This window comes from Streptomyces sp. NPDC051172 (genome assembly GCF_040682555.1).
Lineage (GTDB): Bacteria > Actinomycetota > Actinomycetes > Streptomycetales > Streptomycetaceae > Streptomyces.
Map to the genome: position 1 here is coordinate 129000 of NZ_JBFBBE010000004.1, position 57204 is coordinate 186203.

The 57204-nt window shown below is 70.2% G+C and carries 49 protein-coding genes, 1 tRNA gene and 3 pseudogenes (1 of these 53 cut by a window edge); 15 read left to right on the forward strand and 38 right to left on the reverse strand.

Going from position 1 to position 57204, the window contains the following annotated elements:
- Positions 1–65: 65 nt before the first annotated feature.
- From AB0N07_RS03770 to AB0N07_RS03790, 5 genes are all read right to left on the reverse strand, one after another.
- Positions 66–230, reverse strand: coding sequence for a plantaricin C family lantibiotic (locus AB0N07_RS03770; protein WP_365831729.1), 165 nt, complete (start codon positions 228–230; stop codon positions 66–68).
- 170 nt (positions 231–400) lie between these two features.
- Complete coding sequence (locus tag AB0N07_RS03775; RefSeq protein ID WP_365831731.1) at positions 401–1165, reverse strand: ABC transporter permease; 765 nt, start codon at positions 1163–1165, stop codon at positions 401–403.
- On the reverse strand, positions 1162–2079 hold the full coding sequence (locus AB0N07_RS03780) for an ATP-binding cassette domain-containing protein (RefSeq protein ID WP_365831733.1): 918 nt from the start codon (positions 2077–2079) through the stop codon (positions 1162–1164). Before AB0N07_RS03780 ends, AB0N07_RS03775 begins: the two co-directional genes overlap by 4 nt.
- 199 nt (positions 2080–2278) lie before the next feature.
- Positions 2279–2587 carry a transcriptional regulator gene (locus AB0N07_RS03785; RefSeq protein ID WP_365831735.1) on the reverse strand — a complete coding sequence of 103 codons (309 nt, stop codon included), beginning with the start codon at positions 2585–2587 and terminating at the stop codon, positions 2279–2281.
- Positions 2587–3093 carry a hypothetical protein gene (locus AB0N07_RS03790; RefSeq protein WP_365831737.1) on the reverse strand — a complete coding sequence of 169 codons (507 nt, stop codon included), beginning with the start codon at positions 3091–3093 and terminating at the stop codon, positions 2587–2589. Before AB0N07_RS03790 ends, AB0N07_RS03785 begins: the two co-directional genes overlap by 1 nt.
- Positions 3094–3242: 149 nt before the next feature.
- Here AB0N07_RS03790 and AB0N07_RS03795 point away from each other — a divergent pair, with 149 nt between their 5' ends.
- The 4 genes from AB0N07_RS03795 (at position 3243) to AB0N07_RS03810 (ending at position 8278) form a co-directional block, all read left to right on the forward strand.
- Positions 3243–4205, forward strand: coding sequence for an ATP-binding cassette domain-containing protein (locus tag AB0N07_RS03795; protein ID WP_365831739.1), 963 nt, complete (start codon positions 3243–3245; stop codon positions 4203–4205).
- Positions 4202–5377: an ABC transporter permease gene (locus tag AB0N07_RS03800; RefSeq protein WP_365831741.1), complete on the forward strand. Its 1176-nt coding sequence runs from the start codon at positions 4202–4204 to the stop codon at positions 5375–5377. The genes AB0N07_RS03795 and AB0N07_RS03800 overlap by 4 nt, the downstream gene beginning before the upstream one ends.
- Positions 5378–5946: 569 nt before the next feature.
- The gene (locus AB0N07_RS03805) at positions 5947–7299 is read left to right on the forward strand and encodes a cation:proton antiporter (RefSeq protein WP_365831743.1); all 1353 of its coding nucleotides are present in this window, start codon (positions 5947–5949) and stop codon (positions 7297–7299) included.
- A gap of 496 nt (positions 7300–7795) precedes the next feature.
- Positions 7796–8278, forward strand: a complete 483-nt coding sequence (locus tag AB0N07_RS03810; protein WP_365831745.1) for a DUF5994 family protein — start codon at positions 7796–7798, stop codon at positions 8276–8278.
- Between the two features lie 56 nt (positions 8279–8334).
- Here AB0N07_RS03810 and AB0N07_RS03815 read toward each other — a convergent pair whose 3' ends face one another.
- The 3 genes from AB0N07_RS03815 to AB0N07_RS03825 all read right to left on the reverse strand — a co-directional run bounded on the left by AB0N07_RS03815 (position 8335) and on the right by AB0N07_RS03825 (position 11377).
- The gene (locus tag AB0N07_RS03815) at positions 8335–9528 is read right to left on the reverse strand and encodes a GAF domain-containing SpoIIE family protein phosphatase (protein ID WP_365831747.1); all 1194 of its coding nucleotides are present in this window, start codon (positions 9526–9528) and stop codon (positions 8335–8337) included.
- A gap of 143 nt (positions 9529–9671) precedes the next feature.
- Positions 9672–10184: a DUF5994 family protein gene (locus tag AB0N07_RS03820; RefSeq protein WP_365831749.1), complete on the reverse strand. Its 513-nt coding sequence runs from the start codon at positions 10182–10184 to the stop codon at positions 9672–9674.
- Positions 10185–10402: 218 nt separating this feature from the next.
- The gene (locus tag AB0N07_RS03825; RefSeq protein WP_365831751.1) at positions 10403–11377 is read right to left on the reverse strand and encodes an STAS domain-containing protein; all 975 of its coding nucleotides are present in this window, start codon (positions 11375–11377) and stop codon (positions 10403–10405) included.
- Between the two features lie 770 nt (positions 11378–12147).
- Between AB0N07_RS03825 and AB0N07_RS03830 the strand changes: the two genes are divergently transcribed.
- Both AB0N07_RS03830 and AB0N07_RS03835 read left to right on the forward strand, forming a co-directional pair.
- Positions 12148–12561 (forward strand): DUF5994 family protein, encoded by a 414-nt coding sequence (locus AB0N07_RS03830; RefSeq protein WP_365831753.1) that lies wholly within the window; start codon positions 12148–12150, stop codon positions 12559–12561.
- Positions 12562–13370: 809 nt separating this feature from the next.
- Positions 13371–13844 (forward strand): DUF5994 family protein, encoded by a 474-nt coding sequence (locus AB0N07_RS03835; RefSeq protein WP_365831755.1) that lies wholly within the window; start codon positions 13371–13373, stop codon positions 13842–13844.
- A gap of 316 nt (positions 13845–14160) precedes the next feature.
- On the opposite strand, the gene AB0N07_RS03840 is transcribed toward AB0N07_RS03835, so the two are convergent.
- The 10 genes from AB0N07_RS03840 to AB0N07_RS03885 all read right to left on the reverse strand — a co-directional run bounded on the left by AB0N07_RS03840 (position 14161) and on the right by AB0N07_RS03885 (position 22599).
- Positions 14161–14484 carry a hypothetical protein gene (locus AB0N07_RS03840; RefSeq protein WP_365831757.1) on the reverse strand — a complete coding sequence of 108 codons (324 nt, stop codon included), beginning with the start codon at positions 14482–14484 and terminating at the stop codon, positions 14161–14163.
- Positions 14478–14885, reverse strand: coding sequence for an ATP-binding protein (locus tag AB0N07_RS03845; protein WP_365831840.1), 408 nt, complete (start codon positions 14883–14885; stop codon positions 14478–14480). The genes AB0N07_RS03840 and AB0N07_RS03845 overlap by 7 nt, the downstream gene beginning before the upstream one ends.
- A gap of 175 nt (positions 14886–15060) precedes the next feature.
- Entirely contained in the window at positions 15061–15909 is an 849-nt protein-coding gene (locus AB0N07_RS03850) for a DUF5753 domain-containing protein (protein WP_365831759.1), read from the reverse strand.
- A gap of 15 nt (positions 15910–15924) precedes the next feature.
- Positions 15925–16458: a DUF6879 family protein gene (locus tag AB0N07_RS03855; protein ID WP_365831761.1), complete on the reverse strand. Its 534-nt coding sequence runs from the start codon at positions 16456–16458 to the stop codon at positions 15925–15927.
- Complete coding sequence (locus AB0N07_RS03860; protein ID WP_365831763.1) at positions 16427–16693, reverse strand: hypothetical protein; 267 nt, start codon at positions 16691–16693, stop codon at positions 16427–16429. Before AB0N07_RS03860 ends, AB0N07_RS03855 begins: the two co-directional genes overlap by 32 nt.
- 162 nt (positions 16694–16855) lie before the next feature.
- Positions 16856–18571, reverse strand: a complete 1716-nt coding sequence (locus AB0N07_RS03865; RefSeq protein ID WP_365831765.1) for a relaxase/mobilization nuclease domain-containing protein — start codon at positions 18569–18571, stop codon at positions 16856–16858.
- Positions 18568–19311, reverse strand: coding sequence for a MobC family plasmid mobilization relaxosome protein (locus AB0N07_RS03870; RefSeq protein ID WP_365831767.1), 744 nt, complete (start codon positions 19309–19311; stop codon positions 18568–18570). Before AB0N07_RS03870 ends, AB0N07_RS03865 begins: the two co-directional genes overlap by 4 nt.
- A gap of 171 nt (positions 19312–19482) precedes the next feature.
- The gene (locus tag AB0N07_RS03875; protein WP_365831769.1) at positions 19483–20409 is read right to left on the reverse strand and encodes a DUF2637 domain-containing protein; all 927 of its coding nucleotides are present in this window, start codon (positions 20407–20409) and stop codon (positions 19483–19485) included.
- Positions 20410–20806: 397 nt separating this feature from the next.
- Positions 20807–22126, reverse strand: coding sequence for a DUF3631 domain-containing protein (locus AB0N07_RS03880; RefSeq protein WP_365831771.1), 1320 nt, complete (start codon positions 22124–22126; stop codon positions 20807–20809).
- 233 nt (positions 22127–22359) lie between these two features.
- Positions 22360–22599: a hypothetical protein gene (locus AB0N07_RS03885; RefSeq protein ID WP_365831773.1), complete on the reverse strand. Its 240-nt coding sequence runs from the start codon at positions 22597–22599 to the stop codon at positions 22360–22362.
- A 96-nt stretch (positions 22600–22695) separates the two neighbouring features.
- Between AB0N07_RS03885 and AB0N07_RS03890 the strand changes: the two are divergent.
- The 5 genes and pseudogenes from AB0N07_RS03890 to AB0N07_RS03910 all read left to right on the forward strand — a co-directional run.
- Positions 22696–23376: pseudogene (locus AB0N07_RS03890) on the forward strand (helix-turn-helix transcriptional regulator); the annotation flags it as partial.
- Positions 23375–24805, forward strand: a pseudogene (locus tag AB0N07_RS03895) (tyrosine-type recombinase/integrase); the annotation flags it as partial. The pseudogenes AB0N07_RS03890 and AB0N07_RS03895, both read left to right, overlap by 2 nt.
- A 39-nt stretch (positions 24806–24844) precedes the next feature.
- Complete coding sequence (locus AB0N07_RS03900; RefSeq protein ID WP_365831842.1) at positions 24845–26086, forward strand: tyrosine-type recombinase/integrase; 1242 nt, start codon at positions 24845–24847, stop codon at positions 26084–26086.
- Entirely contained in the window at positions 26086–26427 is a 342-nt protein-coding gene (locus AB0N07_RS03905) for a helix-turn-helix transcriptional regulator (RefSeq protein WP_365831775.1), read from the forward strand. Before AB0N07_RS03900 ends, AB0N07_RS03905 begins: the two co-directional genes overlap by 1 nt.
- A gap of 1352 nt (positions 26428–27779) precedes the next feature.
- Entirely contained in the window at positions 27780–28835 is a 1056-nt protein-coding gene (locus AB0N07_RS03910; protein ID WP_365831777.1) for a hypothetical protein, read from the forward strand.
- Between the two features lie 27 nt (positions 28836–28862).
- Here AB0N07_RS03910 and AB0N07_RS03915 read toward each other — a convergent pair whose 3' ends face one another.
- Positions 28863–29630, reverse strand: coding sequence for a hypothetical protein (locus AB0N07_RS03915; RefSeq protein WP_365831779.1), 768 nt, complete (start codon positions 29628–29630; stop codon positions 28863–28865).
- 186 nt (positions 29631–29816) lie between these two features.
- On the opposite strand from AB0N07_RS03915, the gene AB0N07_RS03920 reads away from it, so the two are divergent.
- On the forward strand, positions 29817–30089 hold the full coding sequence (locus AB0N07_RS03920; RefSeq protein ID WP_365831781.1) for a hypothetical protein: 273 nt from the start codon (positions 29817–29819) through the stop codon (positions 30087–30089).
- A 126-nt stretch (positions 30090–30215) separates the two neighbouring features.
- On the opposite strand, the gene AB0N07_RS03925 is transcribed toward AB0N07_RS03920, so the two are convergent.
- The 11 genes from AB0N07_RS03925 to bldG all read right to left on the reverse strand — a co-directional run bounded on the left by AB0N07_RS03925 (position 30216) and on the right by bldG (position 46611).
- Positions 30216–30289, reverse strand: a tRNA-Thr gene (locus AB0N07_RS03925).
- Positions 30290–30396: 107 nt separating this feature from the next.
- A complete protein-coding gene (locus AB0N07_RS03930) occupies positions 30397–31980 on the reverse strand; it encodes an alpha/beta hydrolase (protein ID WP_365831783.1) in 1584 nt (527 codons plus the stop codon).
- A gap of 106 nt (positions 31981–32086) precedes the next feature.
- Positions 32087–33292 (reverse strand): DNA polymerase III subunit delta', encoded by a 1206-nt coding sequence (locus AB0N07_RS03935; RefSeq protein ID WP_365831785.1) that lies wholly within the window; start codon positions 33290–33292, stop codon positions 32087–32089.
- Positions 33293–33624: 332 nt separating this feature from the next.
- The gene (gene tmk, locus AB0N07_RS03940; protein ID WP_365831787.1) at positions 33625–36837 is read right to left on the reverse strand and encodes a dTMP kinase; all 3213 of its coding nucleotides are present in this window, start codon (positions 36835–36837) and stop codon (positions 33625–33627) included.
- Between the two features lie 152 nt (positions 36838–36989).
- Positions 36990–39824, reverse strand: a complete 2835-nt coding sequence (gene topA, locus AB0N07_RS03945; RefSeq protein WP_365831789.1) for a type I DNA topoisomerase — start codon at positions 39822–39824, stop codon at positions 36990–36992.
- A 250-nt stretch (positions 39825–40074) separates the two neighbouring features.
- On the reverse strand, positions 40075–40272 hold the full coding sequence (locus AB0N07_RS03950) for a hypothetical protein (RefSeq protein WP_365831791.1): 198 nt from the start codon (positions 40270–40272) through the stop codon (positions 40075–40077).
- A 376-nt stretch (positions 40273–40648) separates the two neighbouring features.
- On the reverse strand, positions 40649–42184 hold the full coding sequence (locus AB0N07_RS03955) for a class I SAM-dependent methyltransferase (protein WP_365831793.1): 1536 nt from the start codon (positions 42182–42184) through the stop codon (positions 40649–40651).
- A 43-nt stretch (positions 42185–42227) separates the two neighbouring features.
- Positions 42228–42821: a small secreted protein gene (locus tag AB0N07_RS03960; protein ID WP_365831795.1), complete on the reverse strand. Its 594-nt coding sequence runs from the start codon at positions 42819–42821 to the stop codon at positions 42228–42230.
- 192 nt (positions 42822–43013) lie between these two features.
- Positions 43014–45419 carry a sodium-translocating pyrophosphatase gene (locus AB0N07_RS03965; protein ID WP_365831797.1) on the reverse strand — a complete coding sequence of 802 codons (2406 nt, stop codon included), beginning with the start codon at positions 45417–45419 and terminating at the stop codon, positions 43014–43016.
- A gap of 297 nt (positions 45420–45716) precedes the next feature.
- On the reverse strand, positions 45717–46151 hold the full coding sequence (locus tag AB0N07_RS03970; protein ID WP_365831799.1) for an ATP-binding protein: 435 nt from the start codon (positions 46149–46151) through the stop codon (positions 45717–45719).
- A gap of 118 nt (positions 46152–46269) precedes the next feature.
- Complete coding sequence (gene bldG / locus AB0N07_RS03975; protein ID WP_003975386.1) at positions 46270–46611, reverse strand: anti-sigma factor antagonist BldG; 342 nt, start codon at positions 46609–46611, stop codon at positions 46270–46272.
- An 80-nt stretch (positions 46612–46691) separates the two neighbouring features.
- On the opposite strand from bldG, the gene AB0N07_RS03980 reads away from it, so the two are divergent.
- Entirely contained in the window at positions 46692–49232 is a 2541-nt protein-coding gene (locus AB0N07_RS03980) for a DEAD/DEAH box helicase (protein ID WP_365831801.1), read from the forward strand.
- On the opposite strand, the pseudogene AB0N07_RS03985 reads toward AB0N07_RS03980, so the two are convergent.
- The 7 genes and pseudogenes from AB0N07_RS03985 to ssd form a co-directional block, all read right to left on the reverse strand.
- Positions 49204–49572: pseudogene (locus AB0N07_RS03985) on the reverse strand (Rv3654c family TadE-like protein); the annotation flags it as partial. The gene AB0N07_RS03980 and the pseudogene AB0N07_RS03985 sit on opposite strands and share 29 nt — an antisense overlap.
- Entirely contained in the window at positions 49569–49934 is a 366-nt protein-coding gene (locus AB0N07_RS03990) for a TadE family type IV pilus minor pilin (RefSeq protein ID WP_365831803.1), read from the reverse strand. The pseudogene AB0N07_RS03985 and the gene AB0N07_RS03990, both read right to left, overlap by 4 nt.
- Positions 49921–50130 (reverse strand): DUF4244 domain-containing protein, encoded by a 210-nt coding sequence (locus AB0N07_RS03995; RefSeq protein WP_365831805.1) that lies wholly within the window; start codon positions 50128–50130, stop codon positions 49921–49923. Before AB0N07_RS03995 ends, AB0N07_RS03990 begins: the two co-directional genes overlap by 14 nt.
- 77 nt (positions 50131–50207) lie before the next feature.
- Entirely contained in the window at positions 50208–50999 is a 792-nt protein-coding gene (locus AB0N07_RS04000; protein ID WP_365831807.1) for a type II secretion system F family protein, read from the reverse strand.
- Positions 50996–51856 (reverse strand): type II secretion system F family protein, encoded by an 861-nt coding sequence (locus AB0N07_RS04005; protein WP_365831808.1) that lies wholly within the window; start codon positions 51854–51856, stop codon positions 50996–50998. The genes AB0N07_RS04000 and AB0N07_RS04005 overlap by 4 nt, the downstream gene beginning before the upstream one ends.
- A complete protein-coding gene (locus tag AB0N07_RS04010) occupies positions 51849–53036 on the reverse strand; it encodes a TadA family conjugal transfer-associated ATPase (protein WP_365831810.1) in 1188 nt (395 codons plus the stop codon). Before AB0N07_RS04010 ends, AB0N07_RS04005 begins: the two co-directional genes overlap by 8 nt.
- A 182-nt stretch (positions 53037–53218) precedes the next feature.
- Entirely contained in the window at positions 53219–54322 is a 1104-nt protein-coding gene (ssd, locus tag AB0N07_RS04015; protein WP_365831812.1) for a septum site-determining protein Ssd, read from the reverse strand.
- Between the two features lie 580 nt (positions 54323–54902).
- Between ssd and AB0N07_RS04020 the strand changes: the two genes are divergently transcribed.
- Positions 54903–55748: an HAD family hydrolase gene (locus AB0N07_RS04020; RefSeq protein ID WP_365831814.1), complete on the forward strand. Its 846-nt coding sequence runs from the start codon at positions 54903–54905 to the stop codon at positions 55746–55748.
- 379 nt (positions 55749–56127) lie between these two features.
- Here AB0N07_RS04020 and AB0N07_RS04025 read toward each other — a convergent pair whose 3' ends face one another.
- The gene (locus AB0N07_RS04025; protein WP_365831816.1) at positions 56128–56952 is read right to left on the reverse strand and encodes an oxidoreductase; all 825 of its coding nucleotides are present in this window, start codon (positions 56950–56952) and stop codon (positions 56128–56130) included.
- Positions 56953–57053: 101 nt separating this feature from the next.
- On the opposite strand from AB0N07_RS04025, the gene AB0N07_RS04030 reads away from it, so the two are divergent.
- Positions 57054–57204, forward strand: partial view of an ATP-binding protein gene (locus AB0N07_RS04030; protein ID WP_365831818.1) — the 5' portion only. The gene runs 830 nt beyond the window's last position; 151 of the gene's 981 nt are visible here — the first part of the coding sequence; it begins with the start codon at positions 57054–57056; the stop codon falls past the right edge of the window.

Below are 57204 nucleotides of genomic sequence, written 5' to 3' on the forward strand. Positions count from 1 at the left end.
GTCGTACGCCCCGAAGACGTCCTTCTCGCTCTGCATGGCGCTTCCCCTTTCGCCTCTGGCCGAGGTCAGTTGCAGCTGGGCTGGCATTCCTTGGTGAGGGTGCACCAGCCACCCTGGTTGCCCAGCGCATCCGACAGCGAGAAGGTGTTCGTGGTGCACGCGCCGTACGCGACACCGTCGAAGTCCTGCTCTTCGATCTCCTCGAGGAGGGACAGGTCGCCCTGGTACATGGGGTTCTCCCTTGTGTGATGGATTCGGACGCCGAATTGCCGTTCGTTACCGGCGCCTGGATTCATCATGGGAGGCCGACATTCGACCCCCGCATCGCCGACGAGGGAGAGCGCGCACCGGCTGCGCACAACGTCCGCATGCGCGGGGCGCACGGGCCGCGCCGGTGCCGTCAGGCGTCGCGGCGCCGCAGGGCCAGGTAGCCGGCGGCCGCCGAGCATGCGGTCCATACCGCGAGGACCGCGAGCCCGGACCACGCGTTCAGCACGTACCCCTCGGGTGCGTGCCGGTAGAGCACCAGCCCGCCGGCCTGGTCGGGCAGGAACTGCGCGACCTTTCCGACGCCGGGGATGTTCGTGAGGATCGTCGAGACCGTGAAGAAGAGCGGCACGAGGATGCCCATGGTGATCGCGGAGGAGCGCAGAAGGACGGCGACGCCCATGGAGAACAGGCAGAGCATGGTCGTGTAGAGCACTGCCCCGATCAGGGCGGGCAGCACGCCGCCGTCCGTGATGGACACGCTCTCGTCCCCCATGGTCGCCTGCGCGAGGAGGAAACTGGTGACCGCGGCAGCGCTGGACACCGCCAGGGCCGTCAGGCCGCCGGTGAGCATCTTGGCCGCGTAGAAGACCCCGCGCCGGGGCACCGCGGCCAGTGAACTGCGGATCGTCCCGGAGGAGTACTCGCTGGTGACGACCAGCACGCCGAAGACCACAAGCCCGACCAGCCCCAGCCGCAGCCCGCTGAACCCGGCAGAGATCGGGTCGAAGGACGAGGGGGCGGGCTTGTGCGCGTACTGGTGCTGTACGACAACTCCGGTGAGCACGGCGAAGGCAAGACTGAGGACGATGCAGAGGACAAGGCTCCACGACATGGAGCGCAGGGTGCGCACCTTGGACCACTCGAAGCCGACGGCCGCGTTCAGGTCGTTGCTCATCGCACTGCCTCCTGCTCTGCTCGGTACTCGACGGCATCCGCGGTGAACTGCATGAACGCCTCCTCCAGGGAGGCGGTCCTCGGGCTGACCTCGTAGACGGCTATCTGGTTCTCGGCGGCCAGGGTGCCCACCGTCCTCGGGTCGGTGCCCACCGCCTCGAGTGATCCGTCGGGCCCCGCGTCCACGTGGACGCCGTGGATGGCCAGGAGATCACGCATGCGCTCGGGCTCAGGCGTGCGGATGAGGACGTAGGACCGGGAGTTACCCGTGATGAAGTCCTCCACGGGGGTGTCGGCGAGGAGCCGGCCGCGTCCGATCACGACCAGGTGCCCGGCGGTCAGCGCCATCTCGCTCATCAGATGGCTGGAGACCAGGACCGCACGGCCCTCGTCCGCCATGCGCTTCATCAGGTCGCGGATCCACTTCACGCCCTCCGGATCGAGGCCGTTGACCGGCTCGTCGAGCAGCAGTGCCTGTGGGTCACCGAGAAGAGCGGCCGCGATGCCGAGACGCTGGGCCATGCCCAGCGACAGCCCCTTCGCCCGCTTGTCCGCGACACTCGCGAGCCCGACCATCTCCAGGAGTTCGTCGACACGCCGCAGCGGCAGTCGGTTGCTACGGGCCAGACCGGCCAGGTGTCCCCGCACGCTCCGGCCACCGTGCACCGCGCGGGCGTCGAGCAGCGCCCCCACGGTGGTCAGGGGGCGGGGCAGGTCCTCGTAACGCTTGCCGTCGATGAGGACTTCGCCCGAGGTGGGACGGTCGAGACCGATCATCGCACGGATCGTCGTCGACTTTCCCGCGCCATTGGGCCCCAGGAATCCGGTCACCCGTCCCGGCTCGACGCGAAAGCTGAGCTCATCGACGGCTCGGGTCTTTCTGTAACATTTCGTCAGCTCTCGCACTTCGATCATCACACTGAGTCTCCAATGATTGACTTTCCGTACATGAGGGTGAGCGCGGACAGGGGAGGCCGGTACCCAGCTGCCGGTACCCAGCTGCCCGTTCAGTCGCCTCGCGCCCGTCCTGGTGCCGCGGCAGACCGCGCAGGGCAGGCCTCCCGGGGATCGCAGTCGCCTGTGGGCTCCGGAATCACCAAGACGTCACGAGTGGTCAGTCGGCCGGTCGCGCGGCACGCGCCGTCGCCGCGATCCGCTCCAGCGCCGCCGCATGCCGTACGAACGCCTCCCGCCCCTTCGGCGTGAGCCGGACGAGCGTGCGCCGGACACCCACAGCCGCCTGCTTTCGCACTTCGAGATACCCCTCGGCCGCGAGTGCCGACAACTGCTTGGACAGGGCGGAGTCACTCGTGGCGACCGAATCCCGGATGAACCCGAACTCGGTCCATCCCGCGGGCGCCAGCAGGGCGACGATGGTCAGGCGCGGAGCCGGGTGCAGGAAGGCGTCGAAGTCGGCATCCATCAGTACCGCCGCTCCGACCGGCGCCGCAGCCGGGCCTCGGCAGCCCTGCGAGCACCAGGTGCCGCCAGCAGACAAGCCCCGACCACTAGCGCAGCGGCGACGAGATGAGGTGTCGGCACCCCGCCCGAGGAGAGCGCCGCCGCCAGCCCCCGGAACACCCCGTACGCGGCGATCCCGCAGGCCAGCCCCACCAGCACGGCTCCGGTGCCCGGCCTGTTGCGGACCGGCGCGCCGTACGTGTGGCGGACCGCCATCAGCGCCACCAGCAGCAGCCCCGGGACCAACACCGCACCACCCCAGGGATTGGGCAGGTCGAAGGACGCGAAGGAGACGAACAGCAGCAGTGCCGCGATCAGGAGGGAGGGACGAGACAGGCCGAACCGCAGTTCGGCCACGCCGGACTGCTCCTGCCGCCTCCGGATGTCCTCGAGCGCGGCTTGCGCGTCGGCCGGCGTCACGGCCTGCCGATCGAGGGGGTTCCTGTCGTGCTTGTCGTCGGACGCCATGAGCCCTCGCACCCTCCTGAGGAGAACTTCCACTTTCCTGCCGGGAAAGTATCAGGTATTTTCCCAACAGGAAAGTACGCTCCGTGGACAGCTCAACGGGACAGGGAGAAGGAAGGGGAGGGCCCGTGAAACCTTTGGTACTCGAGGGAGTGTCGAAGCGCTTTGGCTCCCAACAGGCGCTGGACTCACTCACGTTGACCGTAAGACCGGGGGAGATATCCGGCTTCGTCGGCGGCAACGGGGCAGGCAAGACCACTGCCATGCGCATCGGCGTCGGGGTGCTGGCACCGGACCGCGGACAGGTGCTCTGGGGTGAGGCACCGGTCGGGAGACTGGAGTCGGCACGGTTCGGCTACATGCCGGAGGAGCGCGGGCTGTACCCCAAGATGACCGTGGCCCGGCAGTTGGTGTACCTCGGCGAGCTCCACGGGCTGTCCCATGCCGATGCCCGTGAGGCGATGGTCCGCTGGACGGAGAGGCTGCGGATCACCCAGCACCGCGACAAGCGGGTGGACACCCTCAGTTTGGGCAACCAGCAGCGCGTCCAACTGGCCGCCGCCCTGGTCCACGATCCCGAAGTGCTCATCCTGGACGAGCCGTTCTCAGGTCTCGACCCCCTCGCTGTCGACGACATGAGCGAGGTCCTTCGCGACAAGGCGGCACAGGGGGTGCCCGTGCTCTTCTCCAGCCACCAACTGGATCTGGTCGAGCAGCTCTGCGACCGGGTCTCGATCGTGCGCGCCGGACACCTTGTGGCCTGTGGCTCTCTTGAGGAGCTACGGCCCACGGAGGCGAGCGGCCATGTGTACGTCGAGGTCGAGGGCGCCGGCGAGGACTGGCCCGCAGGCTGCACCACGACTGCTGGATTCCAGGCGTACCAGCAGGGCGTCCTGGTCGACCTCGCCGTGGGCCACACCGAGAACGACCTGCTGGTGGAGGCGATGCGGCACGGCACCGTAAGGCAGATGCGGCGACAGATACCCAGCCTCGCCGACCTGTTCCGGGACTTGGTCGAACCGGTCGGGGACCCGCCGCCCACGGGCTCCGCGGCCACCGGCGTTCCATCCTCGGGGAACGCCCGTACCTCCGACTTGGACGGGGTGTCCGCATGAAGCGCCCCGACTCCGAGCAGCGCTCGCTCCGCGTCACTCGCGTCCGCCTGGTCTACGTCCGGGAACTGAAGGCGCGGATGCTCACCAGAGGCTATCTCGTCAGCCTGGTCCTGCTCTCCCTCGTCACCTTCGGTCTGGTGATCGGCTTCAATGTGCTGGGGCGCACCACCTCCGCCACCGTGGCCGTCTGCGGCACACCGGCCGCGTCGCTCGGCACCGCGCCTCCCGGGGTGCGGGTGACGTCGTGCGACGGCATGACACAAGCCCGGAAGCTCGTCGAGGACAAGGGCTCGGACGCGGCTGTGGTCGTCGCCGGAGGCCGCGTGTCCCTCCTGGCCCGCGCCGACACCAGCGATCAGGCGCGGGCGGGCGCTGACGCGCTGGCCAGGACCTGGGCCGGCCACCGGGCCCTGCTCCGGCAGAACGTGGATCTGGGGCGGCTGGCACGGGACACCGCGGCCGCCGCACCCACCACTGTGACCGTCGGGAAATCTGTGGGCACAGTCCAACTGGGCGCCGCGGCAAGCCTGATCATCGTGCTGTTCATGCAGGTCGTCAATCAGGGATCGGTGATCGCACAGGGCGTGGTCGAGGAGAAGTCCACCCGGGTGGTGGAGGTGCTGCTCGCTACGCTCGCTCCGCTGGAACTGCTCGTGGGCAAGGTCTCCGGCATCGTCACGGCCGGCATGTTGCAGGTGGCCGCGATGCTGGGCGCGGTCTGGGGGGCGCAGTCGCTGATGTCAGAGCAGACCACCGCGATACCGGGGCCGCGGGCCCTGGTGATGACGGTGCTCTGGTTCCTCCTGACCTTCGCCATGTTCGCCTCGCTCTACGCGGCGGCCGGATCGCTGGTGTCAAGGCCCGAGGATCTGCAGGGCGTGCTGACGCCGGTAATGCTGCTCGCCCTGGCGCCGGTCGGTGCGGCGACGGCTGCCGCCGCCCATCTCTCAGCGCCCTGGGTCTCGGTCGTGCAGTACATACCGCCCTTCTCCGGCCTGCTGATACCACTCAAAGCCTCGGTGGGCACGGCGACAATGTACGAGCAGCTTGCCGCCGCCGGCATCCTGCTGGTGGCCACGGCCTGCTGCATGACGCTCGCCGGAAGGATCTACCGCAACTCGGTGCTGAGGGTGGGTGCGCCGGTACGGTGGCGACAGGCGCTGGCCGCCTGACGCGTAAACAGATGCAGGTCAGGGCGGGTGTGGGCAGAACTGGGTGCCCGGTGCCCAGTGGCCGAGGATCGCCGGCCTCCGGGCCCGGCTGACTGTTCCCCCCTGTCGAAGGCATGACCTGGGGAGGTGTCACCGGGCCCGGAAGGTGCCGTCGGAGACGCTGATCAGAGGCCCGACCACCGCCCCGCTGCCGAGGCCGGCACGTTCGACTTCCCCGTAAGGGCGCGTTGTCCGACACCAAAGACGTAGGCGTGTTCCTCGGTCCGGGCGTCGGCCACAGCGCCCGCCCCGCCCGGGTAGAGGTACGCGCTCCGGCGCGTCGCGAGTCCGGGTCCTACTGGAGGCACACCCTCTTTCTGTCGGCGGGAGGCCCGGGTCCGGTGGCGGATCGCCGGGACGGGCCCTTGCCTGGCTCCGCGAGCGGCCCGACATCGCCGCCCCGCGAGGCGCAGCCGGGCGCCACGGGGCCTGCACGCCGCTGCCGTTGACACGGCTCCGGGCGCAGCTTCCCCTTCCGCCACTCCCGTCGGGCGGACACACTGTCCCCTTACCGAAGGCCGGTAGATGCCATGCGCACCAGCCCAGACCTTGTTCACCTCTTCATCGGGCTCGCGTCCGCCGTGCTGCTGTCCCGGATCGCCGGACGGATCGCCATCCGGCTGCGTCAGCCGCCCGTGGTCGCCGAGATCGCTGCCGGCGTGCTGATGGGCCCCACCGTCCTGCACGGTGTCGTCGGCGAATTCCTTTTCCCCATGGACATACGCCCACTGCTCTCCGCGGTCGCCAACATCGGGCTCGCCCTCTTCATGTTCGGCGTCGGACTGCATCTGCGACCGACAGACCTGGCAGGGCAGTTGAGGACTGCGGGCATCGTCACCGCCGGTGCCACGGTCCCCGTCTTCCTGTTCGGTACGGGACTGGCACTGCTCCTGACGTCAGGAAGTCCGGGCGGCGCTTCCGCCGCCTCCACCCTGTTCCTCGGCCTCGCGCTCTCCATCACCGCCCTGCCCGTCCTGGCCCGCATACTCGTCGACCGGGGCCTGACCGGCACCCGCGAGGGCACGGTCGCCATGGCGACCGCCGCGATGGTGGACGTACTGGCCTGGGTCGCGCTCGCCGCCCTGGCAGGACTCGTATCCAACGGACGCGCGATCGTTCTGCTTTTCGTGCCCTATCTGCTGCTCATGCTGGTTGTGGTACGGCCGCTGCTCGCCCGTACGTCTTGGCGGCCCGGACCACCCGCACTGATCGTCGGCGCGCTGCTCTCGGCCGCCGCAACCGAGGCCATGGGCACTCACCTGATCTTCGGTGCGCTGCTCTTCGGGATCGTCGTCCCCCGCGACCACGGGAACTGCGCCGGCGACAACGAGACTTCCGCGGCCCCGGCCGCCACAGCCCCGTCGGCGCTCGACCGTCTGCGCGAGTCCGCCGAACAGACCTCCGCGCTTCTGATGCCGGCCTTCTTCGTGCTCAGCGGCCTCTCGGTGGATCTCAGCGGTCTGGACGTCCACAGGCTGGTCGAGCTGGCGCTGATCATGGTGGTAGCGGTGGTCGGCAAAGCCGGCGGCACCTACGCCGCCGCGCGGATCGGCCGACTGCCGGCACGTTCGGCGGGGATGCTCGCCATCTTGATGAATACCCGCGGCCTGACGGAGCTGGTGGTGCTCTCGGTCGGACTCCAACTGGGCCTGATCAACCAGGGCCTGTACTCGATCATGATCGTCATGACCCTGGTCACCACTGCCATGACCGGCCCGCTCCTCACCCTGCTGGACCGCGGCGCCCCGGCCGGGCTGCCGGTGTCCGACGACCGCGGGGTCACGCACCAAGACCTCCCACTCGCACACGGTCAGGGAGTGCAGGGAGTGTCTGAGCGCCAGGTTGACAGCCCTGGCCCGGATTCGGTGGTAGCGGAGCGTTAGGTCGTCCGACGAGGATGCGGTGGCGTAGGCGGTCCTCGAGGACTCAAAGCCCCACCTGGACAACCGCTGGAAGGAGGTCAGCACCAAGGCGTGGAAGCTGTGGGAGGAGATCGTGCCGCTCGGCTACAAGGGCAGCCACCAGCGGGGTCGCGCTCGGACCAGACATCACGAAAACCAAGAAACCCCAGGTCAGCAGCCCGACCTGAGGTTTGGTATGGAGCCGCCTTCGGGATTCGAACCCGAGACCTACGCATTACGAGGGCTGATGGGGGTGTGCTGGGTGGTTCCAGGCTCTCCTTCGGTGTCCGGAACGGCCTGGTCAGGGCAGGTGCTGGGTGTTGAGTGGTCTTACCCGTGACGGGCGGTGCCGCAGGGTCCGCTCACGCATCGCTCACGCAGGCCCCGGTGGCAGCGGCCACCAGCGGCACGGGGAGTAGCGTGGGAGGGCGAAGCGAATCCCGTGTTCCCACCGGTTCCCGAAGACGGGTGGTCCCCCATGACCGGCTCCGATCCACCCCCTGTTTCCCGGCATCTGCCCAGTGGCGTTCACGAGGCCGTCCGGCCGGGATACGCGCTGCTCCGGCTGGAGACGACGGAGTCGCGTGAAGGCGTCCTGGATGGTGCGTGGTGGCCGCGGTCGCGCGACATCGGTGCCGAGCTGCCCGCGCTGCTGAGCGCCCTCACCGTGCACCTCGGCCCCGTGACCCGCGTCGGGCTGGACACCGCGGCCTGGGAAGGGCTCCCGACGCGGATCGTCGTCGACGACCGGGTGGTGCACATCGATTCCTTCCCGGTGGGTGACGACACCGTCCTGATCACACGGGGCGACCAGGACGTGTTCTCTCTGTTGGTGGTTCCGCCGCACGCGACACCAGAGGCCGCGCACGCCGCGATGGCCCAGGCCGTCCGCGCCGACAACATCACCCGGGGGGAACAGATCCTCATCGACACCGGAAGCGGGCAGGCGCCGTCGGACTGACGGGCCGTCCCCTCAGCCGAGGCCGACGGAGGAAACGGCGGACGACAGCGATGAGGTCAGCCGCGCCACTCGACCATGAGCAGCGTCGCGTCGTCCGTGGTGTGGCCGCCTCGCGCCCGCTTGAGTGTGTGGGACAGGGAGCGCGTGACCGCCCGGATCCCGCGGCCGGTTCTCTCCAGCTGGTTCACACAGTCGATCAGCTGGTCCTCCCCGAACTCCTCGCCACCGGTGTAGTGCTCCTCGACCAGTCCATCAGAGAAGCAGAGGACGCGGTCCCCGCGTTCCAGCTTCAGCTCGCTGATCCGTGGCTCGGAACCACCCAGACCGACAGGGAGGGTTGTCGGGGCGGTGAGGCGTCGTGCGACGCGGTGTTGGCGGACGAGGATCGGCGGTGGGTGCCCTGCGTTGACCCACTGGAGCTGTCCTGTCGTCGTGTCCAGCTGCATCATCTGCGCGGTGACGAAGTGCTCGGGACCGAACTGCTGCGCCACGGCGCGGTCCATGAAGTCGTAGATCTCCGACAGCCCGATGTCGGCGCGGCGGGCGTGGCGGTAGGCGCCGATGGCCACGGTGGCCATCGTGGCCGCGTCCAGGCCGTGCCCCATCGCGTCGATCATGACCACGTGGAGGATGTCCCCGTTGAGGGCGTAGTCGAAGCTGTCACCGGCCACGCCATAGGCGGGTTCCAGGATTCCGGCCACGGCGACCCTCGGCATGATCATCGCCAGCGGTGGCAGCAGGGACCACTGGATCTCGGCGGCGACGCTCATCGCTTCACCGCGTCGGACACGGAAGAACAGGTCGGAGTAGCCGTGCTTGGTCACCAGCAGGTCGGCCACCAGACCGGAGATCCTTTGCAGCAGGCGGCGGTCGTCGTCATCGACGCTGTCCAGCGTCACCGCCATGACCCCCACCTGGTCGCCGCCGTCCAGCAGCGGCAGATGGACCCGTACGCCGTCGTCCTCGGCGAGCTCGACGGGGACCGCGTCGAGGAAGCAGCGGCCCGCCTCGGAGTCGTCGATCACCTGCGGTTCGCCGTCCATGAGGCCCTCGCCGGACAGGGGTACGAGCAGCAGCTGGCCATAGTCCTGCAGCAGTACCTGCGGACGGCGGCCCCGCAACAGCTTCACCACGTCGGCGACCAGCGGCCCGATGAGATGGGGAGGAAGCTCGTGGGCGCGATCGAGAACCGCTCCCAGCAGCGCTTCCCCGAAGCTCTCGGAGCGGTCCGTGCGCCGTCCGGGCCTCATTCGCTCACCCGCCGTGATCCGCGCGTATCGGTTGCGGGGGGGTGGGACGGCCAAGGGACTGCCAGTGTCATCGCTCCACCACCGCGGGTCGTGGACGACCGGACCGGCCGGCCGATCACCTCGGCCCGACAGGCGTCGGGCCCTCACCTGAGTCCGTGTCCTCCTTCCGACTCCCATGTGGCTTCTTCGTCAAGGACGGCCTCGGCGAGTGCCAGCATGTGCGGGGCCGACAGCTGGTTGTCGGGGTCGGCGGCAGCGGTGAGCAGCCGTGTGGCCGCTCCGGCGGGCTCGTCGGGCGGGATCACCAGCAACTCCCAGCGCCCAACCGTGCCGCAGTCCAGAGTGATGGCATGCGCCTCGGCGGCCGACCCGGTCCGGACCACCTCGATCACGTGTCCGGGCGCCATTACCGTCTGCGGGGCATCGGGCCAGGACGTGGTGTCCACGGTGACGCGGGTGACGGTGCCGGCACCCGGGTCCAAGGAGCCGACCAGTGCGGGCAACTCCAGTTCCAGCGCGTCGCCGCGCGGCCACCACGCACCGTCCAGCGGGCCGTGGCTGACGTCCGGCGTGAGGCGCAGCCGGGGCAAGGGCATCTGGTAAGTCCGGGCGTCGTCTGGCGACGTACCGTCGGCGGGCTTTGTGATGGCGTCCATCGTGCGATCCCGTTCCGGGCTGCTCGCGGCTGCCCGCGTCTGGCACCCGACGGGAACGGCGTCGCCGTGGTCGTGCGCCCGAAAAGCTCTCGGTAAGGTCAGCGTACTCCCGGCCGTGGCGGGCGGCGCGAGGTGCCGAACCGGCGGCTGCACCGGCCTGGACCTCGGAGTCGTCTGCCGTCTGCGCAAGGGAGGTCCGCCCGCTGCGGACGTCTCGATCATCGGCCTGGTGGGGGCGGCCCTACGAGGGGCAGGATCAGCACGCAGGGAGCGAACGGGCCGGGCAGCCCGACGATCTCTCCCATGTTCTGCCAACCCCAGGACTCCAAGGCGGCATGTCCGCCCTGGTCGGCCGGATGCAGCAGGGTGACTCCCAGGACGGAATGCCGGTCGGTGAGCAGACGCTGTTGGAGGCGGCGGGCAATGTCGCGGTGCTGAGCATGCGGATGGGCCACGACCTGCGTGAGGACGACAAACCGCGCACAGGCAGTGAGCCGTTGAATGCTCTCCTGCAGCATTCGGTCGAACCCTCGCCGACCGGAGCCGCCTGGGCCCACCGGAAAGCCGTAGGCACAACCGACCAGCACCGTCGTCTCGGCGACCAGCAGCGCGAAGCTGGGGCGCCGGGCACTGACGGCAAGGCGGCGCAGGAAATCTCTCCGGTCGTGGAACGACTCACCGGGGGTGCCCGCGACGGATGCCATGGCCAGGTCCGCGATGTCCTCCCCCATCCCTTCGGTCTGCCAACGGGTCAGCCGGCGCAGGCGGATCCCCTCCTTGACGACCGGCACACGAGCGAGGCCCTCAGGCGCCCGCGCCTCGCCGGCAGACGGGCCCGAGGAGGCCGTTTCGAGGGCGGGCGGCACGGGATCCGTGGGGGCCGCGAGGAGCAGGGGGGTGGATCCGGTGACGGCGAGGAGCCGGGTGATCTGTGCGCACGGGTGGTGCAGCTGAAGCGAGGCGTGCACCCGGCCGGCACGCCGTGACGCCGACAGGAAGACGTCCAGACCCCGGGCATCGCAGGAGCCGACCGTGGTCAGGTCGACATCGACGACGGTGACGCCGTCGCGCAGACACTGCTCCAGTGCGGCCCGCAGCAGCGGCGCCGTCGCCGGTCCGATCTCACCAGCGAGCGTGACGAGTGCCCCCTCCCCTCGGTTCCGCCGGTGGATGTCCAGCCGGGAAAGGACCATCACGCCTCCCCTCGGCAGAGGCGCGGGCTGGTACGGGCACACGGTATGGGCGCAGCCATGACGAACTTGCGCGGACCTGCTTCGACCGCGGCGAACATGATGCCGACCCCTCTCCGCGCCGGCCCTTGGGGCGGCTCGGGGTCCATCTCTCGCCGAGGGCGACCCGGCGCGGCGGCCGGAGTACGCGATGCCCTCGGTACCTCCACCGTACGTCCCACGCAGACGGAAGCGGCTGCCACGAGGGTCAGGACTACCGTGGGGGTGTCGAGGGTACTTCGTACACTGGTGACAGGACTGGTCTCGTCCTCGGCGCGCGGCACCGCAAGGGCCGCGCGACACGATACGAGCCGTTCTCACGGCCCGGGGCAGGTTCCGCCCTATGACCCCCGAACCCCTTCACCACCCGTACCCACTTCTGACTGTGGACGCGCCGGACGACGCTCCCGCCGAAGGCATGGTCGAGGTCCGCATCGTCTCCATGGACCCCGAGGCGGCCCGGCACGTCGCGGACGCACTCCGGGTGCTGTTCGCCGGGGGCGAGCAGCGCAGTTATCCGGCCTTCCCTTCGGGGAGAGGGACGCGTCTGCACCTCACGCTCGACCCCGCGCGGGGGCGTCGGCCCACTCCGCTCCTGGCTGGAGGCCAGCAGGCCGCCCGTCTACCGGACGCATCCGGCCGAGACCGCGCGACGCGTCCTCGCCGGACAAACCGGCGCCCTCCGAGCCACCGATCTCGGCGGGTTTCCCACGGTCCCCAGTCCAGGAGCCCGCATGACAACCGCCTCGCCACTCCGCCCGCCCTCAGCCCGACTGCGGCTGGGGGCGTCCCGCCAGGGCGGCTCGGCCCGGCGAATCGACGGAGCCTGGTGGCCGAGATCGTACGACTTGACCGGCGAGCTCCCCGGACTGCTCGCCGGGCTGCCGCACCACTGGGGACGGATCAGCAGCGTCCTCGTGAACGGAGCGATGTGGTCGTTCCCCCAGGGCGGGATGCTCGTCGAAGACCAGGTTGTACACCTGCGCCGGACAGGCTCGCCGCGAGCCGAGCACACCGTCTGCCTGCTCGCCCCCGGTCACGGCCGCTGGGACCTGTTCGTGGTGCCACCCGCCGCCACCGACGCGGAAGCCGAGCGGCTCATGGCGGCGGCCACGCCAGAAGACCCGCCCGTGGGGCACACTGCCTGACCTCGAACCCGCGGAACATCCGCCGCCCTGTGCTCGAGCAGCCGCTCACGTCGACGGCAGTCAGAGCGTCGGGGACCTCGAATGGCCACGGGGGAGCGGTTGCTTCCGAGGCAGCTCCCTACTCAGCTGCCCGGCGGGGGCCTTCAACAGTGCAGCACGATACGGATCCGAACCTCGCGGACCGGGCTCGGGAGTCTGGTTGTGTCAGTTTCCGTGGGAGTCGTTTCACGGTGACTTCGGGAGTCGCTGTGGCGAGATCTCTGTGATCATTGTCAGCGAGTTTTGATGTCACTTGCGGGGCTGAGGTTTCCCGGAACCGTTGGTGTGCGGGCCTCATGGGTTGGGCTCTGGCGAGATCGCGCTGCTCTTCGCCTCCCGTTCCGCCGGGGGCTGCCCGCCCCGAGAAGGGGACAGCGCAACAGGCCGGTCAGGGTCGGGGTGTGCCCGGTCGGCCCTCTCTGCGAGGTGGACGAAGGCGTATCCATGACGAAGACCCCAGCGGTGCTCCGCAGGAGCTCGGGACGCTCTCAGCAGCACCCGACCCGTTGGACGCCTCTGAGCATGCTCCGGGGCGGCAGGGCCTTCTTTGGGGAGACAGGCGTCTGTGTGTCCCTGGTCAGGCGCTCACAGGCCTTGGCCAGGGGCATTCCAGCGTCCGTGGGCCCATGCGTGCGCGATTTCGGTGAGTTCGCCGGGAGTAGTCTTGTGGACACCGAGGGCATTGCGTGCGTCGGCGGCCATGCTGGTGCCGTTCTCGGTGAGCAACAATGCCGGGCCGGTCAGACCGTACCCGGGGGCAGGTTCACATCATGGAACCGACTGCCGATCATTCCGCGCGTCCTTCCTCACCGCTGCCGGTGCGGCTTTCGCTGGCACCGTACGAAGCCGTCCCGGGCGGACTCGACGGAGCATGGTGGCCCTACTCTCACGATCTCGTCGAAGAGCTGCCCCTTCTCGTGGAAGCGATGGACGGGGTGGGCACCATCACCAGGGTCGTTCTGGGGATCCAGCTGTGGCCCGGTATCCCGCACCAGGTCGCGGTCGGCAAGGGTTATGTGACGGCCGGGTGGTCCGTGTCCGGCCAGGAGCAGAACGTGATCTTGCTCTGCTCCTATCGCGACGGGTTCCGCACCCTGCTCGTCATTCCGCCCACGACGGCGGCCGACACCGCCGACTGGCTGATGAACACGCCCGTTCCGGTCGACGGCAGCCGCACCGCCACCGAACTGCTGGCGATCGCGGCGGCTCGGCCCGAAGCCACATCCGCTGATGATCCACTGTGATCGGGAAGCGGCCGTCAGGCCGTCCTGTCTCCCGGACGGGTGCCCCGGCTGAACAGGCTGGTCCGCCGGGGCACCCGTCCGGGAGACGAGCAACCCGTCCTCGACGGGCTGGATGACGACGGTCTCGGGCATGGTGCACTCCTGTTCTCTGGGCTTCCTCCCGCTCAGCCGGAGCGAGAGGTCTTGAGGGGATCCGCTGTGCCGGTTCCAGGCAGCGCGGATCCAGCGCGACGTCGCTGGCCCGCCTGGGGCGGACATGGGCGCGCGCCGTACCGCCCGCGGCTTCCTTCGGCACACCGGGCGGGGTCTGTAGTTGCTACAAGGAGGTCCGCAGCCGCTCCAGGACACGGGAGAGCAGGGCCGTATCCGGCTCGCCGGCCTCGACGGCGGCTCGCCCGTCGGCGTGCCACTTCCCGAGACGTTGGTGCCAGGCGGCCTCGGCGCGCACGACCTCGGTGCGGATGTCCGCGAGCGCCAGATCGGTTTCCGTGCGCAGCCGTACGAGGTCGGCGGGTGTCAGGCGCAGGGTGCGGACGGCGAACGTGCCCTCGGTGCGGCGGGGTACGGCCAGCTCTACGCATCGCTCTGGATCGGCGACGCCCGCGAGCTCGTCTTCGGGTAGCAGCCGCAGGGTCAGCACGCCGGGACCGCCAACTCCGCCCAGACGGTCTTGCCCCAGCGCATTTCGTCGTAACCCCAGCGGTATGACAGCGCGTCGACCAGGACCAGGCCGCGCCCCGTCTCATCGCCATCGGCGACCAGATCCATTTTCGGCACGGCGTGGGATTTGTCGGTGACGCCGATCCGTACGAGATCGTCCGTGACGCGTCGGACGGACACCCGGACCAGACGGCACGAGGTGTGGCGGACCGCGTTGCCCACCAGCTCGGAGACGATCAGCGCGCCAGCTTCCGCCAGCTCGGCTATGCCCCAGGTGTTCAGCGCGACCGAGACAAGGCTCCGGGCACGGCGGGCCGTCTCGGGCTCGCAGGGGAGGGTTTCGGTGTAGCCGGGCGGTCCGACTGCGGTGGGTCTGGTCATGACGCTCACGGGGTCGTCTCCTCGAGGCTGGGATGTCCCGCTCGCAATGAGGGGTGCGCGAGCGGAACTCTCCTGCGCTACCGCCGAGGGGAAGCCTGGACCTGCCCGGCGACGCCAACGACCGTACGGAGAGCCGGAGTTTCGGCTCAACAAAATTGCGGGGAATTGCGCAACGTCATCCGAGGGCGATGATGGCCGACTCGATCAAGGCGCGGGCGGCGTTGCCGTGGGCGGCCATCTTCGTCAGCTCCCCGAACGCCTTGCGGTAGTCGGCGAGTTCGCGCGGTTGCACCACGTTGACCTCGGCGGTGAGGGTTTCCACGACACTGCGTGCGCCGTCGTGGAGGTAGAACGCCTCCAGCGGCCACATTGTCCTTTGTGCGGTGAAGGGGATGATGCCCAGGGAGACGGAGGGCAGCGGCATCACGGTCAGCAGGTGCCTGAGCTGTCCGGCCATCGTCTCGGCGTCGCCGACGCGGTAGCGCAGGACGCACTCCTCCATGAGCACGACGAACCGGTGTCCGCCCTCGTACAGGAACCGGCTGCGGGCGACGCGGGCCGCGACGGCCTCGGAGACGTCGTTGGGGGTGCCCTGGAAGTCGGTGATGGCCTCCATCAGGGCCGTGGCGTAGGCGGGGGTCTGGAAGAAGCCGGGCACGACGTTGGAGACGTACGCGCGGGTGACGCCGCTGTGCGCGTAGCGGTCGTAGATGTCCTCCTGGGTCTTGCGCATGCCGGTCCGGTGGCTCCTGCGCCACTCCACGTACATCGAGTCGACGGCGCGGGCCGTGGCGATCAGGTCGTCGGCCTGGGCTGCGGCACCACAGGCGGCGCACCAGGCTCGGATGTCCCCGTCGGTGGGCTGTACCTCGGCTTTTTGGATGCGGGTGGTTTTCGCAGGGTGCCAGCCGCACCGGGCGGAGAGTTCTTTTCCGGTGAGGCCGGCGTCCTTGCGCAGGTGCGTCAGGCGCACGGCGAGCGCTTCACGGGCTGCCTGGGCGCTGGAGGAGGGGGAGGCGGGCATGGAGTGAGGTGCGGGTCAGACGGTGTACTTCTCGTGGTCGACGGCACGCTCCCATACAGCCTCGAAGGCATCGGAGCAGAGCTTGACCACGGCGGGGTCCTCACTGAATTCCTTGGGCGGATCCGCCCAGTCGCCGTCTCCGGTGAAGATGTTGAACTGAACCAGGCGGTCGTCGAAGAGCCAGAAGTCGGCCCCCGGCAGGGCAATGTCCACGGCCCGCCGGCGGGGCAACCAGCGCACCAGCTCGCCCGCCTCGACGTTCAGCGGAGTGGCGGCGTGCTCCCAGCGGATGTAGTCCGTGACGGGCTCGGACACGATCCGGGCCCGGCGCATCACCACGCCTCGGCCGACAGCTTCCCGTACGGTGCCCAGCCATCCGGGCCACCACCGTGCCGTCGGGTCGAGATCGACGTGGCCGGTGCGCTTGAACTGCTCGAACTCATCGGCCTCGTCACCGACGCCGTACGCGTCACGCATCTCCAGATGCACCGCGCTGCGGCGCGTACCGGCCAGCAGCTCAGCGAAGCTCGGCACGCCGTTCTGCGACATCGCACGCCTCCCTCAGAATCGGCACCATGCGGGCGGGGATGCGGATCACCGTCTCATGGGCGGGGATTCCCACCGCGTGACCGGCGACCCACTCCGTACCGCTGACCAGTGCCTCCAGCGCTTCCTCGGCCCTGATGCCCTGGAGGACCAGGTCGGCCGTCTCCTCTTCCACCCACACCGTCGGCGATCCTTCGCCCCCGGTGTTGGGGTCGATCCCGATGAACTGTAGGTCCACGATGCCCTCCCGGATCAAGCGGGTTGCGTGTTCTTGCGTGCGACGTTTCCGAAGGGTTCGGGGGTCGTCAAGGGTGCGGTGCGGGTTCGAGGCGACGTTGGCTTGAAGCCGCCGACTCGCCGTCGCGAAGCCGCGGGGTGCGGGACACGCCCCGCCCGACGGCTACCGGCTCGGTCGGTGCTGCCGTTGGGGAGGCAACGTAGTGAGCGCTGGAGGCTGATCGTTTCGGGTCTGCTGGGCCGGGATCGAGCCTGCCATGGTCGACTGCAGGCGGGCGGCCTCGGCAAGTGGGTTGCGTGCCGGGTTGCGGCCGGTGTGCTGGATGCGGGTGATCAGCACGCGGGCGGGTTGGCGGGCGGTGGTCAATTCCCGTTGGGCGGCAGCCTCCTTGAGGAGCTGGTGGGGTTGATGGCCACGAGCTTCGGCGTCGGCGAGAACAGTGGCGAGTGCCGTCCAGGCCGGGTCAGTGAGGATGCGCTCGGCGTGGTCGGGGACGGCTGCTCGTACGTCGTTGGCGAGGACGCGGCGGGCTTGATCCCTGGGCGATCGGGCTGTGAGTTCGGCGAGTGTCGGAGCGAGGGCTCGGTCTGCGGCCGACTGGAGGTGCTGGACGGCTTGACGGGCGGCGTCGGCCTGGTGGGCGTGGTGCTTCGCTTCGTGCCAGCGCCCGGCGACGATGGTCGCCCAGACGAGGGCGGCGACCAGGGCGGCCAAGGCGCTGCCGTCGGGGCCGGTGGAGGTGTGGACGATGTCGCGCGCCGCGCTGCGCAGTACGTGGGCTGCGCGGTCTTCGGCGCGGATCTGGGAGCGCTGGGCTCGGGCGAACGCCTTGGAGGCGGCTTGGAGTTCGGCGCGCATGGTGTCGGGGGCTTTCTGGGCGGTGGCTTCCAGTAGTTCGCCGAGGGCGGTGATGTGGGCCTGGGCGTGGGTGTCGTCGGCGAGGTCTGTGTGGAGGGTGTCGAGGGCCTTGGTGGCCTGCTGCCAAGGGGTGCTGGGGCGGCTGCGGCGGGCGGTGGGGTGTTCTTCGGGCGGGCTGGATTCGAGGCGGGCCTTGATTTTGGGCAGCGTGAGGTCGGGGGCGATCTTGCCTCCGGGGTGGAAGATCTGCTCCCCGGCCTCGTTGACGTCGCCGGGGCGTCCGGCGGCGTAGCCGAGGAGGTCTCCTGACGGGCCGCGCCGGGCCTGGACCTCGACGCCGCTGGCTTCGAGGTAGGCGATGAATTCCTCCGCGTTGGTCGCGTGCGGGATGGCGGCGCGGATGCGGTCCTGGAGCCACTCGCGGCTGGTCTGGTCCCAGCCGAGGCGTTCGGCCTTGTGCATCTCGGCCTGGCTGGGGCTGCGGGTGCCGGTTCGGTCGCCTTTCTTCAGGCGGCGCAGCCCGTAGTCCTTCTCGATCTCGCGGCAGGCGTCGCCGACGCGCAGGCCGCTGTCGTGGAGTTTGGGGCGACGGCCGTCTTCACGGACGGTGGTGGCGAGGATGTGGATGTGGTCATCCGCGTGGCGTACGGCGATCCAACGGCAGGCCAGATCATCACCGGCCGGAGCGATGCCGGCCGCCTCGACGATGCGCTGGGCGATCTCGCCCCACTCGGAGTCGGAGAGGTAGCGGTCCTCGGGGGCGGCACGGACGGGGCAGTGCCACACGTGGTCGGTGACCTTCTTGCCGAACTCGCTGTTGCGCAAGGAGACCGGCTCGTCGAGGTAGCGGCCGAGTTCGGTGAGGGTGGCGTTCTCGTCGCGGCCGGGGTCGGGCATGCCGAGCATGGCGAACCCCGCCACGATGTGCGGGTCGAGGTGCTCGTCGTGGTCGCCGGGGCCGTAAAGGTAGGCGAGCAGGCCGCGGGTGTTGGACCCGGCCGGTTTGATGGCAGCGATCACGCGGCTGCCTCCGTCTCCGGCTCGGCGGGCTGGCGCAGGGCCTCGGCGATCAGCTCCAGCAGGTCGTGGAGTTCCGTCAGGCAGTCACGGAGGTCAGGTGGCGTGCGGTCGCTGTTGAGGGCCCGGGCGATCTGGTTGACGTTCACGCCGATCCGGTTGAGCTCGCGCAGGGCCTGGGCGCGGAAGATGTGCGTTTGGCGCCGGTCCTCGGACAGCGGCAGGTTGGCGGTGAACCGGCCGGTGACGAAGGCAAGGACGACGTCGGCGGCGAACCCGGACTCGCCCTTGTAGCCATGCTGGGCGGTGGCATCCCGGAGCAGGGCAAGCTGATCGGCAGTGAAGCGCAGCGGGCCGACGCGCTCGTCGCGTTTGGTACCGGTGAAGCGGCGGATGGTGGGCTGCACGCCCTTCACGGCAGGCTCACCGCCGACAATCTCAGCGGTGTCGGCGGCGGAGGCGGGGCGCAGGATCTCGCGCTGGACGGCGTGGAGCGTGTCCGGTTCGGGGCTGCCCTCGGCCCCGAACCCCTGGCCCTGCGCCCCCTGGCGCTGGGCCGTCTCCGCCACCCCCGGGGCGGAGACCCCCGAAGACCGGCCTTGAGTCGGACTCGGGGTACTACTGGCTCCGCCCGGGGCAGCCCGTCCGAACGCGCGGAGCCAACGATCCAGCAGCGTAGGGGACTTCGCCAGCGGGAACGGCTCGTCGGAGGTGTTCTCGGCGGGGAGCGGGTCGTGCGTCATGGACGGTTCTCCGGAGAAGGGTGGAGAGGGCATGCGGGTCACGGCGGAGATCAGATGGAGTTCGGACGGCTGCCGCCTCATCCACAGCTGTGGACGATCGCGGGTTACGCGGGGCGGTGACCGGCAGGCCGGGTGACCGGAAGGGTTTCGGTCACCCGGCAGCGGTTGCGGTCAGCCGCCGGGCCGATCGGTCTCGGCTGGGGCTTCGAGTTCGGCTCGGAGGACGTCCATCACCTCGGTCAGCCGCTTACTGCCGACCGTCAGCCCTTTGTCCTCAACCGCCGTTCGGACGACGGCGCGGGTGAGCTTGCCCTGCTCAGCGGCAGCAGCCCGGCCGATCTCCACGAGTACCTCAAGCGGCGCGCCGGGCGGACGGCCACCGCGCGGCTTGCTCTCAGCAGCATCGGTGGGCGATTCCGGCGGCTGGACGGATGCGGCGGCCGGTAGCTCCGTGGCCCGGGTGGGCTCGATGAGCAGCTCGGCGGGCCGGATGTGCTCGACCGGAGCCTCGGCCCACTGGCCGACTGCGGTGACCGACGGCTTCACGGGGTGGACGGATGTGGTGGCCGGTGGTTGCGGCACCTGCACGGAATCGGGGGCCGGATGACCGGCAGCAGGCTGTGCGACCAGTTCGTGGATCTGCCGCATCAGCACGCCGAAGGCCACCATCGCGGCGGCCGGGGGAACCGCTGCGACCACGTAGTCGAGCAACGGCACGCTGCCGACTTCGCGCGTGCCGGTCACCCCGGCCACGTTGAGCCCGATGGAGCCGACCGAACCGATGGCGGTGACGCCGATGGCCCATTTGTCGGTGACGCGGCGCAGGCCCGCACGGAGCATGAGCAGCTCGCCCGCGACGATGAACGCGTCCAGCGTCGCGGGCCACGCCCAGCGGCGGGTCGGCGAGTCACGAAGTCCGTGCTGGGCGGCGACCTCGGCCAGGTGGGCGTAGGAGAGCCAGAACGCACCGGCGGTCAGCGCCACGATGACGATGCCGGCCGTACGGAGCACGTACTGCTCCGCCGTCAGCTTCGCCTTCGCCGGCTGCTCCAGGCCAGGCTGGTCGTCCAGAGACGGGCGGTCTGGGCGACGAGGCATGAGAGGGATCCTCAAGCGGGGTACTCCTGGGGTAGTGGTGTGGTGCGTCTTTGGCGTCTTGGCCGTTGCAAGCGCAGGTCAGAGCGGGTACGGCAAGCGCCTCGGTTCTCCGTGCTGGCGGGCGCTGCCGACGTCTTGTTCCGACTCGGAACAAGACGTCGGTGCGTCGAGACGGTGGCGTTGCGTCTTCCGTCCCGGTGGGCAGGGCTGTGACCTGCGCTGATACGGCAGGACGGCGGGGTACGGCACAAGACGGATCGGTACCGCGTCTTGGGCAGGCAACGCGTCGGTCATGATCGCGTTGCCGTCTTGGCCCCGGTTGCCGTCTTGGCTGCATGCCGTTTGACCTGCGAGATCACGGCAGGGACGGCAAGTACGGCAGCCAGGGGCGCGGGGCTCAGCCCTCGCTGGAGCCGGAGCCTGGGTCGGCGTCGACGGGGTGGACTGCAGGGCAGTACCGGCGCCAGGCGTCGAGGAACTTGCTGCGCATGTAGCCCTTGCGCTGGGTCCGGTCGGCCATGCGCACGTTGCCGGGCCTGACGTCGAACTCGCGCAGCATCCTGCCCAGCTCACGGGCGGTCAGCCCGCCGCGCCCCCACTCGGCCCATGGGGCCTCGGGGTCCTGGCGCAGGTGGTGCAGGAGTTCCTCGGTGGAGAGGCTGTCCGCCTCGCGCTGGGCGACAAAGACCCGGCGGATGTCGGCGAGGATCCGCGCGCCGCTGGGGTGGTCCTCCTCGGCCGCCGCTTCAGCGGCGACCATCCGCGCACACGCCACCCGCGCCAGCCGGGGCCAGTGCCCACCGGCCAGGTCGGCGACGATCACCAGGGGCTCCCAGGTGTCGGCTGCGCGGTCCTCGACCGGCATGTCCGGCTCCAGGTTCGCGGCCTCGTCCAGCAGCGGCTTGGCCCACGCGGCGATGCGGTCGCGCAGATCGTGCAGGGCCGGGATGTCGCGCCGCGACCGGAAGGGCTTGACCTTCTCGCCCTCGGCCCGGCGCCGCATCCGGATCACCACCGCACGGTCCATGACCGTGTCGGGCAGGTCACCGATCCCCGCGATGGCCGCCATGGCGAAGGTCGCAAACCGGTGCGGGGTGTGGTCGTTGCCGACGACCCGGGTGACGTACCGGTTGCGCTGGTGGCCGGCGTTGAGCAGGCCGCGCATCTCCTCGTTCTTCTCCGCCATCTTCGGGGTGCCGAAGATGGTGTCCGCCTCGTCCACCAGGAGTGTGGGCGGGCTCTCCTCGGTGATCGAGCGGAAGATGGCCGCCGGGGTGGTGTTGATGGTGAGCATCGGCTCGTGGACCGTCTCGGTCAGCACGTCCAGCAGCCGCGACTTGCCACACCGCTTCGCCGGCCCCACCACCGCCAGACGCGGCGCGTGCTGCCACGCAGGCTGCAGGTGCGTCGCCGCCACCCACAGCGTCACGGCATCCAGTGCCTCCGGCGAGGGCAGGATCACGAACTGGGCTATCTGCGCACGCAGTTCGTCCAGCAGCGCCGAGCCGTGGGTCGGCTCCGCATCGGGTATCTCCTCCAACCCGCTCGTCGCATCGGCCGCATCGGCACTGCGGGCGGGCGCCTCGTCGCTCAGATCCGGATCGGCGCCGTCAGCCTGTGCAGCGCGCAGGTGGGCGCCGGGCTGGCCGGGGATGGCAGGTGTGGGCCAAGTTGCCTTGGCGGAGGCGGAATAGGACTCGGGGTTCTCGGGTTGCACTCGGCGACTCCTCGTCTGGCGGTGGCGGGCTGGCATGCCCGTGCCGCCGGGTCGGTTCGCATCGGATTGGTGGGGAGTCATCGGGCCTCCGGCGTTGCACCGCCGGGGGCTCTCCCTCTTCTCGCGGGCGCTCGGGCACCGCGAGGGAACATGGACAGTACGTCCACGTCCCGCCACAGTCCAGCGTTTCTGTGTCAGCTCAGCGCAGAATCGTCTGCTACGCTCCCGCTCCCTCACGCCGCCAGACCCAGCAGCTGCAACAGATCGGCGGTCACCACCCGGTAGGCGTTGCCCAGTCGCAGCACCTTGCACGGGTACTGGCCGCGCTTCGCCAGCTCGTACCCCTTGCTGCGCCCGAGACCCAGTGCCCGGTTGCCCGTGTCCAGGTCAACCGCCACGGGGAGAGCGAGCAGCTCCTCCCGGCTCATCCCCTTCGCGCCCTTCGGTCGTCCGGCCGTCGTGTCTTCGCTCATGCAGTGCGCCCCTTTCCGTGCAGCCCTCGGTGAACGCGGTCGTCACATCCGTCTCCAGGCGCCTACAAACCAGGATGTCGAAGCTAATGTGTCTGCATGACACAACGCGGTTTCGACGATGGAAGTGACGAGGACGACGTCCCGGAGTGGGCGGACCGGGTCAAAGCCAACGTGGCCGGCGAAGTCCGGCGCAGGAGGAAGGAGATGGGATGGAGCGCGCAAGAATTGGCGGACCGGTGCGAGCAGCTCGGGCATCCCATCCCGCGCAACGTGATCGCCAACATGGAGTCCGGCCGCCGAGCCAATCTCCCGCTGGTGGACGTCATGGTCCTGGCCGCCGCGCTGGAGACGTATCCGGTCTGCCTGGTCTTCCCTGTCGGCTACGTCGAGGAGACCCAGGAGCTTCCGTTCCAGCACCTCGTGCCCACCTGGGACGCCCTGCGCCGCTTCACCGGCGAGGAGGAGGTGTTCGGCTACGACGCGGGCCTGGTCCCCGACTTCGAGGCCCACGCCAGCCTCGTGAGCACCGCTCTCGCCGCGCTCGAAGAGGAAGAACGGGCCCGGTTCGCTGCCAAGACGGCCACCAGCCGCGCCCAGCAGGAAGAAGCAGAGCGCCAGCGGACCCAATACGCCGACCAGGCCATCTCCGCCAAGTACCGGCTCCGCCACCTCCGACGCGATCTCCGCGAAGACGGGGCCACCCCACCCCGTCTGCCACCCGCACTGGGCGACGTCGACCCGCCCGAACCCGAAACCGACACCCCGGAGGAACGCCTTGAAGGGCTCCACCTACCGCCGCTGCTCCTGCCGCGACCCCAAGACCGGCAAGGAACTCGGCACCTCCTGCCCCAAGCGCAACAGCAGGAACCACTGCACCTACTCCATACGCCAGGAGCTTCCGCCCCGTGAGGACGGCAGCCGCAGGTCCTTCGCCCGCGGCGGCTACGACAGCCGCAAGACCGCCCAGGCCGATCTCGACCACGTTCGTGCGCTCCTGGGCTTGGCCGATTCCGACGACCCCGAGGGCACGGAACTGATCGCCGCCATGCTGGCGGAAGTCAGCAGCGCGAAGACTCCCCTGCCCGACGTCGAGGAGACCCGGCGGCGCCTCAACGCCGGCCAGGACCTCATCGGCAGCCTCACCGTGAGCGAATACCTCGACCGGTGGCTGGCGGGCAAGCGCATACGCAAGTCCGGCCTGAACCGCTACGAGACCGACATCCGCGTGCACCTCAAGCCGTACATTGGCACCCGACGCCTCGACCGACTCCGCGTCAGCCACCTCAGCGAGATGTTCACCGCCATCCGCGACGCCAACGCCCAGATCCTGGAGGAGAACGCCCAACGGCGAGCCGCGATTGACGAATTGGCGACCGTGCCCTGGAAGGGCCTGGAGAACCGCGCCCGGCGCAAGGCGATGAAGGCCGCGATCGACGAGCTGCCGCCATTCCGGCGCATCACTGGCCCGGCCACGCGCCTGCACGTCAAGGCCACGCTCCGCGCGGCCCTCAACGACGCGATCGGGCAGCAGATCATCACGTTTAACCCGGCCGCCCACGTCGAGATCGACCCCGTGCGCAAGCCGAAGGCGCTGGTGTGGACGGACGAGCGGGTCACCAAGTGGGAACAGACGGGCGAGAAGCCGTCGCCCGTGATGGTCTGGACGCCTCAACAGACCGGCGCCTTCCTCGACTTCGTCGCAGACGACCGGCTGTACGCGATGTGGCACCTGATCGCCTTCCGCGGCCTGCGACGGGGCGAGGCATGCGGGCAACCGTGGTCGGAGACGAACCTTGACACCCACTCCCTCACGGTCTCCGCGCAGCTCGTGCAGGACGGCTGGGAGGTCGAGGCGTCCGACCCCAAGACCGACAGCGGATACCGCGTCGTCGCGCTCGACGACGACACCGTCAACGTCCTGAAGCAGCACCGCGAACGGCAGGACGCGGATCGCACGAAGTGGGGCACGGCCTGGGTCGAGACCGGCCACGTCTTCACCCAGGAAGACGGCTCCTGGCTCCACCCCGGCAAGGTGACCGACCTCTTCGAGCGCCTCGTCACCGCCTCCGGCCTCCCGCCGATCCGGCTCCACGACCTGCGCCACGGCGCGGCGACCCTCATGCTGGCCGCCGACATCGACATCAAGATCGTGTCGGACACTCTCGGGCACAGTGACACCCGCATCACGCGAGACATCTACCAGAACCCTCGGGAATTGCATCAGGCGGGCGAGAAGTTGCAGGTTGTGAGGTCAGGGCAGGGTCCGGCGAGGACTCTAACCTCCTGCAACTTGGCGGCTTGGGCTGGGAGTTTGGCAATCAGATCCCATCTGATGCAGGATTTGCCCTCTGAAGGGGAGAGTGAAGTGGGTCTACAACGACGCGCCGACCTGGCGGGGGCGGCTCATCTGGAGCTGGTCTCCGGGGTGGCCCAGCTGCGTCCGCAGGACGCGATGGTCGAAGCCATGGTGCGGGGCTGGCGGGCCCAACAAGCCGCTCGCGGGCTCCGTGAGGACACGGTCACCGCCCGGGTTCGGCTCGTACGGCGGTTTCTGGATCACACCAACGAATACCCGTGGGCCTGGACGTCCGGCCACGTGGACGAGTGGTCACTGTGGCTGGCCAGCGAGAGGCACCTCGCGCCGTCCACGATCCGCAGCTATCAGGGCAGCTTGCGCCTGTTCAGCGAGTTCTTGATCGACGGCCGGTACGGCTGGTCGGTGGCCTGCGAGGACGCCTTCGGCACTCACCCCGTGGCCATCTGCCATGAGTGGAACACCATCGCCCATCTCAACGACTACGAGGGGCGTCCCGAGGCGAGGCCGTTCACCCGCGAGGAGATCCAGCGCTTCCTCGACTACGCCGATGACCAGGTCGATCGAGCGGTACGGGCCAAGCGCAAGGGAGCCCTCGCCGCCTACCGCGATGCCACCCTCTTCAAGGTCATCTATGGGTGGGGTCTGCGCCGGACGGAGACATCGAAGCTGGATGTGGTCGACTTCGGGCGGAACGCGAAGGCGCCGCAGTTCGGCCGGTACGGCACCCTCAACGTCCGCTACGGCAAGGCGAAGAAGGGGCAGCCGCCGCGCCGTCGGAACGTGCTGTCGGTGATGGACTGGGCGGTGGAGGCGGTCGCCGATTACGTGGAGAACGTACGGCCGCGGTTCGGCTGCGAGGATCACCCCGCCTTGTGGGTGACCGAGCGGGGCGGCCGGGTCAAGCCGGCGGAAATCAACGCCCGGTTCGTCGCCTATCGCGACGCGCTCAAGCTCCCGAAGGCGCTGACTGTCCACTCCGCTCGCCACTCCTACGTCACCCACCTCATAGAGGACGGGGTTGACCGCCGGTTTCTCCAGCAGCAAGTCGGTCACGAGAATGACAGCTCCACCGCTATCTACACCCACGTCAGCGACGACTTCATGAACACCATGCTCCACAGGGCACTTGCGCCCGCGCTCGCTACGTTCCCCGCAAACAAGGACCGCTGATGGCCGCGAAGCTCGACTACCACTGGCACTTGCGGAAGGTCATGGCCGACCGCGGGCTCTTCTCCACCACCGACCTCATCCCGCTGCTGGACGACCGGGGCATCACCCTGTCGTCCAGCCAGGTCTACCGGCTCGTCGTCGAGCGCCCCGAGCGGCTCAGCCTGAAGATCCTCATGGCTCTGCTCGACATCCTCAACTGCACCATGGACGACCTCATCGAGCCGACCGCCGCGGCGGGTGCCGGAACCGCTACCCGAACAAAGAAGGCTGTCGGTGCCGAGGCAGGCGTCGGTGACCTGCGACCCAAGCGAGCCCGCATCCGCGGTTTCGAACAGCCGTGACCGTACCCGGGCACCCAGAGCGGGCCGTCTCCGACCCGATCGGGCTCATTGCGGACCTGGTCGCGGCCATCGAACATCGGCTGGAGCCGGACCGGATCCGTGCCGTGGTCGCCAGCGTCGCGGGCGGACGATCGAAGTCACGCCTCCTCGCGGCACATCTCACTGAGCATCCCCGCGTGCTGAACGACGGCAGGTCGCCGGCGCCCCGGGCCGTCGGCGACCTGCTCATCGCCCTGCGTGAGGCCGGGGCCCAGACGGTCTCGCCGCCGTGTTGCGCCGAGTGCGGCAGGCAGATACGAACGCTCCAGCGCCGCGGCCAGGACTGGTACTGCTGGAACTGCGGGCGGTCACAGCCCGAGCCGTGTGCTGCCTGCGGAAACATCCGCCGGCTCACTTCACGCGACCGGACCGGGCAGCCCCGATGCAGCCAGTGCCCGGACGACGACGGGCGTGACCCCATCGCAGTGATCTACTCCCTGATCGCTGAGCTGGATCCCCAGGCCGAGCGGGAGACGGTCTCCGAGGCGGTCTGTCGATCTGCGCCTCGCCCCTCCTACCAGCGGAAACTTGCCTGGTCCTTGGAATCCCACCCAGCTCTGCTGACCGGCGACGGTCACCTCGCACCCCACCGCGCGACCCTCAAGCTGATCGACCTGCTGCACGATGCCGGCATCGCCGGGATTGTCCGGCCGTCCTGCCCCGGCTGCCACAGAGTCGTACTTATCGACAAGCCTCTGGACGGAAAGCGGGTCTGCCGCATGTGCATCTCCCACTCCCGCATTGAGGAGTGCTCGGGATGCGGAGCCCGCCGCGAGCCCGCCACCCGCGACGACCAAGGCCGGCCAGTGTGTCCGAACTGCCTGGTCAGTGACCCGGCGAACCTGGAGACCTGCATCAACTGCGGCCGACGAAGGGTCGTGAACACCCGCACACCGGACGGCCCTCTCTGCCAAGGCTGCCCCTCTCTGCCCACCGCGACTTGCAGCATCTGCGGCGCGGAGAAACCCTGCGGCACCTCCCGGACCACGGGTCGGCCATGGTGCCTGGACTGCCAGCGTCACTCCGCGCCATGCTCAGCCTGCGGCGGCGTCGAAGCAGTCGTCTCCGGCACTCTCGACCAACCCCTTTGCCTGGGCTGCACCGCGCCTGAGGTCTGGCACACCTGCCCCTCCTGCAGCGATCCCGATTACCCGCACCCCGGCCAGTGCGCTCGTTGCCTCATCAATCGGCGCCTCAACGAGCTCCTGGGCCCTCCGTCCGATGCCCTCCACCCCGGTCTCCAAGCCCTGCGGAACAACATCGCCACCACCGAGCACCCACTCACCGCCAATCGATGGCTGAACAAGCCGTCCGTGTCTCCGGTCCTGGCCGACCTCGCGGCCGGCAGACGAGCCCTGACTCACGAGGCCCTCGACGAACTGCCGGACAGCCCACCCCTCGCCCACCTCCGCCAAGTCCTCGTCAGCGTCGGCGCCCTGCCCGAGCGGGACGAGTACATGGTCCGCCTCGAACGTTTCCTTCACGGCCTTCTCGCATCACAGCAAGACCCCGAACAGCGCAAAGTCCTGCACCAGTACGCGATATGGCACCTGGTCCGTCGACTACGCCGACGCAGCAACGGCCGCCCTCTAACCCCGCAGCAGTTCGCATCCGCGCGTCAACGCACCCATGCGGCCGTCGCCTTCCTTACCTGGCTTCAGGCTCACGGCCTCGCCTTGGAAACGTGCCGACAAGCCGACCTCGACCAGTGGCTCACCGACGACTCCGCGACCTACCGCCACACAGCAGGGCACTTCGTCCGCTGGGCTCGCACCAACAAGCTCACCACCGTCCACGTCCCCGCTGTCCGCTGGCACGGCCCCGCCCAGCCACTCGATGACGAACACCGGTGGAACGTCGCACGCCGACTCCTGCACGACGACACCCTCAAGCCCGAAGACCGCCTCGCAGGACTGCTTCTCCTCCTCTACGCACAAGGGCCATCGGCGATCCACCGACTGACCACCGAGGACGTCGAGGTCGGCGCTCAAGAGGTACGTCTCCGTCTCGGCGATGCCCCCGTTCAGCTGCCCGAGCCCGTCGCCCAGCTGGCCCGCACCGTTGCCGCGAACCGCAAGGGCCACGCGACCATCGGGGCTTTGGCCCCGTCTCCATGGCTCTTACCCGGCGGACAGCCCGGACGGCCGATCAGCACCACACAGCTGACACAGCGGCTGAACCAGCTCGGGATCCGGCCCAATCAGGCCCGCAGTACCGCTCTCTTCCAGCTCGCCACCGAGATCCCCGCCTCGATCCTCGCCCGCACCCTCGGCATCCACACCGACGTCGCCGTCGCCTGGCAACGGCTCTCCGCCGGCAACTGGGCAACCTACGCCGCCGAGATCAGCGAGCGGGCGAGGCATACATGACACTCGTGGAAGGCCAGGCCGTCACGGTCAGCTCGGGACATTGCTTCCACTGCACTCGTCATCTCCGTAGTCGGGCTCGGCATCGGCCATTCGCGCGTCGACGCAGTATGTCTGTTTCTGGGCAAAGAACGACGTCATCAGCATCACAGCGATCAAGCAGTTTCCCCGACCAAGATGCTCAAGGGTGGGACGGTGCGCCACTAGATGGCGGGACAAACTGACCGGTACCTGATCATTCTTGCCCGGAAAGTAGCGCGTATACAGGGACTGCAGGGGCAGGAATACTACCCCTGGGTCCAACCCATCTCCCCAGCCAGGCGACAGCGGCTGCCGATAGCGAGCCTTCCAAGACAGACCCGCATAGCTGACCTGTTGCTTCAGCCATTTTTGTAGTTCTTGATCCAGCTTTTTGTCGGAGAAGGCAGGGTTGCGCTCCTGGATCTCCCGCTTTTGGTACTTCTTCAGCTTCTGGCTGAGCTCCGCAGCGTCGCGGGGCACTCCCGTAACGCCGTAGAACGTTTCCTCGGTACCAAGCAAGGCCAGGCATGCTGCTGCTTCTCGGTGGCCGGCCCGGAACGCCGCGATCACTCTCTCCGCGAGAGCGACATCCTCAAACATCGACTCGTCCCGGCAACTGGCGATCTCCGCCTCGCAAGCGGAGACGATGAGGTCTTCGAACCGGCTAAGTACCTCAAGCCGGACCTCATGCCCGCTGGCGGTGAGCAACTCGCTCAGCACCTCCGCAGGCGGCACCCAAGCGACAGGGATGCCGTCGTTCAGGGCGATGCTCAGCAAGTCGTCTACGGGCGTGCGCTCCAGCCCACGCCAGTTCGGGAAAGCCGTCCAACCTGAGGACCCGAGCAGCTGAACCTCTCTGCCCGTGGCAGCTGATGGCCGATCATTCGCACTCGTCATACGGCTCATTCTGCCGAACTTCCGACATTGCCGTGCTGCTTCACCGAGACGACGGAACCGCCTTGGGTGCAACGGAGGACGAAGGCATTCGGACAGTTCCAATACCCGACGTCACCATTAAGCGTCCTGCCCCAAGTCGGCAAGAACGCCGCCGAGGCCACCGCCAAGCTGGTCCCGCTTCAACGCAAGACCGAGGAAGAGAAGGCCGCCCGCAAGGCCGCGAAGGCTGCCAAGAAGGCCAAGACCAAGAAGAAGACGGGCACAGGCAACCCGAAGGACAAGGCGAACCTCCAGGCCAGGGCCAAGAAGAAAGCCCAGCGGAAGAAGCGCAAGAAGTAGGCCCGAGCCGCTCCGCTCACGCATCGCTCACGCAAGCCGTTCCCACGGCGTTCCCATCCAGCGCCGCGCCATGCCCGAGCAACACAAAAGCCCAGGTCACGGGCTATGTGACCTGGGCTTTTTCAGAGCCGCCTTCGGGATTCGAACCCGAGACCTACGCATTACGAGTGCGTTGCTCTGGCCATCTGAGCTAAGGCGGCGCGCCGTGCGCACTATGGTGCGATCAGCAACGTCGGTAAGTCTACACAGTTTCGAGGGGTGCTCCGTACCAGCCCCGGGCGGTGGCTCCGCGGGGCTGGTCGCAGGGCTATGAGCAGCGCTTTCCCTGGGTCGGAGGGGTTCCGCGGAGCAGGTAGGCGACGATCGCGGAGTCGATGCAGGTGCTGCCGCGACCGAAGGCGGTGTGGCCGTCACCCTCGTAGGTGAGGAGGCGGGCCGAGGTGAGTTGGCGGGACAGGGACTGGGCCCAGCGGTAGGGGGTCGCCGGGTCGCGGGTGGTGCCGACCACGACGATCGGTGCCGCACCCTTCGCCTTGATGCGATGCGGGGCGCCGGTCGGCTGCACCGGCCAGTACGCGCAGTTCAGGGAGGCCCAGGCGAGGCCCCTGCCGAAGACCGGGGAGGCCTTCTCGAAGGAGGGCAGCGCCTTCTCCACCTGTTCGGGGCCGGCGAAGGCGCCCGGGAGGTCCAGGCAGTTCACGGCGGCGTTGGCGGACATCAGATTCGTGTAGTGGCCGTCGGCGTTGCGCTCGTAGTAGCTGTCGGAGAGGACGAGCAGGCCCGCGCCGTCCTTCTCCTTGATTGCCGAGGTCAGCGCCTCGCGCAGCTGCGCCCACGTGCCCTGGTCGTACATCGCCGCGATCACGCCGGTGGTGGCGAGGGCCTCGCCGAGCTTGCGGCCGTCGGCGTCGCCGGTGGGGATGGGATGCGCGTCCAGTTCCTTGAAGAAGGCACTGAGGTTGTCGCCGACCTGGGCGGGCGTGGTGCCCTTGCGCCCGAGCGGACAGTCGGGCTGCTGCACGCAGTCCTTCGCGAAGGACTGGAAAGCCGTCTCGAATCCCGCGGTCTGGTCCAGATTCAGTTCGCGACTGCTCAGCGAGGGGTCCATCGCGCCGTCCAACACCATCCGGCCCACCCGTTCCGGGAAGAGTCCGGCGTACGTCGCGCCGAGGAACGTCCCGTACGACGCCCCCACATACGTCAGCTTCGAGTCCCCCAGCGCCGCCCGCAGGATGTCCATGTCGCGGGCCGCCTCGACGGTGGAGACGTGCCGAAGCAGCTGGGCCGAGTGCTGCCCGCAGCTCTCCGCGAACTTCCGGTACGCGCGGACGAGTTCGTTCGTCTCATGGACGGAGTCGGGGGTGGTGTCCGTCTGCGTGTACGCGTCCATCTGACGGCCGTCGAGGCATTCGACGGGCTCGCTGCGGGCGACGCCGCGCGGATCGACGGCGACCATGTCGTAGCGGGCGCGGACCTGGGCCGGGTAACCGACACCGGCGTACTGCTGCAGATACCCGATCGCCGAGCCGCCCGGCCCGCCCGGGTTCACCAGCAGGGAACCGAGCGGCTTGCCCTTGCCGGTGGCCTTCTTGCGGGCGACGGCGAGCTGTACGTCTCCGGCGTCCGGCCTGGCGTAGTCGAGCGGTGCCTTCATCGTGGCGCACTCGAAGCCCGCGGTACCGCAGGTGCGCCAGCTCAGCTTCTGCCCGTAGTACGGCGAGAGAGCGGAGGGTGTCGACCGCGGCAGCGCGGCAAGCACCGCATCCGCCGCATTGCCGCCGGTGCTCGCGGTGCCTCCGGTGGAGCAGGCGGAGACGAGCAGCGCGGCCGTGGCGAGGAGGGTGGCTGCGGTTCTGGGACGGCAGGGACGGGAGCTGCACCTGATGTACATCAGGCGAGGGTAACTCTGCGCAGCCGTACAGACGCTCTCCGTGCACACCGTGGCTCGTACGAATTACCTCGTCAACTTCCCGTTGATCATCGGTCTTCGGGCGCGGTCAGCCGGCTCTGAGTGCCATCGTCATCGCCTCCACCGCCAGCAGCGGAGCCACATTGCGGTCGAGCGCCTCGCGGCACGCGGCGATCGCCTCGATGCGGCGGAGGGTGGACTCGGGGGAGCTGCCGCGGGCGAGGCGCTCCAGGGTGTCCTCGGCGTCCGCGTTGGCGAGGGCCACGCGGGTGCCGAGCTGGAGGGCCAGGACGTCGCGGTAGAAGCCGGTGAGGTCGGTCAGGGCGAGGTCGAGGCTGTCGCGCTGCGTACGCGTTCTGCGCCGCTTCTGCTTGTCCTCCAGGTCCTTCATCACGCCTGCCGTGCCGCGCGGCATCCGGCCGCCCTGGCCCGCGCCCAGCGCTGCCTTCAGCTCCTCGGTCTCCTTGCCGTCCCGCTCCTCGGCGAGCTGTTTGGCGTCCTCGGCGGCCGCGTCGACGAGTTCCTGGGCGGCCTTGAGGCAGCCGCCGACGTCCTCGACGCGCAGCGGGAGCTTCAGGACGGCGGCGCGGCGCTCGCGGGCGGCCGGGTCGGTGGCCAGGCGGCGGGCCCGGTCGACGTGCCCCTGCGTGGCGCGGGCCGCCGCGGCGGCCACGGGCGGTTCGATGCCTTCCCGCCGTACGAGCATGTCGGCGACGGCGTCCACGGAGGGCGTGAGCAGGTTCAGATGCCGGCAGCGGGAGCGGATGGTGGGCAGGACGTCCTCGATGGAAGGGGCGCACAGCAGCCAGACCGTACGCGGGGCAGGCTCCTCCACTGCTTTCAGAACGGCGTTGGCGGACTTCTCGTTCAGCCGCTCGGCGTCCTCGACGAGGATGACCTGCCAGCGGCCGTTGGCCGGTGAGGTGAACGACTTGCGGACGGTGTCGCGCATGTCGTCGGCGAGGATCTGCGTGCCGACGGCGGCCACGGTGGTGACGTCCGCGTGCGTGCCGACCAGGGCGGTGTGGCATCCGTCGCAGAACCCGCAGCCCGGGGCTCCGCCGAGCGCGCGGTCGGGGCTGATGCACTGCAGGGCGGCGGCGAACGCCCGCGCCGCCTGGATGCGCCCGGCGCCCGGCGGGCCCGTGAACAGCCAGGCGTGCGTCATCTTCGACGCCTCGGGCGGCGGTGCGTCGGAGGCGACCGCGGTGACCAGCGCATCGGCGTCCCGGGCAGCGGCGCCGAGCTGCTCGGCCACCTTCTCCTGGCCGACGAGGTCGTCCCAGACGGTCATGCGCTCACCCCGCCCTTTCGTCACGTTTCACGTTGCGAGATCCATTGTGCGGCCCGGCACTGACAACGACGGCCGAGCGCGGTGCCGCCCGGGCAGCTCCCGGGACGGCTTGCCCGAAGGAGCGGTTCCAGCCCCACACCACCGACCGATCCGCCCAGACGGCGGCGCAACGGTGCGCCGCCCCGACGCCACCCACACCGAACCCGCGCCGGCGCGACCCCAGCGCCCCTTGCACCTCGGCAACCACCAGCCAACCCCGACCGCCCACCACCGGCGCCGAGCAAGGCAGATCCCACGCACCCGCAAGCCGCCCGGCCGCGGGCCCGCCGACGTCAGCCCCGGCGCCCCCGACCGCGCCGCCCGCGGCCCGCGCCGTCGTCGTGCTCGTCATCGCGCGGGCCGAGCAGTTCGTCCGCCAGCGTCGGCAGGTCGTCCAGGGGTGTCTCCTCGGCCCAGTCGGAGCGCGTCCGGCGCCGGAGCCCGCCCTCCGGGTCGATCTGGGGCATTTCCCGCGTGCGGTCCTCGGCGCCGTCCGGATGCGCGCCCGTGCGCTCGTCCCGGAAGAGCCCCGGCGGCACCCGATGCGCGGGGTCCTCGCCCCGAACGGGAGGCAGCAGAGCGGTCTCGTCCTCGGCGCCGGAGGGCACCGGCGGCAGCACGGCCGTCTCGTCGGCCGCTCCCGGCACGACCGGCGGCAGCACAGCCGTCTCGTCCGTCGCTCCGGTGGGAGCCGGCGGCTGCGGCAGCTGCGCCGTCACCTCGGACTCGGACTCGCCGGTCCGCGCAGCGCCCGGCTTCTCCTCCCGCACCGGCCGCAGCACCGCGGTCTCCTCCACCGGCCCGCCCGACGCGTTCGTCGGCGTCACCACCGGTGTCGGCACCGTCGACGCCTCCGGCGGCACCGCGGGCGCAGCAGGCCGTGTCGGGCCCGCCTGAGCGGCGGCCGCGGCCTGCTCGGCGAGCCGCCTGGCCTCCTCGGCCCGCAGCAGCGCCTCCTCGGCCTTGCGCTGCTTCTCCAGGCGCCGTGCCTCGGCCTCGGCGTGCAGCCGGGCCTCTTCCTCGGCCTGCTTGCGCCGCCGCTCCTCCTCGGCCTTGCGGCGGGCCTCCTCCTCGGCGCGGGCCTTCTCCTCCGCGAGGAGACGGGCCTGCTCCTCCTCGGCACGGCGGCGCGCTTCCTCGGCGCGCTGCCGGGCCTCCTCCGCCTGCCGTTCGGCCTCGCGGCGCTGCGCCTCCTCCAGCTCGCGCCGCTTGCGCTCCTCCTCCTCGGCGCGCAGCCGCTCGAGCTGTTCCTGGCGCTCGCGCTCCAGCCGCTCCTCCTCGGCCTTGCGCGCAGCCTCCTCCTCGGCCTTGCGGCGGGCCTCCTCCTCGGCCTTCTTCCGCGCCTCTTCCTGGGCCTTCACCTCGGCCTCGGACAGCGGCAGCAGCTGGTCGAGCCGGTGCCGTACGACGGTGGTGACGGCCTCGGGCTCCTGGCCCGCGTCCACCACCAGGTACCGCCCGGGGTCGGCCGCGGCCAGCGTGAGGAAACCGGACCGCACGCGCGCGTGGAACTCGGCCGGCTCCGACTCCAGCCGGTCCGGCGCCTCCGTGAACCGCTCGCGCGCGATGTCCGGCGAGACGTCGAGGAGCACGGTCAGATGCGGTACGAGTCCGTTCGTCGCCCAGCGGTTGATGCGGGCGATCTCGGTCGGCGACAGGTCGCGGCCCGCCCCCTGGTAGGCCACCGAGGAGTCGATGTAACGGTCGGAGATGACCACCGCCCCCCGCTCCAGCGCGGGCCTGACCACGGTGTCCACGTGTTCCGCGCGGTCCGCCGCGTACAGCAGGGCCTCCGCCCGGTGGGACAGCCCCGCGCTCGACACGTCCAGCAGGATCGACCGCAGCCGCTTGCCCACCGGTGTCGCCCCCGGTTCCCGGGTCAGCACGACCTCGTGGCCCTTGCCGCGGATCCACTCGGCGAGGGCCTCGGCCTGCGTGGACTTGCCGGCTCCGTCGCCGCCCTCCAAGGCGATGAAGAAACCGTTCGAGGCCGGTACGGTCACCGGGTCGTCGCCGCCCAGCAGCGCGTCCCGCAGGTCGTGCCGCAGCGGCACGCCCGAGCGGTCGTCGACCTTGGCCAGCACCAGCGCGGCCACCGGCAGCAGCAGCGCCCCGACCAGCATCAACGTGAACGCGGCGCCGCCGTGTGCGAACACGAACTTGCCGTTCTCCAGCCGGTGCGGGCCGATCCCCGCCGCGACCACGGGCGCGATCACGGCACCGAGCGCCACGCACACGCGCACCACCGCGTGCAGGTGCTCCGTGGTACGCGCCCGCCGGTAGTCCTCGGCCTCCTGGTCGAGCAGCGTGTGCCCGGTGTTGGCGGCCACGCCCGCGCCGATGCCGGCGAGCGCGACGATCAGCATGACCGTGGTGACGTCCGGGACGAGCCCGGCGGCCAGCAGCGCGACCCCGGTGAAGGCGATCGCCAGCGCGAGCAGCCGGCGCCGCGACAGGGTCGGCAGCACGGAAGGCGCCGTACGGATGCCGACGACGACCCCGCCCGTCAGTGCGAGCACCAGCAGGCCGTACGTCACCGGGCCGCCGCCCAGATCCTTGGCGTGCAGCACGCAGACGGCGACGGCCGCGGAGACCGCGCCCGCCACGGCGGCAGCCGAGAGCACCAGCAGCGGGATGGCGCCCGTGCGGCCCTTGTCCACGGCCGTACCCGTCTTGGGGCGGCGCAGCCCTTCGAGCGGCGAACGCGCGCGCGGGGTGCGCGTGTCGGGCAGCTCGAGGAAGGTCACCACGGACAGCGACGCGGCGAACAGGCCGGCCGCCACATACGAGGCGAGGGCCGCCTGGTGCTGGTCGAACCAGTCGAGCCCGGTGCCGAGAAGGTTGTTGAGCAGCCCCGCGACGACGAGCGCGGCAGCCGCCAGCGGGATCGCCACGAAGCTCGTACGCAGCGACAGGCGGCGGAGAGCGTCCATGTGGTCCGGCAGCGGTCGTACCGTCGCGCCCTCCGGGGGCGGGGCCGGCAGCAGGGCAGGCGCCGCGCTCTCGCGGCACACCGTCCAAAAGCGCTCGGCGACTCCGGTGCCGAAGGCCGTGACCAGCAGCGCGGCCAGCGCGTTGTCCGGCGTCCAGTCGATCCACAGGGGCGCGACGATCAGCGCGGCGACCCGGACGCCGTCGGCGCCGACCATGGTCCAGCGGCGGTCGAGCGGGCCCTCCTGAGAGGTGAGCGAGGTCAGCGGCCCGAGCAGAACGGCTCCGAAGAGCAGCGTCGCCAGGACGCGCACTGCGAAAACGGTCGCCACTGCGAACGCCACGCCCCGGTACCCACCGCCGAACGAGCCCTCGCCGATCGCCGCCTGGAGGGCAAGGAACACCAGCACGAGGAGGGCGAGGATGTCCCCGACTCCGCCCACGAGCTGTGCGCTCCACAGCCGTCGCAGCTGTGGTCGGCGCAGCAGGGCGCGGACGGCACGCTCGCGGGAGTCCGCGACAAGGGCGTCGTCGGGGGCCGGGTGGTGGGCCGTTGGTTGCTCGGCTCGCGTCATGCTTTCAGCCTATCGGGACCGACTGACAGCCCGGGGCACGCGTGCGGACGTGCGCACGCCCCGACACCAAAGCGATATCGGGGCGTTCGTTTTGCGAAGCGTCCGTGGAGAAAGGCGCCTCGGCTCAGTCGTCCTGACTCAATCGTCCTGACTCAGTCGTCCGTTGCCGTCTTCGAAGCCGTCGCCTTCTTCGCGGTGGTCTTCTTCGCGGCGGTCGTCTTGGCAGCCGTCTTCTTCGCCGTCGTCGTCTTCTTCGCAGCCGTCTTCTTGGCGGCCGTCGCCTTCTTGGCCGGGGCCTTCTTCGCGGGTGCCTTCTTCGCCGTCTTCTTGGCGGGACCCTTCGCCCGCTTCTCGGCGAGCAGTTCGAAGCCACGCTCGGGGGTGATCTCCTCGACACTGTCGCCGGAGCGCAGGGTCGCGTTGGTCTCCCCGTCGGTGACGTACGGCCCGAAGCGGCCGTCCTTGACGACCACCGGCTTCTCGCTGACCGGGTCGGTGCCCAGCTCCTTCAGCGGCGGCTTGGCGGCCGCACGGCCACGCTGCTTGGGCTGTGAGTAGATCTGCAGCGCCTCGTCGAGCGTGATCGTGAAGAGCTGCTCCTCGGACTGCAGCGAACGCGAGTCCGTGCCCTTCTTCAGGTACGGCCCGTAGCGGCCGTTCTGCGCGGTGATCTCCTGGCCCTCGGCGTCCGTACCGACGACCCGCGGCAGCGACATCAGCTTGAGCGCGTCCTCGAGCGTCACCGTGTCCAGCGACATCGACTTGAACAGCGAGGCCGTACGCGGCTTCACGGCGTTCTTGCCGGTCTTCGGGGTGCCCTCGGGGAGCACCTCGGTGACGTAGGGGCCGTAGCGGCCGTCCCGGGCGATGATCTGGTGGCCCGTCTGCGGGTCCGCACCGAGTTCGAAGTCGCCGCTCGGCTTGGCGAGCAGCTCCTCCGCGAGTTCGACGCTCAGCTCGTCCGGCGCGAGGTCCTCGGGCACGTCCGCCCGCTGGTGGCCCTCGGCGTCCTTCTCGCCGCGCTCGATGTACGGACCGTAGCGCCCGACGCGCAGCACGATGCCGTTGCCCACCGGGAACGACGACACCTCGCGCGCGTCGATCGCACCCAGGTCGGTCACCAGCTCCTTGAGACCGCCGAGGTGGTCCCCGTCGCCGTTGCCGGCGTCGGCCGCGCTGCCGTTGGTGACGCCCTCGCCGAAGTAGAACCGCTTCAGCCACGGCACGGACTGCGCCTCGCCGCGGGCGATGCGGTCGAGGTCGTCCTCCATCTTGGCGGTGAAGTCGTAGTCGACGAGCCGCCCGAAGTGCTTCTCCAGGAGGTTGACCACGGCGAAGGACAGGAAGGACGGGACGAGCGCCGTGCCCTTCTTGAACACATAGCCGCGGTCGAGGATCGTGCCGATGATCGACGCATACGTCGACGGGCGGCCGATCTCGCGCTCTTCGAGCTCCTTGACCAGGCTGGCCTCGGTGTAGCGGGCCGGGGGCTTGGTGGCGTGCCCGTCGACCGTGATCTCCTCGGCGCTGAGCCGGTCGCCCTCGGCGACCTGCGGCAGCCGGCGCTCGCGGTCGTCCAGCTCGGCGTTCGGGTCGTCGGCACCCTCGACGTAGGCCTTCAGGAAGCCGTGGAAGGTGATCGTCTTGCCGGACGCGCTGAACTCGACGTCCCGGCCGTCCGCCGCCGCGCCACCGATCTTCACCGTGACGGAGTTGCCGGTCGCGTCCTTCATCTGGGAGGCGACGGTCCGCTTCCAGATCAGCTCGTAGAGCCTGAACTGGTCGCCGGTCAGGCCGGTTTCGGCGGGCGTGCGGAAACGATCACCCGAGGGCCGGATCGCCTCGTGCGCCTCCTGCGCGTTCTTGACCTTGCCGGCGTACGTCCGCGGGGCCGACGGCAGGTAGTCGGCGCCGTACAACTGCGTGACCTGGGCGCGGGCGGCGGCCACGGCGGTGTCGCTCAGCGTCGTGGAGTCCGTACGCATGTAGGTGATGTAGCCGTTCTCGTACAGCTTCTGCGCGACCTGCATGGTGGCCTTCGCGCCGAAGCCGAGCTTGCGGCTCGCCTCCTGCTGCAGGGTCGTCGTACGGAACGGGGCGTACGGCGAGCGGCGGTACGGCTTGGACTCGACCGAGCGCACGGAGAACCGCGTGTTCTCCAGCGCGGCGGCGAGTGCGCGGGCGTTCGCCTCGTCGAGGTGGAGGGTGTTCGCGCTCTTGAGTTGTCCCAGGGAGTCGAAGTCGCGGCCCTGCGCGACCCGCCTGCCGTCGACGGTCTGCAGGCGGGCGACCAGCGACGACGGGTCCGACGGATCCCCCGCGCGGCCGGTCGCGAAGGTGCCCGTCAGGTCCCAGTACTCAGCAGAACGAAACGCGATGCGCTCGCGTTCCCGCTCCACCACGAGGCGTGTCGCGACGGACTGGACGCGGCCGGCCGACAGGCGCGGCATGACCTTCTTCCACAGGACCGGCGAGACCTCGTAGCCGTAGAGACGGTCGAGGATGCGGCGGGTCTCCTGGGCGTCGACCATGCGCTTGTTGAGGTCGCGCGGGTTGGCGACGGCCTCGCGGATCGCGTCCTTGGTGATCTCGTGGAACACCATGCGCTTGACCGGGACCTTGGGCTTGAGCACCTCCAGGAGGTGCCAGGCGATGGCCTCGCCCTCGCGGTCCTCATCGGTGGCGAGGAAGAGCTCGTCGGAGTCGGCGAGCAGGTCCTTGAGCTTCTTGACCTGGGCCCTCTTGTCAGCGTTGACCACATAGACCGGCTGGAAGTCGTGTTCGACGTCCACACCGAGGCGGCGGACCTCGCCGGTGTACTTCTCCGGCACCTCCGCGGCGCCATTGGGAAGGTCGCGGATGTGCCCGACGCTCGCCTCGACGATGTAGCCGGGGCCGAGGTAGCCCTTGATCGTCTTCGCCTTGGCAGGCGACTCGACGATGACGAGTCGGCGGCCGCCGTGTGCGGTCTCGCTGGTCGGGGACAACTTCGCTCTTCTCTCCGGTCGACGCTGTGGCCTCCCCGGGGGTTTTCTCGGTCCCGAGGGCGGGTCGTGGTGACGCTGCGGAGTGTGACGGTACATCCCGCCCCCGTGTCAAACGGGAAAAGCCCGCAACGGCCACTCGAACGGTAACCCGACTACCGCCATTCCTGCCGCCCGGAGTACCCACCGGCCTTTTCGAGCCAGTCCGGAGGATCACCTCTCAATTAACCAAGCCGCAGCTCCGGGGCTCCTTTCAGACCCGGGTCAGGCACCATGTTCCGAGGCCCAGCATGATCACCGAGGCAAGGCTCGCGAGGGTCGCCGATGCGACGGGGTTCACACCGTGAGCGACCGGCTCGCGGTGCCGTACCCGGGTCACGGTCCATGTCAGCAGCGTCGCTCCGAACAGGGCGAACACCACTCCCGCGAAGATCGCCGGTCCGCTCTCCATGGCTTGCCGTGCCCCTTTTCTCCCGTTCGCGAGTGCCCCGCCCGGCGAGACTGACACGCGTGGGCGGCGCACAGGCGAACCCAGGGTGAACGCGGAGCCGGCGGACGCGCGGACTCACCCGGGACCGGGACCCCGCCCGGTCTTCACCCGCGGCCCCAGCCGTTGCGGTCCGCCACGCAGCCGTACCCGAAGCGCTCCGGCTCCGGCGGCAAGGTCGACTCGAATTAGTTGCTGCACAGCTTGTTCCTCGCAACTCGTTCGCTTTGCCGATGACCTTCTTGCCGCTCAATTCGCCAGGGACGCACGAACAGCCGCCGCGACAGACCCGCAAATCCGTGCCCGCGTCCCGAAAACGGCCCCCCGCGCCGCCCCGTTCCTACGCCGGTTCCAGGAATCCCTGCTCCACCAGCAGTCTGATCTGCGCCGGCGTACGGTCGCGCAGCAACACCGGATCCTCGCCGACCAGTTGGGCGATCGCGTCCAGGATGCGGCCGGCGCTCAGCGAACCGTCGCAGACGCCCGCGAAGCCCGCGCCGACCGTGTCCACCTTGGTGGCCCGGCGCATGCCCCGGTGCTGGCGCAGCACGACGTGCTCAGGGTCCTCGGCGCCGGGCAGCCCGACCTGTTCCTGGACGACCTCGGAGACGAGCTTGAAATGCCCTTCGAGCAGCGCCGCGTCGTCGTGCGCACGCAGATAGTCGAGGCGGTCGAAGTGCGCCCGTACCGTGTCGCCGAGAGGCTGCTCGACCGGGTGCGGCCACTCCTCGACGGTGATCGAGGGCACGGCGGCCGTCGTCCTGCGCAGGGTGATCCAGCCGAACCCGACGGCCTTCACCTTGCGAGCCTCGAACTCGTCCAGCCAGGCGTCGTAGCGCGCCTGGTACTCGGCCGGGTCGCCCCGGTGGTCACCGGCGTCCCTGAGCCACAGCTCGGCGTACTGCGTGACGTCCTGGACCTCGCGCTGCACGATCCACGCGTCGCAGCCGCGCGGCACCCACGACCTGATCCTGTCCTGCCAGTCCTCCCCCTCGGCGTGCTGCCAGTTGGCGAGGAACTGCGCGAACCCGCCCTCGTTCAGCCGCTCCCCCGCCTGCTGAACGAGCGTGCGGCACAGATCGTCCCCGCCCATCCCGCCGTCCCGGTACGTCAGCCGTGCGCCGGGCGAGATCACGAAGGGAGGGTTCGACACGATCAGGTCGTACGTCTCGTCCTCGCGCACCGGCTCGAACAGCGAGCCCTCGCGCAGCTCGGCCGCCGGGGCGCCGGAGAGCGCCAGCGTGAGCGCGGTGATGTGCAGCGCGCGCGGGTTGAGATCGGTCGCCGTCACGCGCGTGGCGTGCTGCGCGGCGTGCAGCGCCTGGATGCCGGAGCCGGTACCGAGGTCGAGGGCCGCGGAGACGGGCGTACGGACGGTGATGCCCGCAAGAGTGGTGGACGCGCCACCGACGCCGAGGACGACGCCCTCCTCACGGCTGCCGATCCCGCCCGCTCCGCCTACCGCACAGCCGAGGTCGGACACGATGAACCAGTCCTCGCCGCCGGGTCCGCCGTACGGCCGTACGTCCACGGTCGCGGCCACGTCGTCCTTGGAGTCTCCGCCGACCCGCCGCAGCCAGCCGCTCTCCAGGCAATCCTCGACCGGCAGAACGTCGGCCACGCGCGCGTGCGGCACGGGTTGCTGCAGCAGGAACAGTCGTACGAGCACCTCCAGCGGCGTGTCCCCACGGGTCGCCCGGAGCGCGGGCACGGTCTCGCTGCGCGCCAGCGCCGCGTACGCGGGGGCGCCGAGCAGCTCCAGCAGCCCGTCGGCAGTGAAGGACGCCCCGAGCAGGGCGTCCCGCAGCCGGGCGGCGACGTCATGGCGGCCGGGAGCAGGGACAGCGGGCAGGGCGGGCAGGCCTGAGGTACTCACGCCCCCATTGTGGCGGGGCGGAGGGGTCGGCTGCAGCTTTGGTTCAGCTCGCCGCCGGCGAGGGGGCTGTGGACGCGCTCTTGCAGCTGGACTGCTTGGCCATCGACTTGCCGACGTCGCCCGCCTCGAGGGTCTTCAGGGCGTCGTTGCCGCTCGAGCTCAGCTTGTCCAGCGAGGTCGCGATGCCCTTGAGGCCGTCGGCGAACTTGGCCTGGTCCTTGACGTCGAGCCCGTCGACCTGCTTCTTCAGAGCCGCGTACGACGCGGCGATGTCGTCGAGTTCCTTGACGGCGTCCGTCTGCTTCTTCGCGCCGTTGTCGACATCGGGCGCCCCGGCCTTCTGGACGGCGTCGCCGATCGCCCTGTAGGCGTCCGACATGTCCTGGAAGGCCTGAGCGTCGGTCTTGCGGACGGCGTCCGGTGTGCTGTTGTCCGAGGTCTGCTTCTGGATCGCGGCGCTGGCGGCCCCGATCTTCTTGGCCTGCGGCTGCACCGCGTCGCAGACCTGCTTGGCCCAGGCATCCAGCTTGTCGTTGCCTTTGCTGCTGCTGGTGCATCCCGACAGCGCCAGTACCAGTACCGCACCGCCGGACAGTGCGGCCGCGAGCTTCTTGTTCACCGGATGGGTCCCTTCCATGGCTCTCGGCCCCGGAACATACACGCCGGGCGGGTGACAGCCGCATGCCGAACGACGACTATGACACCTTTTGTGACTAATTACACGGGGCGAGAGAAGGCTCACGGTGAGGGTGTGGAAACACGAGGCGGGCGGGTGACGCGTCAACACGCGCCGCCCGCCCGCCTCTTGAGCCGGACCTCGTGGGACCGCCTACGAAACCACCGCAGCGTCGGCCGACTTGGACACCCGTTCGGCGCCGTCCTCGTCGCCCACGGCGATCCCGCGCCGCTTGGAGACGTAGACCGCCCCGACGATGACGAGCAGGGCGAGGATCGCGATGGCGATCCGTACCCCGAGGTTCTTGTGCTCGCCGTAGCTGAACCTGATCACCGCGGGTGCGATGAGCAGCGACACCAGGTTCATCACCTTCAGCAGCGGGTTGATCGCGGGACCCGCGGTGTCCTTGAAGGGGTCACCGACCGTGTCGCCGATCACCGTGGCGGCATGGGCCTCGCTGCCCTTGCCGCCGTGGTGGCCGTCCTCGACGAGTTTCTTGGCGTTGTCCCAGGCACCGCCGGAGTTGGCGAGGAACACCGCCATCAGCGTGCCCGTGCCGATCGCGCCGGCCAGGTACGAGCCGAGCGCGCCGACACCGAGCGTGAACCCGATGGCGATGGGCGCCATGACCGCCAGCAGACCCGGCGTCGTCAGCTCCCGCAGGGCGTCCTTGGTGCAGATGTCGACGACCTTGCCGTACTCCGGTTTCTCCGTGAAGTCCATGATCCCGGGCTTCTCACGGAACTGCCGGCGCACCTCGTAGACCACGGAACCCGCCGACCGCGAGACCGCGTTGATCGCCAGCCCCGAGAAGAGGAAGACGACCGCCGCGCCCGCGATCAGGCCGACGAGGTTGTTGGGCTGCGAGATGTCCATCATCAGGCTCATCGGGGCGCCCGCTCCGGAGAGCTTCTCGCCGACGTCCTGCGCGCCGGTCGTGATCGCGTCACGGTACGACCCGAAGAGCGCCGATGCCGCGAGGACCGCGGTGGCGATGGCGATGCCCTTGGTGATGGCCTTGGTGGTGTTGCCGACGGCGTCCAGGTTGGTGAGCACCTGTGCGCCCGCGCCCTCGACGTCGCCGGACATCTCGGCGATGCCCTGCGCGTTGTCGGAGACGGGCCCGAAGGTGTCCATCGCGACGATCACGCCGACGGTGGTGAGCAGGCCGGTGCCGGCCAGCGCCACCGCGAACAGCGCGAGCATGATCGACGTACCGCCGAGCAGGAACGCCCCGTACACGCCGAGGCCGATCAGCAGGGCGGTGTAGACAGCCGACTCCAGACCGACCGAGATACCGGCGAGGACGACGGTGGCCGGGCCGGTCAGCGAGGTCTTGCCGATGTCCATGACCGGTCGGCGGTTGGTCTCGGTGAAGTAGCCGGTCAGCTGCTGGATGACAGCGGCCAGCAGGATGCCGATCGCCACCGCGACCACCGCGAGGATCCGCGGGTCGCCGTCCTTGGCCTTGATGGCGGCATCGGTGACGCCGTCGAGGTCCGCGTACGTGGCCGGGAGGTAGACGAAGACGGCCGCCGCGACCAGTGCGAGCGAGATCACCGCGGAGATGAAGAAACCGCGGTTGATCGCGGACATGCCGCTGCGGTCCGACCGGCGCGGGGCCACGGCGAAGATGCCGATCATCGCCGTGAGCACGCCGATCGCGGGCACGAGCAGGGGGAAGGCGAGTCCGGCGTCGCCGAAGGCCGCCTTGCCGAGGATGAGCGCGGCGACCAGGGTCACGGCGTACGACTCGAACAGGTCGGCCGCCATGCCCGCGCAGTCGCCGACGTTGTCGCCCACGTTGTCGGCGATGGTCGCGGCATTGCGCGGGTCGTCCTCCGGAATGCCCTGCTCGACCTTGCCGACCAGGTCGGCGCCGACGTCGGCGGCCTTGGTGAAGATGCCGCCGCCGACACGCATGAACATCGCGATCAGGGCGGCCCCGAGGCCGAAGCCTTCGAGCACTTTCGGCGCGTCGGCCGCGTACACCAGCACCACGCAGGAGGCGCCCAGCAGACCGAGCCCCACTGTGAACATGCCGACGACGCCGCCCGTGCGGAAAGCGATCTTCATGGCTTTGTGCGAAACGGCGGTGAGATCCTTTTCCGGCTCACCCTCCGCCGGGGTCGCTTCCCGGGCCGCCGCGGCGACACGGACATTGCTGCGCACGGCGAGCCACATGCCGATATAGCCGGTGGCTGCCGAGAACGCCGCGCCGATCAGAAAGAAGATCGATCGTCCGGCGCGCTGATTCCAGTCGTCCGCGGGCAGCAGCATGAGCAGGAAGAACACGACGACGGCGAATACGCCGAGCGTGCGCAACTGCCGGGCCAGATAGGCGTTCGCACCTTCCTGGACCGCTCCTGCGATCTCCTTCATGCTGTCGGTGCCCTCGCCCGCCGCGAGCACCTGGCGTACCAGGATGCCTGCGACCACGAGCGCGGCCAGCGCGACGACCCCGATGACCGTCACGATGATCCGGTTGTCGTCCGTCAGTACTGCGGCTGCGAGGGTCGTGGGGTGGTCAAACTGATGAGGGGTAGAAAGCCCCGCCATTCGTCCTCCTTGACGCTTGGGCTGAGCTCAAGATGTGGACGGATTGTAGGTACCGAGACCTGATCAAAACAGTCCGCGGTAAACGGAATTGGCCTTCACATGCTCTTCAGCAAATGATCGACGTCAAGCCACAGAACCCGAAAGAGGTAATGCCTCAAAGGCATTGACGCCCGCATTGACGCTTGATCAAATTATCGGGTGATTGATCGTGAATTCCTTCACGAATTCCCGGGAACGGCCGGAAAAACACCAAGGGCCCTGCTCAGCAGGGCCCTTGGACGTCTTACGAAGGGGGATTCAGGTGAGCACCACGGTGGGCGGCGGTGTGGTCGGCCAGGTCATGCGGATCAGCCCGCCGTGCGCGCCGGCGCTGACCTCCACGTCGTCGACGAGGCCGCTGATGACCGCGAGGCCCATTTCGTCCTCCTCGGTCTCCACGTCCTCACCCGCCGAGCCCGGCGCCCCGTCTCCGGGGGACGAGCGTGGCGCCTCGTCGCCGACCTCGATGGAGAACTGTTTCTCCTCCTCGACCAACTGCACCTTCACCGGCGCCGTGATCCCGGCGCTCTGGTGCAGTCCGACGGCACGACTGCAGGCCTCGCCGACGGCGAGTCTGACCTCGTCGAGGACGGCCTCGTCCACTCCGGCCCTGCGCGCCACCGCTGCCGCCACCAGTCGGGCGGTCCTGACGTGCTCGGGCAGCGCGCTGAAGCGGAGTTCAACGGTGGCCATGCATCCCCCTCAGAACTACGGGCGTGCTGTCGGGGGGCCGGGCTGCCGAAAGCCCGGACCCCCTCATTGAACTTCTTCCGCCTCGGGAGCGGTCCTTTCCCGCTCCGTGGGGCGGAGGTCAGTCGGTGGCCGCCACCGCTTCCTCGACCGAGGTGTGGATCGGGAACACCTTGGTGAGGCCGGTGATGCGGAAGATCTTCAAAATGCGCTCCTGGTTGCAGACCAGGCGCAGCGAGCCCTCATGGGCACGCACCCGCTTCAGGCCGCCGACCAGCACGCCGAGCCCGGTGGAGTCGAGGAAGTCCACGCCCTCCATGTCTACGACGAGGTGGAAACTCCCGTCGTTCACCAGCTCGACCAGCTGCTCGCGCAGCTTGGGCGCGGTATATACGTCGATTTCTCCACCGACCTCGACGACCGTACGATCGCCGACGGTACGGGTCGACAGGGACAGGTCCACGGATCCTCCAGCACCTTGCTATCGAGCGGTCGCCCCTCGGGACACCTCGGCAGAGCCCCCGGAACGGTTCGCCAGCCGCGATGGCATTCAATCACTTACCGGCAGGCGTGCACGACGCCTTGGTCCCATTGTCCGTCACGCCGGTGACACACTCGATGCCGATGGCCAAGAATCACCGATCCGATCGATCCCCGACGGAACCCGTCTCCCGACTGGCACCGGGCACGGTCCTGGGCCGACTCGCCTCCGGGCCGAGCCGGGCTTCGCGCATCACTCATACGGAGCACTTGCCCCCGCGGGAGGGCCGCCATGCCGTCTGGCCTGACCGGATTCGCCCGGAGGTCATCGCCGCGGTGCAGGCCTGCGGCATCGAGCACCCCTGGGCCCACCAGGCACGCGCCGCCGAGCACGCGCTGGACGGCGACTCGGTGGTCGTCGCCACGGGCACGGCGTCCGGCAAGTCCCTGGCGTACCTCGTCCCGGTGCTCTCGACGCTCCTGGACGGCTCCGAGGCCCCGAACGGCCGCGGGAGCACCGCCCTCTACCTGGCTCCCACGAAGGCTCTTGCGGCGGACCAGTGCCGATCCGTGAAGGAACTTTCACAATCTCTGAGAAATGCTGTACGTCCTGCGGTGTACGACGGGGACACGCCGTTCGAGGAACGCGAATGGGTCCGCCAGTACGCCAACTACGTCCTGACCAACCCGGACATGCTGCACCGCGGCATCCTGCCGTCCCACCCCCGCTGGTCCTCCTTCCTGAAGTCGCTGAAGTACGTGGTCATCGACGAGGTCCACACCTACCGCGGCGTCTTCGGCTCGCATGTCGCCCAGGTGCTGCGCCGTCTGCGCCGCCTGTGCGCCCGCTACGGCGCCTCCCCGGTCTTCCTGCTGGCCTCCGCGACCGCCGCGGAGCCCTCGGTCGCCGCCCGCCGCCTGACGGGCCTCCCGGTGGCCGAGGTGGCCGACGACGCCTCACCGCGCGGTGAACTGGTGTTCGCCCTCTGGGAGCCACCTCTCACCGAGATGCAGGGCGAGAAGGGTGCACCCGTCCGCCGTACCGCCACCGCCGAGACGGCCGACCTGCTGACCGACCTCACCGTGCAGGGGGTCCGGTCGGTCGCCTTCGTGCGGTCCCGGCGCGGCGCCGAGCTGATCTCGGTGATCGCCCAGGAACGTCTCGCCGAGGTCGACCGCTCCCTCGCCCGGCGTGTCGCGGCGTACCGCGGCGGCTATCTCCCCGAGGAGCGCCGCGCCCTGGAACAGGCCCTGCACTCCGGCGAACTCCTCGGCCTGGCCGCGACGACCGCCCTCGAACTCGGCATCGACGTCTCGGGGCTGGACGCCGTGGTGATCGCCGGGTATCCGGGCACACGCGCGTCCCTGTGGCAGCAGGCGGGCCGCGCCGGACGCTCGGGGCAGGGCGCGCTGGCGGTCCTGGTCGCCCGCGACGACCCGCTGGACACATTCCTCGTCCACCACCCTGAGGCCCTGTTCGACCAGCCCGTGGAGTCCACGGTCCTCGACCCCGACAACCCGTACGTCCTGGCCCCGCACCTGTGCGCGGCCGCCGCGGAACTGCCGCTGACCGACGAGGACTTCGAGCTCTTCGGCCCCGCCTGCGAGGAGCTGCTGCCGCAACTGGAGGCCGCACAGCTGCTCCGTCGCCGCACGAAGGCCTGGCACTGGACGCGCCGGGAACGGGCCGCCGATCTCACCGACATCCGCGGCGAGGGCGGCCGGCCGGTCCAGATCGTCGAGTCCGGCACGGGCCGCCTGCTCGGCACGGTGGACGCGGGCGCCGCCCACACGGCCGTCCACGAGGGCGCGGTCCACCTCCACCAGGGCCGTACGTATCTCGTGCGCTCCCTGGATCTGGCGGACTCGGTGGCCCTGGTCACGGAGGCGAGTCCGTCGTATTCGACGGTCGCCCGCGACACGACGTCCATCACCGTCCTGGAGACGGACACCGAGATCCCCTGGGGCGAGGGGCGTCTGTGCTATGGCTCCGTCGAGGTCACCAACCAAGTGGTCTCCTTCCTGCGTCGTCGGCTGATCACCGGTGAAGTGCTCGGCGAGACGAAACTCGACCTCCCTCCTCGTACGCTGCGCACGCGCGCGGTGTGGTGGACGGTCACCGAGGGCCAGCTGGACGAGGCCCGGATAGACCCGGAGATCCTCGGCGGCGCCCTGCACGCCGCCGAGCACGCGTCGATCGGCATGCTGCCCCTCTTCGCGACCTGCGACCGCTGGGACATCGGCGGGGTCTCCGTCCCGCTGCACCCCGACACCCTCCTCCCCACGGTCTTCGTCTACGACGGCCATCCGGGTGGCGCGGGCTTCGCCGAGCGTGCCTTCCACACCGCCCGCGCCTGGCTCACCGCCACCCGCCAGGCCATCGCGTCCTGCGAGTGCGAGGCCGGCTGCCCGTCCTGCATCCAGTCCCCCAAGTGCGGCAACGGCAATGACCCGCTGCACAAGAGGGGGGCAGTGCGGCTGCTCACAGTGCTGTTGCGGGGAGCGCCGGATGCGAAGTCCGGGGACCCGGTGGCGGGAGCGCCGAAGCCGAAGGCCGAGGCAGAGCCTGGCCCGGGGGCCCCGCAGGTCCCGCCCGTGCCCTGACCTCCGCCGCGAACGGCCCCCCTCCCGACGCCGCCGTCACGTCCGAGACCTCGCCGAGGATCACGCACCGCACCAGCCGGATGCCCTGCGCCCGGGCCACCCGGTCGGCCCGAGCGCAGGCCGCCGCGGTGCCGTCCGCCCAGTGGTCTGCCGCCGCGAGTGCCGCAAGGTCCGCGCCGCCGGCTGCACGGTGCCGGACCACGACGGCCTGGCCCAGGGCGAGCACGACCCCGAACACCACGCACAGCACGGTGATCACACCGAGGCTCCAGACGGTGGCGGAACCGCGGTCCCCGCCCCGGCCGACGGCCCACCGGCGGGTGAAGACGCCGCCGGTCACGGCCGCACCCCCACGGTCTCCTCCGCCGCGGCCACGGCCTCCTCCCGCACGTCGAAGGGCAGACCGCCCAGCAGCGGCGGCCTGGCCACCACGACCACGCGGACCTGGTCCTCCTCCCGGTCGACCGTGACCTTCGCGCCGCGCGGGGCCGCCTCACGGGCCACCTGGACGACCTTGTCGCCCGGGTCCTGGCGGGCCGCCGCACGCGCTCCGGTCCGGGCCGCGTCCACGCACTGGATCTGCGCGGCCACGACCAGCAGCGCCCACACCAGGGCCATCGCGAACATCACCAGCACGGGCAGCACCATGGCCGACTCCGCCGTCACGAACCCCCTGTCCCCGCCCCGCTCACATCTGCGCATCGAGCGCCCGCTTCACGATGTCCTGCAGCTCCGCGCTGACCTGTCCGCTGGTCACCACCTTGTAGAGCACCACCGCGAACGCCACCGCCGCCACGATCCCCATCGCGTACTCCGAGGTGACCATCCCCGCGTCCCTGCGCGCCGCGCGCGCCCTGCACACCAGGGCAACCAGCCGCGCTCGTACCACCTTGTACATCTCAACCCCCGTGAGGTTCAGTTCCGTTGACCATTCACTGCTCGATGCCGCCGTCGTGCGCCGTCAGCCCCGTCCCGTCAACCACCACCCCCTCCCAGCACCCCACCCGCGAGCCCGATCACCACAGGCAGTACGCCGATCGTGATGAAGGCGGGCAGGAAGCACAGGCCCACGGGTGCGGTGACCATGACGGCCGCCCGCCGGGCGCGTGCCGTCGCGGTGCGGGACCGGTCGGCACGGACGTCCGCCGCGAGCCGTGCGACCGGTGTGGCGGCGGGGAGTCCGGACACGTCGGCCCGTTCCAGCAGCCGGGCGAGGGCTCCGGCGCCCGGCAGCGCGGCCAGCCGCCGCCAGGCCTCGGCCGGTTCGCCGCCGAGCCGCACCTCGGCCGCACCCCGCGCCAACGCATCCCCGACGGGGCCGCCCAGGGCCTCTCCCACGGCCTGCGCCGCGACCACCGGCCCGGCACCGGCGGCGATGCAGGCAGCCACCAGATCGGCCGAGAGCGGGAGTTGACGAGCCGCCTCCGCCGGGTCGTACGCTTCCGCGTCACTCCCGGCCGCCTGCCGGCCACGCCACCACCACAGCCCGCCCGCGACGGCCAGCCCAACCACGGCTCCGGCGAGGCCGCCGACCATGACCCATCCGGCGCACACCACCCCCACCGCGGGCAGCCACCGCCGCGCCGCATCCCGGGCCACGAAGCGCGGCCGGCTCTGCATCGCCTCGGCATCGGCGGCCACCAGCCCGGCCAGCCGCCTGCGCACTCTCCGCTCCCGCCGTACGGTCTCCAGCCGGCGCAGCAGCCACCCGAGGACGAGCAACATCCCCACGGCCGCCCCCAGCCTGTGGACAACTTCCGTGCTCACGCCGCCTCCGCTCGTCGCACGATCCACATCGCCCAGCACATCCCGAGGCCCTCCAGCAGGCAGCCGACCAGCAGGCAGCCCAGCCCGGCCCCGGTGTGCAGCAGCACATGCAGGGGGTCGGCGCCGAGGGCGGTCCCCAGGGCGAGGCCCAGAGCGGGCAGCGCCGCGAGCATCACCGCAGTGGACTTCGCCCCCGCCAACTGGGTGCGCAGATCCGCGCGTTGGTCCCGCTCGGCGCGCAACGCCCCTTCGAGCCGGTCGAGCCCGGCGGCAAGGCCCGCGCCCTGGTCCACGGCCACCCGCCAGCACGCGGCGAGGCCCAGCAGCCCCTCCGCGCCCGGTTGCCGGGCCGCCGCCGCGAGCGCGTCCGGGACGTCGCCGCCGAACCGCGCCGCCGCCAGCACCGCCGCCTGTGCGCTCCCGAGCCCGCCGGAGTCCCGCGCGGCAAGCGGCAGCGCATCCCCCGGCTGCCGCCCGGCCCGAACCTCCCCGGCGAGCGCCCCGCACAACGCGATCACCGCGTCCCCGCGGCGCTCCCGGGCCCGCCGGGCCTCCGCTGCCAGCCGCATGCGCCGCAGCAACGGCACCCCGGCCGCCCCCGCGACGACCGGCAGTACCGACACACCCAGCACCGCTAGCACCACTCCGACGGCCGCCGCCCACCACTCGGGCCGCAGCCGCCCGCGGAACCGCCGCAGCCCTCCGGCGACCTCCCGCCAGGACGGCGGCCCGGTGCTCACCGCCCCGCCGCCCGCGAGCAACAGCTGCGCCCGCCGCGCCCCGGAGTGCCACCCGCCCATCAGCAGGGCCGCCGCGCCGACGCACAGCACGGCCGCCCCCATCGCCGTCTCACCCATGACGTCCCCCTTCGAAGAACTCGCCGGACTCGCCGGACTCGCCGTGGAGCAGCTCCCGCAGCCGCTCCCAGCCCCGCTCGCGCACGAATGCCTTCTCGCCCCACCGCAGCGCCGGCACCGTCCGCACCAGCCCCGACGGATCCCGCTCCAAGACGTGCACCTCGGCGATCCGCCGCCGTCCGGTCCGGCCCCGCACCAGATGCAGGACCACCGACAGCGCCGCCGCCAACTGGCTGTGCAGCGCGGCCCGGTCGAGCCCGGCCGCCGTACCGAGCGCCTCGAGCCGGGCCGGTACGCCGGCGGCGGCATTCGCGTGGACGGTGCCACAGCCGCCTTCGTGGCCGGTGTTCAACGCGGCCAGCAGATGCACCACTTCGGGCCCGCGCACCTCGCCCACGACCAGCCGGTCCGGCCGCATGCGCAACGCCTGCCGCACCAGGTCCTGGAGTGTGACGAGGCCCGCGCCCTCCTGGTTGGCGGGTCTGGTCTCCAGCCGAACGACGTGCGGATGGTCGGGCCGCAGCTCCGCGGAGTCCTCGGCGAGCACGATCCGCTCGCCGCGTCCGACCAGTCCCAGCAGCGCACTCAGCAGAGTCGTCTTACCGCTGCCCGTCCCGCCGCTGACGAGGAAGGACAGCCGTGCCTCGAGCAGTGCCCGCAGCACGCGGTCACCCCCCGGCGGCACCGTGCCCGCGGCAACCAGCTCGTCGAGCGTGAACGCCCGGGGCCGTACGACGCGCAGCGACAGACAGGTGCAGCCGACGGCCACCGGCGGCAGCACCGCATGCAGCCGCGTCCCGTCGGGCAGCCGGGCATCGGCCCATGGCCGTGCGTCGTCGAGCCGCCGCCCGGCCACCGCGGCCAGGCGCTGCGCCAGACGTCGTACGGCGGCCGCGTCCGGGAAGGAGACCGACGTCAGCTCCAGTCCGCCGCCCCGGTCGACCCAGACCCGGTCCGGGGCGGACACCAGCACGTCGGTGACGGACGGATCGGCGAGCAGCAGTTCGAGTGGCCCGCTGCCGACGAGTTCGGACCGCAACTGCTCGGCCGCACCGAGCACTTCGGCGTCTCCGAGGACCCGCCCCTGCTCCCGCAGGGCCTGCGCCACGCGCGCGGGTGTCGGCTCGGCCCCGCTCTCGACCAGCCACCGCCGTACGCCGTCCAGGAGACCGGAGGCCATCGCCGGGGACCCGGCCGCGGATGCCGAATCGCCGCCCGTCGGCCATTGCCCCGCCACACCGGGGTGCGGCCCGGCCCACGACGGCACGCGCGGCCTGTCGTCCGGCCGCCGCACCGCTCTGGAGGCTCCCCGCGCCGGAGCGGCCCCCGGGCCGCCCGTCCCTTCGCCTCCCGCATACGTGCTCATGCGCTCCCCGCCTCCGTCAGCGCTCGCTCCCAGAACTCCTTGCAGAAGCGCGCCAGGGGTCCGCGGCCGTCCGCGGCGGGCGGTGTCCTGCCCTCCCCCGGGCGCAGCAGACCCGATTCCACGGGCAGCTCGCCGGCCAGGGGCAGTCCGAGGAGCCGGGCCACCTCGCGGTCGTCCAGTCCGGGCGCGTACGGCCCTCGTACCGCGACCCGCAGATCGCGCAGGACCATGCCGACGGCGGACGCCACCCGGCCGGCCGCAGCGACGGCGCGCAGTTCGCCGGGGGCGACCAGGAGCCCGAGATCGAGCTGGGCGAGCGCCTCGGCGACCCCGTCGTCGATGCGGCGCGGCAGATCGACGACGACGGTGCCGCCCCGGCGCCTGGCCGCGGCCAGTACCGCCCGTACGGCCTGGGCCGGGACGGCGATGCGGTCGCCGCGGTCCCAGCTGAGCACCCGCAGCGAGTGGAGCTGCGGCAACGACTCCTCCAGGGCCCCGCCGCCGACCCGGCCGCGGGAGGCGGCGAAGGCGGGCCAGCGCAGTCCCTCGGCGCTCTCGCCACCGAGCAGTACATCGAGTCCGCCGCCCAGCGGATCGGCGTCCACGAGCAGGGTGCGCAACCCCTCGCGTGCGGAGGTGACGGCGAGGGCGCATGCGAGCGTGGACGCCCCGGCCCCGCCGCGGCCCCCGATGACGCCGACCGTGAGGGCAGGCCGGCCCACGCCCTCGGCCACATCGGCGATGCGGTCGACCAGCCACTGTTCGCCGTCCGGCAGCACCAGCACGTGGTCGGCGCCGATCTCGACGGCCCGGCGCCAGACCCCGGAGTCGTCCTGGTCACGGCCGACCAGCACCACTCCTCGTCTGCGGGCGGCCCCGCGCACCCGCCGCGCGGCGTCGTCGCCGACCAGGACGAGCGGTGCGGCCTCCCAGCCTCCCGCGCGCTCCGGCACCGAGTGGTGGACCTCGGGTGTCGCGCCTGCCGCGGCGCACAGGCGCAGCAGGTCGTCGAGGAGTTCGACGTCCTCCGTGACGATCAGTGGTCCGGCCTGCCGCCCCGAGGCGGCGGGCGGCGGTTCATGTGTGACGGCTCCGGCCACGGTCTGAGTCCCCCTTCGCTGCATCTCTCGCGCAGCCCCTGCGGCCCCGCGATTCCCAAACGTGTGAAGAACCGGCAACCGGTCTCCATATGAGCGGCCGATACGAATCGGCCAATCCCGCCCGACAAACCGGAACCGGTCTTGAACTCGGCGCGAGCAGGACGCGTTTGAATCAGGGTGCAGCGATCCCGGAAATCCTGCGGATCATGGTCGAAAACTGTGGACAAGTCGGCGGTTGTGAATAACGCCGTCACCCATACCGGTGACCCCTGTGCGGCACCCGTGCGCGACTTCCACAGCGCAGCCTGTCAACTACACACGGTGACGGATCATGAGCATGCCGAAGAGGCGGCCGCAGCCGACTCATGACGGCCGTACAGCCGCGCCGGGAAGTGAAGGAAGCGGAAAACCCACCCGGACATGCGACGACCCCCACCGGGGGGGAGAGTGGGGGTCGTCTCCACGGCCGACTCGGGGGGGAGGAGCCGGACCGGGTTAGCACGGTCGCGAACGATCCGTGACTTCCATGGTGTACCCGAGACCCTTCTCAGGCAAACCCACGCGCCCCAGCTTACGCCGAATGGGCTGCGCCTATGCTCGGAGCGTGGAAAACCACTCCTTGCCCCGCACAGCGGCCTTCTTCGACCTGGACAAGACGGTCATTGCGAAGTCGAGCACGCTCACGTTCAGCAAGTCCTTCTACCAAGGCGGGCTGATCAACCGCAGGGCCGCCCTGCGTACCGCATATGCCCAGTTCGCCTTCCTCGTAGGCGGCATGGACCACGACCAGATGGAGCGGACGCGCGAGTACCTGTCCTCGCTCGTCCGCGGCTGGAACGTCCAGCAGGTCAAGGAGATCGTCGCCGAGACCCTGCACGACCTGATCGATCCGATCATCTACGACGAGGCCGCCTCCCTCATCGAGGAGCACCACACCGCCGGCCGCGACGTCGTCATCGTGTCGACCTCGGGCGCGGAGGTGGTGGAGCCGATCGGTGAGCTGCTCGGCGCGGACCGTGTGGTGGCGACACGCATGGTCGTGGGCGAGGACGGCTGCTACACCGGCGAGGTGGAGTACTACGCGTACGGCCCGGCCAAGGCCGAGGCGATCAAGGAGCTGGCCCGGTCCGAGGGGTACGACCTCGACCGCTGCTTCGCCTACAGCGACTCGGCGACCGACCTGCCGATGCTGTGCGAGGTCGGCCTTCCGCACGCCGTGAACCCGGATCGCGCGCTGCGCCGCGAGGCACTCGCGCGCGGGTGGCCGATTCTCGATTTCCACCGGCCGGTCCGTCTCAAGCAACGGATCCCGACATTCTCCGTACCGCCGCGTCCGGCCCTCGTCGCTGCTGCGGCAGTAGGCGCCGCGGCGGCCACCGCGGGTCTTGTCTGGTACGCCAGTCGGCGGCGGGCGGCGATCGCCTGACCTGCCGTTCATCGGCGGCAAGTCTCTGTTCGACATCCCGACGCCCATTTACGCCCTATTTGAGACTAAAAGTAAAGAAGTACAGCCGGGGGTTCCACTTGCTTCGGACCTGGAGTACAAAGGGGTTAACGGCCCGCGAGACCAAGGACATCCGAAAGGATCACCTTAATAACGCATTTGGCCCCACGGACCGAAGCATGAACATTGGGCACCCACGCGACGTCGACCCGTCGATTACGGGCCAGCTGCACCAGGTGACGGGCAAAGTTCCCGGCCTGATGGGCGACATATCGAGGACGCTTGGTAACCCGGTGAGCATGCCAGCGGCGGTACGAATCTTCGTACCGCCGCAACCCTTTTCCGGGTCCTGCCGAGCTTCCTACGCCGCCCCGCGCTGCAGCGCCTCGCACACGGCCGTCGACTCGCGCGCACCCAGTTCGACCGCCCTGCCGCAGTGGGCGATCCAGGCGGCCACGCCGTCCGGCGTACCGGAGACGTACCCTTCGAGCGCCGCCAGACAGGCCGCGCGCCCCAGCTCGGCGTGGCCGACCTCGGCCGGGCAGACCGACTTCGGGTCGAGGCCGCTGCCCACCAGGACGATGCGCTCGGCGGTGCGCGCGACCAGGCCGTTGTGGGACGTGAAGGGGCGCAGTGCGAGGAGTTCGCCGTGGACGACGGCGGCCGTCACCAGGGCGGGCGCGGAGCTGCCGGTGATGATCAACTCCGCGAGACCCTCCAGTCGGCCGTGCACCTCGTCGGCGCCCGGCAGCGGCAGCTCGACCAACGGCTCGTCGACCGGCTCGCCCGCCAGCCGCGGCCGCCCGACCTCGTCTCCGTTGGTGGCGGCGGCCACCAGGTGCAGCCGGGCGAGCACCCTCAGGGGCGACTGCCGCCAGACGGACAGCAGTTGGCCCGCCTCCGCGGTCAGCCTGAGGGCCGCGCCCATCACGCGCGCGCCGTCGTCACCGCTGAAGTCGGTGCGCCGGCGCACCTCCTCCAGTGCCCAGTCGGCGCCGGACAGCGCCGCGGAACCGCGGGCACCGCGCAGCGCCGCCTCGGAGGTGATCTCGTTGCTGCGGCGCCGCATGACCCGGTGCCCGTAGACCCGGTCCACGGCCTTGCGCACGGATTCCACGGACTCGGCCACCCCGGGCAGCGAGCCCAGGGCCGCGAGCGGATCGGCGTTCGCGCCTGTCGTACTCATGAGTACGACACTAGCCACCCCCAGGGCGCACCCCACGATTGAGTGGTCTTCCTCACGCCCGCCTGCCACATACAGCTATCGCACAACTACCCTTCGTGAACATGAAAATTGCTTTCGTCGGGAAGGGCGGCAGCGGCAAGACGACCCTGTCCTCCCTGTTCATCCGTCATCTCGCGGCCACCGGAGCGCCGGTCCTCGCCGTGGACGCGGACATCAACCAGCACCTGGGCGCCGCGCTGGGCCTCGACGAGG

Bases quoted from the DNA above. Each gene is read 5' to 3' on its own strand.
- AB0N07_RS03935 (WP_365831785.1), bottom strand. From the start codon at position 33,292: ATGACCGTCTGGGACGACCTCGTCGGCCAGGAGAAGGTGGCCGAGCAG.
- AB0N07_RS04005 (WP_365831808.1), bottom strand. From the start codon at position 51,856: ATGGGTGAGACGGCGATGGGGGCGGCCGTGCTGTGCGTCGGCGCGGCG.
- AB0N07_RS03885 (WP_365831773.1), bottom strand. From the start codon at position 22,599: ATGAGCGAAGACACGACGGCCGGACGACCGAAGGGCGCGAAGGGGATG.
- AB0N07_RS03800 (WP_365831741.1), top strand. From the start codon at position 4,202: ATGAAGCGCCCCGACTCCGAGCAGCGCTCGCTCCGCGTCACTCGCGTC.
- AB0N07_RS03905 (WP_365831775.1), top strand. From the start codon at position 26,086: ATGGCCGCGAAGCTCGACTACCACTGGCACTTGCGGAAGGTCATGGCC.
- AB0N07_RS03780 (WP_365831733.1), bottom strand. From the start codon at position 2,079: ATGATCGAAGTGCGAGAGCTGACGAAATGTTACAGAAAGACCCGAGCC.
- AB0N07_RS03790 (WP_365831737.1), bottom strand. From the start codon at position 3,093: ATGGCGTCCGACGACAAGCACGACAGGAACCCCCTCGATCGGCAGGCC.
- AB0N07_RS03810 (WP_365831745.1), top strand. From the start codon at position 7,796: ATGACCGGCTCCGATCCACCCCCTGTTTCCCGGCATCTGCCCAGTGGC.
- AB0N07_RS04010 (WP_365831810.1), bottom strand. From the start codon at position 53,036: ATGGCCTCCGGTCTCCTGGACGGCGTACGGCGGTGGCTGGTCGAGAGC.
- AB0N07_RS03775 (WP_365831731.1), bottom strand. From the start codon at position 1,165: ATGAGCAACGACCTGAACGCGGCCGTCGGCTTCGAGTGGTCCAAGGTG.
- AB0N07_RS04020 (WP_365831814.1), top strand. From the start codon at position 54,903: ATGGGCTGCGCCTATGCTCGGAGCGTGGAAAACCACTCCTTGCCCCGC.
- AB0N07_RS03770 (WP_365831729.1), bottom strand. From the start codon at position 230: ATGTACCAGGGCGACCTGTCCCTCCTCGAGGAGATCGAAGAGCAGGAC.
- AB0N07_RS03830 (WP_365831753.1), top strand. From the start codon at position 12,148: ATGACAACCGCCTCGCCACTCCGCCCGCCCTCAGCCCGACTGCGGCTG.
- AB0N07_RS03850 (WP_365831759.1), bottom strand. From the start codon at position 15,909: ATGCCCGCCTCCCCCTCCTCCAGCGCCCAGGCAGCCCGTGAAGCGCTC.
- AB0N07_RS03990 (WP_365831803.1), bottom strand. From the start codon at position 49,934: ATGCGCAGATGTGAGCGGGGCGGGGACAGGGGGTTCGTGACGGCGGAG.
- AB0N07_RS03875 (WP_365831769.1), bottom strand. From the start codon at position 20,409: ATGCCTCGTCGCCCAGACCGCCCGTCTCTGGACGACCAGCCTGGCCTG.
- AB0N07_RS04025 (WP_365831816.1), bottom strand. From the start codon at position 56,952: ATGAGTACGACAGGCGCGAACGCCGATCCGCTCGCGGCCCTGGGCTCG.
- AB0N07_RS03965 (WP_365831797.1), bottom strand. From the start codon at position 45,419: ATGGCGGGGCTTTCTACCCCTCATCAGTTTGACCACCCCACGACCCTC.
- AB0N07_RS03825 (WP_365831751.1), bottom strand. From the start codon at position 11,377: ATGGTCCTTTCCCGGCTGGACATCCACCGGCGGAACCGAGGGGAGGGG.
- AB0N07_RS03845 (WP_365831840.1), bottom strand. From the start codon at position 14,885: ATGACCAGACCCACCGCAGTCGGACCGCCCGGCTACACCGAAACCCTC.
- AB0N07_RS03855 (WP_365831761.1), bottom strand. From the start codon at position 16,458: ATGTCGCAGAACGGCGTGCCGAGCTTCGCTGAGCTGCTGGCCGGTACG.
- AB0N07_RS03950 (WP_365831791.1), bottom strand. From the start codon at position 40,272: ATGGAGAGCGGACCGGCGATCTTCGCGGGAGTGGTGTTCGCCCTGTTC.
- AB0N07_RS03820 (WP_365831749.1), bottom strand. From the start codon at position 10,184: ATGGACGCCATCACAAAGCCCGCCGACGGTACGTCGCCAGACGACGCC.
- AB0N07_RS03870 (WP_365831767.1), bottom strand. From the start codon at position 19,311: ATGACGCACGACCCGCTCCCCGCCGAGAACACCTCCGACGAGCCGTTC.
- AB0N07_RS03815 (WP_365831747.1), bottom strand. From the start codon at position 9,528: ATGAGGCCCGGACGGCGCACGGACCGCTCCGAGAGCTTCGGGGAAGCG.
- AB0N07_RS03805 (WP_365831743.1), top strand. From the start codon at position 5,947: ATGCGCACCAGCCCAGACCTTGTTCACCTCTTCATCGGGCTCGCGTCC.
- AB0N07_RS03995 (WP_365831805.1), bottom strand. From the start codon at position 50,130: ATGTACAAGGTGGTACGAGCGCGGCTGGTTGCCCTGGTGTGCAGGGCG.
- tmk (WP_365831787.1), bottom strand. From the start codon at position 36,837: ATGACGCGAGCCGAGCAACCAACGGCCCACCACCCGGCCCCCGACGAC.
- AB0N07_RS03960 (WP_365831795.1), bottom strand. From the start codon at position 42,821: ATGGAAGGGACCCATCCGGTGAACAAGAAGCTCGCGGCCGCACTGTCC.
- AB0N07_RS03785 (WP_365831735.1), bottom strand. From the start codon at position 2,587: ATGGATGCCGACTTCGACGCCTTCCTGCACCCGGCTCCGCGCCTGACC.
- AB0N07_RS03835 (WP_365831755.1), top strand. From the start codon at position 13,371: ATGGAACCGACTGCCGATCATTCCGCGCGTCCTTCCTCACCGCTGCCG.
- AB0N07_RS03930 (WP_365831783.1), bottom strand. From the start codon at position 31,980: ATGTACATCAGGTGCAGCTCCCGTCCCTGCCGTCCCAGAACCGCAGCC.
- AB0N07_RS03980 (WP_365831801.1), top strand. From the start codon at position 46,692: ATGGCATTCAATCACTTACCGGCAGGCGTGCACGACGCCTTGGTCCCA.
- AB0N07_RS03970 (WP_365831799.1), bottom strand. From the start codon at position 46,151: ATGGCCACCGTTGAACTCCGCTTCAGCGCGCTGCCCGAGCACGTCAGG.